We start from the raw sequence: 57,671 nt of genomic DNA, 5'->3' as shown, positions 1-57,671 counted from the left end.
TTACTCGCTATGCACTATTATTTTCTTTTAATCGTTAAAATAGACAATAGAAACGGGGGGCGTAATGCCATGGATGCGCTATTCAGTACTCTAAAGAACACACCAGAATCAGTTGGCTTTGATACTGTTATCGACACCATTAACGAACATTATGACTACCAACCCACCGCATTTAGCAATGGGTTAGGCAATGAGACACTCGCCAATCCAGCTGGAACGAATGAAGGATCATGCCGTATTTTTGCTTTTGCTAAGCGCCATGAACTATCTGAAGCAGAAACCCTCGCTTGCTTTGGCAAATTTTATCGAATAGATGTACTGGAAAACCCCAGCAACGATGATCACCTGAACATCCGTAACTTCATGAAATACGGATGGCTGGGTATCCGTTTTGCGGGAGATGCTCTTTTGGAAAAAAAGCGTCGTTAACCGTCGAGCAAAATCAATAAGGGGTCTACAACCCCTTCCTATCGTTTTTACAACGTTTTTTTACAATGACTACATTCTGTTGGTGGTTTCATAAAGAACGGTGAACGGCTCGCTTTTCCACACGAATCACAAAATTTAGTCGAACGTATCGTCAACCAAGTCAAAGGCAGCAGCAACGTAACCAAGCCAATCATCATAAGTAGCGGTGGTTGCATATAGATGATAAATCCTGCAATAACCGTATTGCTGAATATCGTATAGCCCGGCCATAACTTACGTTTACGTTGAACATCTGAGCCGCGCTGAAAAAGCATCACACTACCAGCAGAAATCCCCAGCCAGATCACCATTAATACAATCAATAGATCTTGTTGCAAAATCTTACTCACACTTAAATTAATTCGCGGCAGCAGTCTACCACTCTGATGAAACCCCAGACAATTGAGATTACCATTTGTTACACAATGCTCACCCAAAGAGAGCCAGAGAATGTCAGATTGGGAAGCTAGTCACAACCTTAATAATCTAGTACCCAATTTTGTGTGTTCAACCATTGAAAGTAACCCTGATGGACAGATATCTTAATTGTACGGACATATTGCTTGTCCGACTCGATACGGTTTCTTTAGTATGTATCGCTAAGAATGGTTGAAAATGGAGCTTAAATGATTGTTAAATCAGCACTTCGCACCTGTTTCGTTCTTTTGTGTGTATTAAGTCGTAGCCCTGTTGCTACTGCCAGTTTACCCGCAGACACCGACTCTGATTACGAACTTCGCTCTTCAAGCCAAGGTTCAAAAAAATCTTTTCAACGCTCTCTCAGTGGCCTTTACTCCATCCCGAGCTGGAGACAAAGTCACATCACTCAACCCTATGATGACTTTGATTCGCTATACCAACAAGGACAGCAGGCACAGGCGGAGCTTGAGCAGTTAATACAGCAAGTCTCACTCTCTACCGATACACAGAGCCAACTTCCGGGTATAAAATCACCAACCAGGGCCAAATACAAAATATCGACAGAATTAAATGGTGAGGTGAATCGACTTACTGATTTAGCACGAGGCTCATTGATCGCCAGTGATATAGGCAGTCTAGTTCAGGCGTTTGAATTGCTCAGTAAAAAAGTGACTATTGTCGAAGTAAGAAACCGCTTCAAGCTGCCAGCCACATCCGGTTATCGCGACTTAAAAATGCTGGTACGCCTTCCTCAGACTCAGCACGTAGCTGAAATCCAGCTTCACTTGCAAGCTATTTCAGATATAAAAAATGGGGCTGAACATGAAATCTATGAGAGACTCCAAACTATTGAACGCACAGCGTCTTCTGAAAACAGAGAATTGAATGAGCTGGAAGTCTCTCAGGTGAATTCGTTACGTAATATATCTATTAACTTATACCAGTCAGTCTGGCAGCAATATCTCCAACCAGTGAGAGCCGTTAGCTAGTACTCTTTCAAATAAATTATGAATAGTTGAAGCACCTAGACATGTCATCCCGGAATCGAGGAACGAGATATCCGGGATCCAGCCCTAACATTTCTTAAAAACATGGGAAAATTCATCTTGGGTTCAGGTTAGGCTGCTATGGTTATGTTCACAGTTAAGCTACACACATAAACAAGCTCCAGATAGAAAACAACGAAGCGCATACGACACCTTTAACGCCACCGTTTATACCCGTATGTTGCTGATGCCAACTTGCTACATGCAGGCATCACAGGAGTTGTTTAATGGATATGAAAGCAGTTGTTCGTACTTGTTTTGTGCTTCTTTTTGTTTTTAGCCGTAGCTCTGTCGCTGCCCCACAAACAAGCCATTTAGAATCTGAATACGTACTTTTTTCTCAACAGACACAAGAAAGTAAAAAATCATTTCAACGTAGCTTAAGCGGTTTATACAGTATTGATAGCTGGAAAGAAGCCGACATAGCTCAACCTTATCGTGATTTTACACAGTTATATCAGGCTGCAACACTTGCCCAGCTAGAGCTCGAAACATTAATGAGTGAGGTTGCCTTAGTCACGAACACTCAACCCATTATTCCTGGTGTTAAATCAGAACACCGCGCAAAACAGAAAATCGATACTGAGCTGAAAGGTGAAGCGCACAAAATTACCGATCTGGCGCGTTGTTCATTAGTGGCTACAGACATTCCGGGCCTTGTACAGGCATTTGAATTATTAAATAACGAAGTCTCTGTCGTCGCAGTTAAAAACCGTTTTAAATCACCGACTGCTTCTGGTTATCGGGATTTAAAAATGCTGGTGCGCCTTCCCAAGAGCCAGATGGTGGCCGAAATTCAGCTTCATTTAGATGCTATTTCTACCATTAAAAATGGTGCTGAACATGAGATCTATGAACAAATTCAGACTATCGAACGCATAGGCCTGAAAAACGACCGTACGTTATCAGAATTCGAGCTGGCTCAGATTGCCCAGTTACGTACAAAATCACTAAATCTCTATCAAGATGCATGGCAGCATTACCTGCGACCTGAAGCCATGGCGAGTTAATATCAGCTCAAAGAGCTATAAAGTGGTCAGGTAAATCTGGCCACTTATTCCGAATTTTTCTACACCATCATACCTAACACCAGCGCCTCACCTGAGTACAATATTGTTGATATTCATCGCCGAAGAGCTCAGATAGCACTTCTTCTTCCGGTTCTATCTGAAAGTTATTCATATAAAAGACAAATAATGGAATCATCACCAGACTAGAAATAGCGCCAAAATAGATAAAAGCAGCAACAAGTAGTACAGCTAAACATAGATACATCGGATTTCGTGAAAAATGATAAATCCCGGTTGTCACCAAACGCGTCGCTTTTTGGGGCCTGTGAGGATCGACTGTAGTGCGAGCTTTAGCGAACGATACGATACTAGCCAAACCTAATATGGCCCCAATCAAGCACAGTAAAAGTACAATAACCTGCTGACCTGCAAACGAAAAAGACCATAAAGGCCAATATATCGCAAGAAAATACATCCCAGCCAATGTTATCAGCAATACTAGTGGCGGCGGCAATTTCAGATACATTCCTGACTCCTTTTAACATAGTCCAGTAGAATATCAGAAGATCGTAGATTTGATATATATGGCATTTCCATTGTTAGAATGCCTATTATCGATAGCGGCGATGATGTCATTGGTAAAAACGCTAGAAATGGCACGAAATGAAATAGTATGATTATATTGCCACACCAGTGTAAGGCTTATAGAATCAGTTCGCGCTTTTCTTTGTTAGTTTAGAGATTTTCACAATGCCAGAATTTAAATACCTCCAAGGCTATCCTATACATTTAACCGAGCAGGTACAAAAACTGATCGATGATCAGAAGCTGGCGTCGTTCTTGCTGAAGAAATATCCCGACACACACAATGTCAAAACGGAAAAGGCGTTATATGATTTTGTTATTGATATAAAAAACCAATACTTAAAGAAATCAGCCCCGATCAATAAAGTGAATTACGATAATAAAATCAATGTCATTCATCACGCCTTGGGCCTGCATACTTTTGTCTCCCGTATTCAAGGCGGGAAGTTGAAAGCAAAGCATGAGATCCGTATTGCTAGCGTCTTCAAAAATGCTCCTCTTCCCTTTTTGCGTATGATTGCAGTTCATGAACTCGCACATTTAAAAGAAAAGGAACATAACAAAGCTTTTTATCAGCTCTGCTGCCACATGGAGCCTAATTATCATCAACTTGAATTCGATATGCGATTATACCTGACCCAGCTAGAAATGACTGGCCCTATTTATTCTTGACCTCTGTTACAAGGCCACTACTTAAGCCAGCCAATGACCGTCGTTCAACGAGTACTTACGAAGTCCGTCATCTCAGAAACCGCCGAACACTGAACTAGTAAGCTTTCTCAAAACTTACGTGGCGGTTATCAGGGATCCATCATGCACGGAAGGTTCAGTGGACTGTGGATCCCCGATAATCGCTGCTATAAACCCAATCGATAATGAAAAGATCAGCATTAAGCGATTTCGAGGATGACGACAGTTTGGCTTCATAGATAAAAACTAATCTGTTCAATCAATCATAATTAATGAGTCAAGGTACTAGAAATCTATTTTGCATCGACTCGCCAATGCGAGCAAAAAAACAAGCACATGCTTAGATTCGATAATTGAAAATTTTTGTTTAAAAATCGCATGAAAGTCTAACAAGGGACGGTGTTTTAGCCTACAATAACTGGTTAATAAAATGATTAGGTGTTTACATGAAAGTTTGTGCAGTTGAGCTAAGAAGCAACGAGGCAATCATTTGCCTTCTGTCTCTACAAAATGGTCTGTTTGATATTCCTCAGTGCCGTACTCAGAAGTTCATCATGCAAGATTCTCTCGATAATGAACAAATGAGAGATTTCCAATTCGCATTCAAAAAACTATTGGATGATTACAAGGTTGAACGTGTCGTGATCCGCACTCGTGAAACCCGTGGTAAATTTGCAGGCAGTGCAACCGGTTTCAAAATGGAAGCGGCTATCCAGCTTATCGATGGCTTAGATGTTGACTTCATCAGCAGCGCTGAAATCAAACAAAAACTGAAGCGTAATCCATTGGCGATCGACTTCCGCAGTACTGGTCTGCGCCAGTTCCAGGAAGCTGCGTTTACTACGGGCTACGCTTACATGGGCAAATAATTCCAATCGGGATTAGCTGGCTCGAGTTAGCAAAAAGGGTAAAGCCAACGCTTTACCCTTTTTCAATTTGATACTAGGCTCTTTTTATCTAACACGCTCTGGCAGCAGCTCTAATCACGTTTTAACGGGCGTATTACTGACTCTAAGCCTTCAATTTTGAACTCTAAAGCCAATGCCATCAGCGTCCCCAGCTCACCCTCTGGAAAACCCTGCTTTCGAAACCACAGCAAGTACTCTTCTGGCAAATCAATTATTACCCGACCACTGTATTTACCAAACGGCATTTTGACATTCGCGAGCTTTACCAAATGTTCTTTTTCAAACATCGCTTAAGCAACCTTTACGACCTAACTGACTACAGGATCTTAGATCTTAACACCGATTGCAATACGTTAAGCCCGTTCAAAACGGTGTTGTTACTCGTTCTTTGTGTTCTTCACAAACATGAGCCGGACATTAACCGGGACACTCGTCGCGATAGAGTTTAGCTTCGCAATAGTCTGCAGTGCTTTCACCCCTTTATCTAACTCAAAGTTTTTGCTGTCGATCACCACAGGCTTAGTGGTGTTAACAAGAAGCCCACCATTCTCTAATCCAATCACTTGCAAATGTGCAACTAAAAGCTGCTTCTTGCCATGAAGGTCCAGATCAACCTCAGCTTCCAGAGACATCGTTTGACCCGGTTTGAGAGCCACTAACGCCGCGTTATCGACTTGCGCCATAAGCGTGGCTACTGGAAATAGCTCTGTTTCAAATAGCATATTATTCATGCGTTCATCACGAACAGGGATCAGTGTATCGACACTGGTAAGATCAATCGAAACGGTCACATTACCACTGTCAGATACCGATCCGCTTAAGTTTCTGAATTGATGAATTTCTGTCACCGCCGCATTTTTCACAGATAAGAAATTGACATTCGACAGTGTATTATCCAACGTCCAATCAGCAAATACCATCGCGGGTAGCCCAGCTAACAATGCACAGGTAGTGATCAATACATGATGTACTCTCATCAAGAATGTTCCTATTTTTGGCTTTCTGATTTGATCAATATAGGTAAAAAACACAAACGACAGCGATAAAAAAACCTGCTTTCGCAGGTTCTTATCAAGTATAGTCTTTATTAACAGCAAGTACTTCATCACAGAAGTTTTGATGCGCATCGTCACCACGGTTCGTCATTCCGTAAAGTAAGGAACGAACTTATACGGAATCTAAGGCGCACACAATTAGAACTGGATCCCGGATATCTCGTTCCTCTATTCCGGGATGACATGTTTTGGAGCTTCAACGATTCATAACTTACGTGAAAGAATACTAGCTCGCTTGTTTTAACGCAAACGGCGGCAGAAGTTCTTCTGCAATCAATTTAAGCAAGAATGTTTCGCGTTCAATCGACATGCCTTTCTTCTCACTGTTCGCCATGGTGTCTTCATTATGTGCAATCGCATCATAGATATTCATCCAGACAGGCTTCATGCCGTTTTTGATTTCGTAATCTTCAAGCCGCGTTTCACCTAACTCAGCATCAATCGTACACACAAAACAGTAAGACTCCATATGAACGATATCGTGCTCAGGCTTATGCCAAGGGCGATATTCTTCATATAAACCAAATTCTTTAATATCTCGGATATTTTGCGCACCCGTTTCTTCCTCAAGCTCACGGATCAGACCCGCTACAGCATCTTCACCATCATCTATCCCACCACCGGGCAGGGTATAGTCATGGTAACGCGCGGTGTATAGCATCAAAATATCTTCACCATTCAAGATAATGCCACGGGCAGCCTTACGGTGGAAAATACTAGCATCCAGATTTTCGATATCAGGATGCACTGAAGATTTTAATAATCGCATGGCTAAGTTCGTCTACGTCAGTTTAGGATCATGAAAAGCTGGCTATTCTAACGTAAGTTGGCCTTTTTTCATAAAACCTCTTTATTAGTACTTCATCACAGAAGTTTTGATGAGTTCAGTCAGCAAACATCGTCATTCCGTAAAGTGAGGAACGAACTTATACGGAATCTAAGGCACAGACGGTAAGAACTGGATCCCGGATATCTCGTTCCTCGATTCCGGGATGACGTATTTGGAGCTTCAACGATTCATAATTTATGTGAAACAGGCCCTAACTAATTTGAACTAAAAATTACCAGTCTAATAACTGCTGGAAGAAACGTTCAACATTATTCACGCAGCTGGGTTTTAAGCGACCGTTTGGATCCCAGGCGGGCAGTTTAGTTTGACCGAGGCAGCTTTGAGAAAAGCTGCCGCTCTGAGACTGGCGATAGGAAAAATCAGTGACCTTTGCGGGCCGGCGCAGAACTAGCGCTTCAGGATCACGGCGCTGAATATAATCGGCATATAAACGCAATGCGCCAGAAGATCCTGTTAAATTGACACTTTTATTATCGTCCCGGCCCATCCAGACAGTGACGACCTCACGACCATCCACACCGACATACCAACTATCACGACCATCATCAGACGTACCCGTCTTTCCGGCCAAACGCGACGATGCGAACTGGGTATTCAGGTAACGTCCGGTACCCAGACTCACCACTTTTTGCATACTGTACATGGTCAGCCAGGCAGCTTGTTCTGATACAGCAGGTGATGATTTCGGCCAGTTTTGATAAAGCACATTACCTTCACTATCGGTAACTGCAGTTAATGCGGTCAGATTAGCTTTATGACCGCCACTGGCAATGGTCTGGTACATCTGAGTCACTTCCAGCGGCGTTAAGGTAAACGCACCCAGTAACATCGATGGCAATTTAGGTACTTCTTTACGATCGATACCTAGCTTTTCCATCGTGTCGATAACATTGTCTATACCAACCGCCATGCCTAAATTGACCGTCGGTATATTGTACGATTTCGCCAGTGCCATAAACAACGGCACCTCACCATGATATTGCCGGTCATAATTGCGCGGTGACCAGTTCTCTCCTTTCGCCCCCTTCAGGGTCAGCGGACGATCTTGGAGCGTGGTCGCCAGTGAAAAACGCTCAGGCTGTTCAAGAGCGGCAAGATAAATCGCGGGTTTAACAATAGATCCAATGGGTCGTTTGGCATCAATTGCCCGGTTGAAACCGGCATAACCGGGACGGCTCCCTCCAACCATGGCTCGAATTTCACCAGATCGTCTATCTGCAATCACCATTGCCGTTTCCAGCTCTTTTCCAGCCTGTTTTTCAAGCTTAGGAATAGCATTTCGTACCGCTTGCTCTGCTTTTTCTTGCGAGAGCGGATCTAACGACGTGAATAATCGCAGCCCTTTTCCTGGCTGGTAGTTATCGCCGACATTTTCTTCAAGTTCATACTTAAGCTGTTCAAAATAGGCGGGCTGTCGATTTGCCAACCGTCCTTTCTCTTGCACGCCGAGGGAGCGTTTAATGGCGGTATCATACTCGTCTTGCTCTAACTGACCATTATCAAGCATCATTTTCAGCACTAAATCACGTCGCTGTTTTGCACGTTCAGGATAACGCCACGGATTATAATACGACGGCCCTTTTACTAACCCTACCAACAAGGCTTGCTGATCAATTCGCAGCTCAGATAGCGGACGCCCGAAATAGAATCGCGCCCCTAATGCAAAACCATGGACCGCATCGGCACCACTTTGTGCCAGATACACCTGGTTAAGATAGGCATCGAGGATCTGATCTTTGTCATAGCGATAATCAATGATCAACGCCATATATGCTTCACGAAATTTACGCCATAAACTGCGCTCGCTGCTCAAAAACAAGTTCTTTGCCAGCTGCTGAGTCAGGGTACTTCCCCCCTGAACCGTGCGGCCTGCTTTCAAGTTCGCCAAAAATGCACGGCCAATGGCAACCGGGGAGACACCATCGTGCTGATAAAAATTCCGATCTTCCGTTGCGATCAATGCATCAATCAAAGGCTCCGGCATTTCATCTTTCGGCAAGTAAATACGTTGCTCTTCAGCTCGGGCTTCCAACATGCCTAACATTTTCGGTTCAATACGCAAAAAGCCTAATTCTCGCTGCGTCTTTGCCTCATAAATACGTTTCACCGCCGAGTAATCAAACTCCACAACCACATGACGCTGGTCTTCGCTACCTTCTTTAAACTCAAACGGACGGCGGATAAACTCAACTTTCAGTCGTCCGGTTGAATATTCGCCACTTCGACGCGGCGTGTTAACCTTCTGGTACTTCAACACTTCCAGCTCATTCACCAAATCTTCATAGCGAATTGGCGTACCGGGCTGAAGAGTCAGTTCGCGGGCATACACGATGGATGGCAGTTGCCACAACTGCCCTTCAAACTTATCCGTCACAGTCTGGTTAAGTGAAAACCCCATCCATACCATACTGATTGAAGTGAACATAACGGCACCAATGCAGCCCAATTTCAGCCACTTTCGTTTACTCGGTGGCTGGTTTTCTGCGCCTTGCTTTAATACCGGATCAGGCTTTAATTCTGACTCCGGCTTTTGATCGGATTCAGGCTGTTTTTGCTTGTCTGATGTCGTCATAGGGATCTGTACTAACTCCACTCAGAGCATTCTGAGTGTTAATAAATGGTTCTCGCCACCCAATAAAATTGATCAGGCAGTGAGATCTGTTTTTATCAGGATAGAGAAACAGCCACCAAAGCGTGTCATGCCTCTGTCAATGGTTGCTACGGAGGAAAAAATCCCTCAAAATACGCGCCCGTTGATCCAACTGCTGAGAATAACTATGGAACGCGATTATAAATTTGACTGTCTGGTAACGATGCCACGTCATGAACTGGAAGAGTTCAGTCTCCGAGTTATCAGCCGTATGGTGCCGGAAGATGTGATGCAAGAGCTATTCACCTTCGATCAGGAAGAGATCGATAGCGAAGATCGCATGAAGTCAGCGCAGTTCGATGCCATGTTACGCATGACGGCGATTGCATTAGGTGAAGTAAAAGGTGCATTTTCCGAATCAGAGAACGCAAAGCAAAATGCTGATCGCATGATCCGACTGATCTTATGGCATTTCTACGCCCTGTCTTTCAATCTGGAAGAAGCCGTTTCACTGGAAGAACACTGTGAGCAGGTTGAGTCGCTGCTTGATACCGCCCCGGATAATGCCTTTGGCTGGGTCAAAATACTGACCGAGTTACTGCACAACTATGCAGAAATCCACGATCAAAATACTGATAAAAAGAGTAAGCTGAACGCTTAAAACAGATATAAACCCTCGCAACTAAAAATAAGGAAGCCGCTTTAAGCGGCTTCTTTTTTGATACAGCTCTAGATGAAATAACAATGAGCTAATACTCTTCAAAATAAATTATGAATAGTTGAAGCTCCAAAACATGTCATCCCGGAATTGAGGAACGAGATATCCGGGATCCAGCTCTAACCGTGTGCGCCTTAGATTCCGTATAAGTTCGTGCCTCACTTTACGGAATGACGAAGGTGGTGACTAAACTCGTCAAACTTCTGCGATGAAGAATAGTTAGCCCCCGGTAATTGAAGCCTGGTGCTGTGCGATCAGATCATCCATTGAACTATTCGCTCTCTGTTCCGCAAAATCTAATGTATCTTCACGTCTCATCGGTTCAATCACTTCATAGTAACATTTTAGTTTTGGTTCAGTGCCCGAAGGGCGAACAACTACACGCGAACCGTCCTCTAAACGGTAGATCAGCACATCACTGGCAGGTAAATCAATTGCCTCTGTTTTGCCGTCAGCATAGATTTTCTGTGATATTTTTAAGTCATCAGTAACCACGACGCGCCGACCAGCAATATCAACCGGCGGATTATTTCGTAATGCATCACCGATTGCTGGCGCACTGGGATCCAACGCAATACTCTTCTGCGCATTCAGGTATAAACCGTGTTCTCGGTAAATAGCTTCCAGCTGATCCCACACCGTTTTACCATTTGCGGCGAGCTCTGCCGTTAGCTGGGCAAACGCGACCAATGCCGATAAACCATCTTTATCCCACACTTCGCTGCCAACGGTATAGCCGAGTGCTTCTTCGTAGGCAAACAGGAATCGACTCTCTTGTGTCTGGCGCTGCATTGCAATATTTGTCAGCCACTTAAACCCCGTTAGCGTCTGAAAATAATTGGCTCCGGCAGATTTGGCTATTTGTTCTAATAAACTGGAAGAAACAATCGTTGAACCGACCAGGTTCTGACCGGCTTCGGCATGATTCAGCAAATAATGACCAAACAAAACACCGACCTGATCGCCAGTCAGCATCTGATACTCGCCATCATCTTTACGCACAGCCACAGCAAAGCGATCGGCATCAGGATCGTTTGCACAAGCGAGTGTCGCATTATGCTGTTTGGCTTCTGCAATCACCATGTCCATCGCCCCCGCTTCTTCCGGATTCGGGAAGTTGACGGTTGGAAAAGTACCATCCGGCTCACGCTGGGCGGCAACACTATATACCTGGTTAAAACCGGCATCTTTCAGCAGACTTTCTGCCATCTCCGCTCCAACCCCATGCATCGCGGTGTACGCCAGGCTGATCCCATCAGGCTTGGTATGATTTGAAAGCAGTGCATTGGTATTCATCGTTTGACGGTAGGCCTGATAAAAATCATCTTCAAGCCACACTAACAGACCTTGCTGCTGCGCCTGCTCCAAATCCATCAGGTGAAGGTTTTGCTTCGCCGCCTTATCAATTTGTGCCGCAATACCTGAATCATGTGGCGGAATAATTTGTGCGCCATTGCCCCAGTACACCTTAAAACCATTGTACGCTGGCGGATTGTGGCTCGCGGTCACCACCACGCCTGCCGCCGTACCAATGTGAGTTACACCATAAGCCACTAACGGTGTCGGGGATACCTTAACGGTAAGGTACACTTTAATCCCCTGCCCTGTCAGGGCAGCTGCCGTATCATGGGCAAACTGTTTCGAGTCCGGACGTCCGTCATACCCAATCACAACACCACGAAATGCGGCATCTTTTTCTTTAGCGAGCAAATACTGGCCGAGGCCAGTTGCCGTCTCTTGAATCACCAGCCGGTTCATCCGGTTAGGGCCAGCCCCCACCAAGCCACGCAACCCTGCCGTACCAAATTCCAAACGGCTAGCAAATCGTGCAGATAATTCATCTGTCTTATTAGAATCAAGGAGTTGCTGTAGTTCTTCACGTGTTTTCGGGTCAGGGTCTCGTGCTAACCAACGAGTAATTTCTGTATTCATTGTTGATATTCCTGCTACGTTGTTTTATCTCAATTCGCTGCAATAGCATTCAAACGCTCTAGTGCGCTTGAACTGTTCTACCTGATGAAGCCCGATGGTGAAACTTACACCAGATAACTGATTGGTATCATTGAAAACCAAAGCAATAAATCAAGTATAGAAGCAATAACAAAACACTCTGCAAAAAGAGGATATAACGCCACTTCACAGCAACTTACTTATCATACTGACATTAATCAACCACAGAAGCTCTATGCTTATACGTTAAATAAAAGCAAACACATACAAAGAAAACTCAATAATCAACTCACACAAATAGCAAAAAAATTCTATTCTTTCCGCCCTATACTAATCTTGAAGTAACCCAACAGATCAAGTGAAATCAAAGACGCAATGGGAGTAACGAACCATGCATCGTTTAAAGCAATATGTCGTAAATTTTTGTACTGATGAAGAAGGCTTAACCACAGTGGAATATACCATTGCTGGTGCATTAGTGACCCTAGGTATCATATTAGCCTTTACTTCGTTAGGTAAGGCTATAACTGACAGCATTGTCCGCTTGATATCTTGATTCAACTTGAACTTAAGTTACAGATCAATGGTATCAAATCTAACGCTTGTTAGCGTCAGATGCTGGTTACACACCGCCATTACATCTAACACCCCACCAAAGTGTCATTATTTTGACGTCAGAGCGAAAAATAAAAAACCTTAAAAAACAGTAATTAAAATAAAAAACAAAGAGAGAAGGCAAAATACTTTTAGTACTTTTTCCATATTCAACTAATTTTAAAGTAGCAACACAGTAGCAACACATCACTTTAATTGTTTTTAAAGTGATTACACACAACGGACGACCTTAATATACAGATCGGGAGTAACAAAGCATGTATAACTTAAAGCAATACTTAATCGATTTTTGCCGTGATGAAGAAGGCTTAACTACCGTGGAATATGCCATTGCTGGTGCATTAATCGCTTTGGGCGTCGTCACCGCATTTACTAATTTGGGTGATGCCGTTGGAACAGCCATTGGCGATTTGGAAACCGCGGTAGAAACACGCCCGGCGACTGGTGGTTAATATACAAAGGATTGATTATGAGTCTGATGATAATAAGTATCATGATTTATGCAGCGCTCTATGATCTCAGAGACTGCAAAATCCCCAATAAAGCAGTCATTGCAATAATCACGGTTGGATTAGTGCAATCAGCAATGACAACAATTGGGTTAGACTCGATTCAATCCATCACATTACCAGATGCCCTGCTGGGGTTAGGTGTAGGGCTTCTGATTTCGATTCTACTTCATATTGTAGGTTTATTTGGGGCGGGGGATGCAAAACTACTGGCGGCATTAGGTGCCGTCGTCGGTTTCCCGAATATTATTTTGCTTATTGCCATGGCCGTCTTAACCGCGGGCTCCCTCGCTGTTTTGCGACTGGCCTGTTACGGTGAACTTTTTAATATGCTCAAACGGTGGCGAGATACTGTTATTTATCGCATCTATCAGCCCCCCCTGACAAACTCAATGGCTAGCAGTGCCGTTCCGATGGGAGGAGCAATACTGCTAGCTACGATTTACTGTGAGTTTTATTTGTTTTAACTGAATATTTTACTATCTGTTATTACAGCGTTTTTTTAATACGGACTTAAAAGGGGTTAGCATGATCAATTCAGCATCGTCAGTAGTGCTCAATTCAGAAAAGTGCGCCCCTGATGCGCTAAGTGAGAATGCGCTAAGTGAGTTAGTACCAAAACCGCGTACGCTTGAACAAACCGGCATTCCAGCTCGAATTCTGGAAACCCTGCTGCTGAAACATTTATCTCAGGCTACGGATTTAGATGTAACATCATTATCTCAATCACTTGCCTTGTCTGGTAACCTTGTTGATCTACTTCTGCAGAAACTGAAGGCAGAAGCACTGGTTGAAGTCCGATCCGATGGTAGATTCGAGCGCGGAATGCGCTATGGCTTAACTCAAAAAGGAAGGCAATTTGCGCAACATGAACTTCAGCGCGATGGCTATCTTGGTCCGGTACCTATTCCGCTTGAACTATACAAGCAATTAGTAATACACCAATCTTCAAAACATGAAGCAATCACCCCCGATTCGCTGAAAGCAGGGCTGAATGATCTGATTTTACCCGACAAGCTTGTTGCACAACTTGGACCGGCGTTAAATTCAGGCAGAGCGATTTTTATTTACGGTCTTCCGGGTACCGGTAAGACTTATGTCTCTCGCCGCCTGGTCAGACTATTTCAATCTAATGTATTAATACCTTATGCTGTATGTATTGGCCACCAGGTACTGCAAGTCTTTGATCCTATTATTCATGAAAAAATAGAGCCCGCTGTTACCCAAAGCTTAAATAATCAAAATATAAACACCAAAAGCTTGCGTCTCGATGACGGCCATGACGACAGATTGGTGCTTTGCAAAAGACCCGAGGTGGTTGTGGGTGGTGAACTAACAGCAGAAATGCTGGAGGTTTCTATGGATCCCACTTACAAAATTAATCGAGCACCTCTGCAAATGAAAGCCAATAACGGTATTTTGTTAATCGATGACTTAGGCCGCCAGAAAATATCTGTCGATGCTATCCTGAACCGTTGGATTGTGCCTCTGGAAGAACGAATCGATTACCTTTCTATGGCATCAGGTGAACATTTCGATATTCCTTTTGAGCAGGTTCTTGTTTTTTCATCAAACATTCATCCTAGTCGACTCGCTGACGATGCTTTCTTACGACGTATTGGTTATAAAATCGAATTTGAGCCTATTTCACAGGACGATTACCATTACCTCTGGCAGCAAGAGTGTAATAAACACGGCATTTCTCTTGCACAAGATAGCCTTACCCTCGTGGTAAATAGGTTACATCTCGAAAATGGTGTGCCCTTCTTACCATGCTACCCACGAGACCTGGTGTTGATGTGCAGTAATCAAATCGATTTCTTTCAACTTGCACCACAAATAAACCAAAAGCTGATTGAAAGTGTCTGGAACAGTTATTTCGTCGATCAAATCGACCCAGAATAACCATGAATGACCACATGTAAAACAGGAGAAACTCATGGCTAAAGGAAAAGTACTATTAATGTTATTTGTTTCCATTTTAATGGGAACCGGTGCATTACTGCTGGCCAATAACTGGCTGCAACAAAAACAAGCCAATATCTCGGCAGAAAATCAAGCGGAATATACGCAGCCTGTCCAACCGACGGTTAAGGAAGAGCCAAAAGTTGCCCGAGTAATCGCTCAGATCGGCATACCTTTGGGCACTAAAATTGAAGCGAAACATTTGCAAGTTGAGTACTACCCTGCAGACCTTATGTCAGCTAGCGGCTTTGAACAAACCGAACAAGTAATTGGTAAACTTGCCCGAAATGAAATGTTTCAAGGGGATATCATCCGTAAGGAACGTTTAGTTGCACCCGGCGAAGGTACAACATTAGCAGCATTGATCGCCCCTAAGATGCGCGCAGTTACCATTCGGGTTAACGACGTAATTGGGGTCGCCGGTTTCCTTTTGCCCGGAGATTTCGTTGATGTTATTTATGCGCAAGAAAAAGTAAACAGAGCATCGACCGTTCTCAAAAAAATCAAGATACTGGCTGTTGATCAAACTGCTCGAACCGATGAATCCAAACCGATCATCGTCCGTGCAGTTACACTGGAGCTCACGCCAAAACAAGTTGAAACCCTGATTACCGCAAAGTCAAAAGGGGAACTACAGCTTGCTTTACGAAACCCTAACGATCCAGAAGAAAAGCCTCAGCGAGTTTATCGCCGAACAACAGATGCCGTCACGGTTATAAAGGGAACTCAAACAAGTCGTGTCAATGTACGCATCTAACTACAGGGAGTTGATAACATGGATAGACCACTTACGAGCAAGTTTGATTTCGGCCGACTGATATCAATTCTTATCCTATTGTTAGGGCTTGGCATCAGTTCCAATACGTTTGCTGCTAGAACGGAAAGTATCACCGTGCCGCAAAATAAATCTCGCCTCATCGAAATTCCAGGACAGGCCAAGAAAATATCCGTCGGAAACCCAGAAGTTGCAGATATTTTAATTCTGCGTTCCAACAAAATTTATGTTCTAGGCAAAACACTGGGTACAACAAACGTTATTATCTGGGATTCGAAAGGGCGCCTTATTAGCGTGTTAGACGTCGAAGTCACCCATGACCTGAATGCTTTAAAAACGAAACTTTATGAGTTTATGCCGAGTGAGAAAGTCTCTGTATTTACCAGTCAAAACAAATTGGTTCTCAGTGGTGAGGTAACAAGTGCCGCCAAAGTTGATACTGCTGTCGAGATTGCCAGTACTTTTTCAGGCGATAACGCAGGCATTATTAACCTGATGACCGTCGGCGGCTCACATCAAATAATGTTGGAAGTGACTGTCGCAGAAGTTCAGCGCTCCTTGGTACGCGAATTTGATTCAAATTTCGTCTTCGCTCGCAATAATAGTAACTGGACCTGGGGTGGAGTAAATGGCGGCGCAACTCTGCCTGTCGGTGGTGATACGAGTGTCGATGCAATTACGGGATTGCTGAATATTGAAGACAGCGGTCTGTTTGCCAGCTTTATGACGGGGAATACCTTATTTGCCACCGCACTTAATATTGCCAAGACCAATGGCCTGGCGAAGGTGCTGGCGGAGCCGACATTAACCGCACTCAGCGGTGAGCAAGCCGAGTTCTTATCAGGTGGTGAGTTCCCGGTACCGGTACCGGATGATGATGGTATCACCATTGAATATAAAGAGTTTGGTGTCGGTTTGAAATTCCTTCCGACAGTGATGTCTGCAGACAGCATTAACCTGGCGCTTAATATCGAAGTGAGCGAAATCTCAACGCAAAATGCACTTACTCTTACTCCCAGTGGAACAGGAACGCAATTTTTTGTTCCCGCACTAACCAAGCGAAGTGCCAAGACAACCGTTGAATTAGGCAATGGTCAGACAATCGGCATTGCGGGTTTACTGAGTGAAAATATTACCGATGTCGTCGAAAAACTACCCGGCCTTGGCGATCTGCCAGTGATTGGTCAGCTGTTCCGTAGCCAGTCGTTTCGTAAAGGGGAAACCGAACTTGTTATTCTTGTTACGCCGCGATTAGCCAAGCCTGTCAGACAGCAAGACGTCACCTTACCAACAGACAGCTTTGTTGAGCCCAATGACTGGGAATACTACCTGCTAGGTCGCATGAGTGAACTGAAGCATAAAGATGTTTCAGCGGACAATCTCTCTCAGGACTCAGCTACCTCTACATACAACATTTCACCAGATGCCGGCTCTGAAGGCCAATTTGGTCATAGCTTATAGAGGGACTTTGAAAATGAATAAAACAATCATGCTCCTGCTTGTCAGCTCTTTTACCCTCACGGCTTGTGCTGACGGAATGAAACTGGGCGATAGCCAAAATATGTTAATTCGAATGCAAACGGTCGATCCGTTGGCTGAAAACAGAGTCCCTGAAAATTCGCCCCCTTTCAGTGGCGAAAAAGCAAGTAAGGCTATTCGCTCTAATCATAAGGGAGAAGAAGCCGAGAAAGTGAAAACAAAAGATCTTCTTCCTGATTAACTATAACAATCAGCAGTAACTCAAAGTTTAGAGTTGAGAGTTTAGAGGTGCAAAATGACTAAGAAACAATGCATTACCTCATCATACCGTTCGCAAAAAGGTGTAGTGGCTGTTTTCGCCACTTTAGCAATGGCAGTGTTGATTGGTGCTGGTGCTCTGGCTCTTGATGTTGGCAACCTTATTTTATCAAAAGGTAAGCTACAAAATCTGGCCGATACAGCCGCACTCAGTGCGGCTAAATCCATTGATTTGGGTAGTGACCACGCTGCTGCTATCTCTGCCGGCAATCAGACCATTGCCGATAACCTTGCTTTAAACGGTTTTAACGCTTTGACCGTTGATAGTAGCAGTATCAGCTACGACTTTTCAGAAACATTACCCTTTAATCCTGCCACCAGCACAGCAACCTCACCCTATGTCAGGATCCGGATAGAAAACGTCGATATTCCCGATTTCTTAGTGACTATCTTCAACATTGATATGAGCGTACGTGCATCAGCTGTAGCTGGGCCCAGTACAAAAGTAGCATCAACGTGTAACATTGTTCCGATAAGTATCTGCGAAGGAGACGAGGACCCGAATACAATTTCAGGCTATAAAAGAGATACGCTGCATGTTCTTAAAGCGTCATCATCACAAGATTCCAGCATAGGCGCAGGCAATTTTATGCCTATGGCACTACAAGATGCCGCAGGAAATCCCATTTCAGGAGCCAACTCCTATAAAGAAGCACTTGCCGGTAGTTTTGATGCCTGCCTGAGTGTTGTTGAAGATGAGCCCATAACCAGCGAACCGGGTAACATGGTTGGGCCAACAGACGGCATAGACACCCGTTTTGGCCTTTATTCCGGAAGTATGAAAAAAGACCAAGACCGTTACCCTGCCGATAAAATAACCGATTATCGGGGGCCCGCTCAGGTTGAAACCGTACAAAAGACTGAGCCTGATCCGGATAATCCTGATAAGCGGATCCCAGTCTTTAATGAAGATGGCAGCCCGGTCAATATCTATCAACCAACCCTGCCGCTTGATGATGTATACAGTTATGAGACCTATAACCAGCAATACATTGAGCAGGAATTTGCAGAGAATGATTATAAAACCTGTATCGGTGATTCCGCTTGTCAAGCATCGGGATATTATCGCCGTATAATCAGCGTACCCATTCTAAAATGTGACAAGATAACAAAGACTGGTGGCAGAATGGATATCCCCCTTAAAGGGCTTGGCTGCTTCTTCCTAACCCAACCTTCAAGTGTCACCACTCACGTTGATAGCAACGGCGGTGATGGAGGCGGCTCATGGATCATCGGTCAGTTTCTCGAGAAATGCCCCGTCAACGCCAGTAAAGCAAGTAATATCCCCAGTGAAATAGGCCCTTATAAAATCCAGCTGTATAAAGACCCGGATAGCGAGGACTCATGATGAAAGCAGTCAAAAGCATAAAAGGGTTAGCAATGGTTGAATTCACCATTATTCTTCCGATTCTGTTATTTCTCTTGCTCTCAATCCTGGAGTTAGGTCGAGCATTTTATCAATATACTGAATTAGAAAAACTGAGTCGTGACAGCACTCGATACTTGATAAATACTATTGCCAGAGGTTCTGGTACCTATGAGTTAACGCAAAATGATATAAATAATGCTAAGAATTTAGCCGTCTATGGGAATATAAATGGAGGGGGCGACACGCGTCTGCCATTATTAAAAACTGAGCAAGTCTCTGTAACCCTGAACGGAAACCATGTCCAGGTTGAAATTGTCTACCCTTTTCACCCAGTTCTCGGCCAATTACCTAATTTCTTTTCAGCGGATGACATTTCCTTAAATTTTGATATGACATCAAGCTACACCATGAGGATGCTGTTATGAAGAGATCAGCAAATCAAAAGAAAAAACAACACGGGATAACTATTGTTGAATTTACAATAGTTGCATCACTGTTCTTTATCCTTATTTTTTCAATCATTGAATTTGGCCGATTGATGTTTACCTGGCATACCTTAAATGAAACCACTCGTCGCGCGGCACGGTTAGCCAGTGTCTGCCAAGTTTCAACCGCGGAGCAGGCCGATATAATCACCTCAGCCTTCATAGATAGTGTCCCTCTGCCCAATTTTACCGCCGCCAATATTGAACTCCGTTATCTTAGATCGGATGGAACTGCAATTGGAAATGGTGTTGATCTCACGAATCCGGCTACCTTTAATACAATCGATTTTGTTGAAGCAAGAATTAGAGACTATCAAATTAATCTCATCATTCCTTTAGCGACTTTTGATATTGATTTTACAGCCCCTGACTTTTCGACAATTTTGCCGAGAGAGAGTCTGGGGGTAACGAGAACAGGCTTTACTGACTGCTAAGGTGATGTATGGATAATTTACACTCAATTCAGACTACAAATGAAAACGTAAAACAGCCGTTAGCAACCTTGATTGATGGTTGGATTATCAGTAATGATGAAGCGTTTCTCCATCACCTGTCTTCGTATATGGGACATTGGCCTAATGCCAAATTCAAATGTGCCTCTGATTTTGAATCAAGGACTTTGCTAAACAATGATCGAGATAAAACACTGCCCGATTTAGTTATTATTGATGGTAAAACGGATTGGATTGCTATTGTCAATCAATTCAATAACACCAACACAACAAACGCAACAGACATTATTCTGCTTGCAGAAAATGCCGATACCTCATTATTGAGGCAAGCCTTAAAATATGGGATTAAGGATGTTTTAAGCATCCCCTTCAATGAAACTGAACTCGATCAAATCTTGTACGACTGTGCCGGTAAAAAAAGAAATACGGCTCAACTAGGTGAAGTCAGTGTATTTATTAATGCTAAAGGTGGAATGGGGGCATCAATTATTGCCACCACCGTTGCGCATATGCTTGCTCTGGAAAAAGAAACTCATTCAGTTTTAATTGATACAGATGCACAATTTGGCTGTATACCTAGTTTGTTATCAGCACAACCTAAATTCATACTCAGTGATGCGCTCAACCAAGTCGAAGAACTGGATGAATATGCGCTTGATGGATTGTTGACTAAACACGAATCCGGACTGCGTTTCATCTCAAGTCGAAATGATGATCTGCTTGATAAAATTCCGACCATAAATGCGCTCGCATTCAATCGTTTTCTGTTACAACTCAGAAATAATTTTGACCATGTGGTCGTTGACTTGTCCAGAGGGCTGGAAAATAGCACCCTTCCCGCGCTGGCGGAGGCTAATAACATCTTTATCGTCGTACAACAAAATGTACCTGCGATTAGTGAAGCAGCCCATCTGATAAAGCAATTGAAGCACCTGCTTGGAATCAATGAAAACCATTTAAAAATCATAGTTAACCGTTACTCTAAAAGTATTGATATTGACCCTGATGAAATAAAAAAAACATTGCATGTCAATGAGCTAATATTAATACCGAATGACTATCAATCAGTCAGCGCGGCAACCAACCTCGGTGAGTTATTGGCTATTAACCATGCCAAGCGCCCTATTGTCAAAGGAATGCGGATTGCGACGAACTGTATTTTGAATAAAACATCAGACGAAGCACACGGCATTAAACGATTATTCTCATTTCTAACCAGTTGAGCATGTTTTTTAAAAGGAGTTGAGCATGTTTTTTAAAAAAGATCAGGCATCTGAGCCCGTCACTGAAAATATTCAGCGTGAAGAAGTCAATCATACTGCTGCTTCACCATCAACAACTAACAGTGACAAGCGTATTAAACGAGAATTACTTGACTCCCTGTTCAATTCACTTGATCTCTCTTTGCTTGAAACCCTGGATCCCGATCAGGCTCGGAAACAAGTTTCAGAGACCGCAGCAATGTTGTTGCTGGAACAGAATGTTCCTCTTAACGCCGAAAGTCGTAAACGGATCATCGATGAAATCGGTGATGAAATTCTGGGGTTGGGCCCACTTGAGCCACTGTTGAAAGACACTTCAGTCTCAGATATTTTAGTCAATGGTTATGATCAGATTTATGTAGAACGTAAAGGTAAGCTGGAAGCAACAGAGGCCCAATTTCGTGATGACAACCACTTACTGAATGTCATTGATCGCATCGTGTCTCTGGTCGGGCGCCGCATTGACGAAAGCTCTCCCATGGTAGATGCCCGCCTGAAAGACGGTTCTCGGGTTAATGCCATCATTCCCCCGTTAGCCATTGATGGTCCATCCCTCTCTATCCGTCGCTTCGCTGTTGAACGGTTGCAAGTCGAACAATTACTCGACTATGGTACTCTCAATCAAGAAATGGCACATTTTCTTAAAGCTATTGTTAAAGGCCGTCTGAATATTTTAATTTCTGGCGGTACCGGCTCAGGAAAGACAACCACACTTAACATCTGCTCTTGTTTTATTCCTGAAACTGAACGCATCATCACCATTGAAGATTCAGCAGAGCTTCAGCTACAGCAACCCCATATTGTTCGACTTGAAACACGGCCACCGAATATCGAAGGTCGGGGGGCGATTACCCAACGAGAACTCGTAATTAACTCCCTTCGTATGCGGCCTGATCGTATTGTAGTCGGCGAAGTGCGTGGAGGTGAAGCCGTCGATATGCTCGCAGCCATGAACACTGGCCACGATGGTTCAATGACAACCATCCACGCAAATACTCCGCGTGACGCACTGGGCCGAATCGAAAACATGTTTGCCATGGCCGGTTGGAATATGCCGACTAAAAACGTCAGAACTCAGATCGCTTCTGCTATACATATCGTAATCCAACTGCGCAGAATGGAAGACGGTAAACGCCGAATCACCAGTATCGTTGAGCTTAACGGTATGGAAGGTGATGTGATTACTATGACAGAGCTTTTTACATTCAAACGCACAGGTATCGACGAAAACGGCAATGTACTAGGTAACTATCAGGCTACCGGTAATGTACCCTCGTTTATTGAAGCCTTTAAACATATGGGCATTGATTTACCATACTCTTACTTCACGCCAAATAATGGCTTAGGGGGGTTCTGATGGATAGCAATCTCGAACTCTATTTACTGGTTTTTTTTATTGCAGTTGTGGTGATTTCTCAAACAGTATTAGTTTCTTCTAATGGTACCAGAGCGAAACGCTCTCGCCTGTTAAAAAACCAACTCAATATGATTGCCGAAACAGGCAATACAAAACATCAGCAATCACTGTTGCGAAAAAATTATTTGGACAAACTCAGCAATGCTGAACGCTGGATGGAAAACAATCGGTTGGGTGAATTTTTAGCAGAAAAGCTCTCTTTAGCAGGGCTTGAGTGGAAAGCTTACAGAACGGCCATTTGGTTATTACTGACCGCTTTCATCTGTAGTATCGTCGTGCTACTTGTCACTCATAGTCTGCCAACAACCCTGTTGACGCCATTGGCCGTACTACTTATTTTTTCATTATGGCTCAGATACAAAGCTGAGCAGCGTCTTAGTCTGTTTGAAGAACAGTTCGTTGAAGCGCTTGATGTGATGAAACGTGCTTTATTAACCGGTTATCCATTCAGTGAAGTAATGAAAACCGTCAGTGAAGAGATGCCAGCGCCTGTCTCTGTTGAATTCGGCAAAACCTTTGTTGAACTAAACTATGGTGTCGATATAAAAGTGGCTTTAGCAAACCTGGCGCATCGCAACCCTTCTATCAGTGTATTAGCATTCAACAGTGCCGTTATCATTCAAAAAGAGACCGGGGGTAACTTAGCAGAAACTCTTGAGAAACTTTCCGAAGTTATCAGGGGACGATTTCGTCTGATGCGAAAAGTAAAAACGCTATCCGCTGAAGGGCGAATGTCTGCCTGGATACTGATGTTGGTTCCGTTTGTTTTATTTATTGTTCTATATTTCAGTAACCCTGACTACCTGGCCCCGCTTTTTGAATCGGAACGAGGGACAACAGTTCTGTCAATAACAGCCGTCAGTATGTTTATCGGCCTGATCTGGATACGGAAAATATTACGAATCGAGGTGTAATATGGATTACCTTATCACCCTGATTATGGGGTTAGTTGATAATGAAAAAGAGGCTGAATGGATCTTCCTTGGCTTATTTTTTATCAGTGCCGTGGCTTTTACTATCTGTATCGGAATTTTAATATCCAATGCTTATAGCCCGCTAAAAAGAAAGCTTAATACAATTTCTCATCTTAATGTTGTCGCTAACAATAATGTTCAAGGAAAAGGACAATTTGATAAAACACTTGAATCGATTGATAAATACATTACTCCGACATCAGCCAAAGAAAGAGATAGCATTAGGGCGCTGCTGATGCATGCGGGCTATGAAGATAAAAAAGCAATTACAAATTTCTATGCCATTAAGATTATCCTGGTGGTGTTCGCATTTTTTAGTGTATTGGTAGGAACTCGATTCATGCCGGAGCTCACCACACAAAAAATATTGATTTATACTTTATTCGCGATGGCTATAGCCACATTTTTACCCAATATGATCCTTCGGAAAATAGCAAAGAAACGAATCCGAAGACTTGCCAATGCATTTCCTGATGCTCTTGATTTGCTTGTGGTCACCTCAGAAGCTGGCTTGGGTTTCAATGCCGCATTAAATCGAGTCGCCAATGAAATAGACGCCATATCTCCGGAACTAGGTCAGGAACTGCAAATAGTCGGCCGAAAAGTCAGAGTTGGTGTACCTATGCCAACAGCTCTGGGACAATTTGTCGAACGTACGGGTCTTTTTGAACTACAGGGTCTTGTTAGCATCATCAGTCAGTCGGTCAAGCTAGGGGCCAGTATGGGCGATACACTACGTGAATATGCAGTGGAATTTCGTGACCGACGCATGCAAAGAGCCGAAGAGGAAGCGGCAAAGATAGGCACCAAAATGATTTTTCCACTAGTCAGTTGCATATGGCCAGGATTCTTCGCCATCGCCATCGGCCCGGCTATTGTCGCAGTACTGGAAGTGTTCGGAAAATAAAAGATCTAGGGATAGTCCTAACAGTAAGGATTAAGGGAGATAATGAATGAACCTAATACGCTCTAATATCAAGCTTCTCATATTCCTGAGTATATTGCTTTCATCCTTACTTAGTGGATGTGCAACTCAGGAAGACCAGACAAACGCATCAAATACTAACTTTGACCATGAACTTTATGATGGTAAATCAACGCTGGGCTTAAGCGGTGATTTCCCACCAGCAACATCAGAAGAGGCCATTATTCGAGGTGATAAAGCCTATTTGGAGAAGAATGCAGACCTTGCGCTCTACGAATATATTCGAGCTCTGAGTTTCCCAACTCAGGATAAAGCTGATCAGGCCTATTATAAAATTGGCTACATACACCAACAGCGGGGAAATTTTGAACTGGCGAAAATTGCCTACAGCCGAGCCGCACTTATCGATGAGAATAATATCCAATATGCAGCATCCGCGGGAATCATGGAATTAAAACTCGGGGAACGAGATAACGCAAAGCAACACCTTTTACGTACCATTCGAATGGATCAACAACGGCAAGGGAAGGCGGATTGGGATCCTAATCTGGATACCTTTGCTAGCCAGCTGAGTATTGACAAATCTTCGCCATTTAGCGCCTACATTGCACTAGGTATTATTACCGATTTAGAAGCCCGTCACGATCAAGCCCAGCTGATATATCGTAGCTGCCTGCGAGTGGACGGCAAATCACGTTCAGCCCTGACCAACCTCGGCTATTCATATTATCTTAGCGGAGATACCAGACAGGCAGAAATCATCAATAAACGAGCAACTGTCCTCTACCCTGATGACAAGCGTGCGTGGTCAAATTTAGGTTTGATTTACATTCGTAGCAAGCGCTATGAAGATGCTCTTGACTCACTGCAGCACGTAATGTCACCGGCTGAAGCACTCAATGACATTGGCTATTTCTCGATGCTTGAAGGCGATTATGAGGCCTCTGTCAACTATTTAGAGCAGGCGATCAATGCCAGCCCGACGTACTATGCCAAGGCTTATCAAAACCTGAAGCGTGCAAAGAAACTTCAGATCACCGCTCCTCCGGTTAAACTGACAAATAAGTGGGGTAATCAACAAACTCAGGCAACCGTTTTCTCCATTAGCGAAAGAATTGATGCGGAATAAGTTCAGCCTATTGTAACAAGCCTTTATAACGCCTGACTTCTGTGGCACGACTCGTGTCACGGAAGTTAGGTTCCAGCCTTCACGCCATGCTATTCGTATAAGACATCGACTGACCTTACAGCGTCATCCTTGCTCTTTGTCATCCATTGAAGCGCTTAATGCTGATCTTTTCATTATTGATTGAATTTACAATAGCGATTATCGGGGATCCACAGCCCACAGAACCTTCCGTGCATGATGGATCCCGGATAACCGCCTGTTAAGTCTTGAGAAGTCTGTGACTCTACTGTTTGGCGGTTTCCGGGATGACGATCTTTAGGCTTTCATCTATAAAAATTTATCTGTTCAATCATTACTTATTTCAACAACCTTTCGGCAAACACACTTCAAAGGTGTTGCCTTGCGGATAATCCGGCTGAAGCAGCTGTAACTGCCCATCATGGAAATTAACAATATCGAGTACGACTGACATACCTAACCCTGCACCATCGCCTTGTTCTGAGTGGGCGCGGAAAAACTTCTCGAAAATCTTATGATGAATAGACGGTGGAATTGATACGCCGCTGTCTGTAACTTGTACTTTTACCCAGGATCGTTCTGGCAGACTGTCAGTCTCCGTGACATTGACTGAAATGACACTTCCTGCGCCTGAATAACGCACGGCATTGTCAATCAGGTTACTAAATAAGCTCAGTAACAATGTCGGGTTACCTTTTATCACCATCTTGTCTGGACCATTGAGTGATAACGCTTGCTGTTGTTTTAATGCAAACGGTGCGAGTCCTGAAATCGCATCCTGTAAGCAGGTGATCAGATCAAACGGCTCAAATTGAATATCATGACGAGATTCAATCCGCGATAACATCAACAACTGCTGAATTAATCGGTCACTACGTTCAATACCCGCAAGAACCTGCTGTAAGTCAGCGTGTAATTCGTCCTCATTTCGGCTATTAAGCGCATTTTCTGTATTCAGCCGCAACACTGCCAATGGCGTTTTCAGCTCATGAGCGGCAGTATGGGTAAAGCGTTTTTCCCGTTGCCAGGCTTTATCTAACTCACCGAATAAATCATTCAGCTGAGCAATTAATGGATTCAATTCTACGGTCGGATTAGGCACAGAGATAGAATCCAGCTTATTGATACTACGCTGAGCGACGGCTTGCTTTAGCTCTCTGATTGGACGAAGAAACTTGTTGGATAAGATCACAATAACCAGCGCCAACAGTGGGATCAAAACCAACTGGGGAACAACCGTAGAAAGGGCTATATCATCCATTAGCTCATCCCGTACCGATCGTTTTTCCGCCACCAGCAAATATGCAGACGTGCTATCATCTGATAACACTGGTACCGCAATCAGAAAGCTACGCCACGCTTCTTCTGCCATGTCAAAGTCTATAAAACCCTGATCGGTCGAATGGACAAAGAGCGATACAGGTGCCCCCGGCGAGCGTAACAGCAGGCTCCCTTTTTCATCAAACACCTGGAACATCAGATTCTGTTCATAGGCATGTCCGTATTGGGTCGGGGTATCGTCACGACCCGCCGCTTGTACCTGAATGCCACTGTACCAGTCAGCATAGATCTTGGTTTGATCCGGAAATGGTTCATTGAGCAAATGTTTCATACTCAGCGCTAAAATCTTTGCGGACTGCCCTAGTCGGGCATCATAAATTTCATCGATTTCATGCCGGGTTTCATAAAAAGTCCATATCGTCGAAATTATCACCAACAAACTGGCAACCACTGTCGTGGTGATAATTAGCCGTTTCGTTATAGAAAATTCAGCGCTCAATGATATACCCCACGCCTCGGATATTTTTGATCAGATCGTTTCCTATTTTCTTTCTAAGGTTATGGATATGAACTTCGATGGCATTATCACTGGTGGATTCATCCCAGCCATGCAGGCACTGTTGCAGCTTGTCTTTACTCAATACCCGTCCAGCCTGGGTGGCCAGTGTTGCTAAGATCTTGAATTCATTTTTAGTCGTCTTGATGGGCTGATTACGGTACTGAACTTCGTTGGCGTTTAGGGAAATAGAAAGCTCCCCTATTTCGATACACTCATCGACACTTCCAGCCATACGTCGCACTAAGGCGCGCAACCGCGCCAGTAACTCTTCCAGGGCGAAGGGCTTTACCAGATAATCATCAGCGCCGCCATCTAAGCCCTTAACACGATCATTAATACCATCTCGGGCAGTAAGGATCAGAACAGGAAGTTTATGGCCGGCGTTTCGCACCTTTTTCAGAACTTGCAAACCATCAATATCCGGCAAGGTTAAATCAAGGATAATGGCTAAAAACTCTTCAGTATTGAGTGCGACTTCAACCCCCATTCCCTGCCGGAGCCAATCAACGGTATAGCCATGGCGGCCAAGCGATGCCACCATGGATTCACCCAACATAAAATCATCTTCTACCAGCAAAATTCGCATGCTTTATTGCCGTTCCTTATTGTAAGTCATTTAATCGGTTACTAATTTCTTGCTGTCGACCTCGGTCTGCTAACTCACGGTTTAACCGGGGTTTGGCCTGTTGCGCTTTTTTCAGATAGGTCACAGCCTGCGCTTTGCGCCCGTCTTCAGCAAGAAAATCACCATAAAAATAATTAGGGTCGATGCCATTAGGGTTTATTGCTAATGCTTTTTTAAGCATGGTTTCCGCCATATCATCATCGCCGAAGCCGATCGGCCATCCCGGCACTTTATAGTATAGCGAACCCAAACTGGTAAATGCTGATCCATCAAGCACTTCTGGCTCTTTGTTGATCACATCTTCCAATAGTTTCTTGGATTCTTTCACAAGCGACAACGCACCTAATCCCCCTTCGGCTCCGGCCAGACTGCTTTTATTGATCGCCAACCACACCTTTAAATCATTCCTGCCCGGCTCTTTATTCAATGCCGCTTGATTGTCAGTTATCACTTGTTCAAAGCAGGCTACTTTGTTGTCTTTATTAAACACGTCGTACTGGCACTTTGACCACTGTTGTTGAATATCTTCCAGCGTTGCTGCCGTAACACTGGCAGACAGGCCGAAAGTGCAAGCAACGGCAATCGTTGACAACAATTTGGTCGGTTTACATTTGAGGTCATACATAGCAAATATCTCCTGGCTTACGAGTGTTTACTGACAAACTCAGTAATCGTGGCATGTTGTTTACGGATTGCTGCTGACACCACTCTGGGCAGCAGGTTATTAATTCGGACAAATATTTTTTCCGGCCACCCCAGCCATGTCACGGGCTTTTCTTTTGACAGCGTCGTTATCACTTGCTGAGCCACCCACTCTGGCGAGTCGGTTTTATTTCCCAGGGCCTGATTCATATCTTTGACCCGGATATCATTACTGGCTGTCTGTGTCGCACGGGGGGCAATAAACAGTACCTTAATTTCCGTACCTTCTAACTCTCGGTTCATCGCTTCACTAAAACGATGGAGTGCCGCTTTCGTTGCGCTATACACACTGTATCCGGGGTAACCTATCGCACCGAAAGTCGACCCGATGTTGAGAACAATACCCGGACGTCGGATCCACTGGATGGCCTTTTGGGTTAATAACATCGGCGTAATAACATTAAGGCTGACTTCGCTTTCGATTGACTTTGCATCTCGCTGTGACAAAAAAGCAAAGGTGTTGACCCCGGCATTATTTATGACGATATCAATGCCCCGCCCTTCGGTTCGCCATTGCTTGCATGTCTGATCCAGTTCGCTCATTCCTTCTGTCGTTAATAAATCTACGGCAAGGATCTGGTGCTCGCTCGGACGAGGTAAGCTGGTTTTCAAATCGTTCAGGGCTGCCTCTTTCCTGCCCACCAGCATTAGATTTGCCCCTTGCTCAGCCAGTGCCAAAGCCAGAGCAGAGCCTATCCCCCCACTCGCTCCGGTCAGCAGAATGTGTTTCGCTTTCAGTTCCATAGCATACTCCTGTTATCTGGCTGGCTTATGCCGCATTTGCCGAACGGGCGTGAACTGGCTGACTCAAGCTGTGTAGCATCTCACCATACAAGCGAAAAACCATATTGGCACCGTCGATAACGGCTTGCTGATCAACCGGATCATCAATCTTATTCATCAGGCCTTCAAATAGTTTGATATGTTCCTGATCTAAGGTGCTGTGAGATGTCAGGTAAACCATGGCTTTATCGGGTAACCCTAGTGTCGATTGAATCATATTGGCCATCTGGCCACCAACATTGACACTGGTTCCTTCCAATACCCAGACCATACCAAAAAATGCCATGGGATTACGGCGATCTATCTGGTGATACAAATACGCCACCATCAGCTCTATTGGTGTACACACCCGTCCTTCACCCTGGTTGTATTTCACCGCTTCGGCATCTGCCTGACAGGCTCTGATATCGTCCAGGATCCACTCATGGTGTCCTTTCTCTTCTTCGATATATTCTGCTAACGCCTGACGTAACCACTCATACTGTTCCGGTAAACGAGAGCCGCAACCCATCAGTAACGGCACGGTATGCTTTACGTGGTGGTAAGCCTGCGTCAGAAATGCCGTATAGGTTTGCATGGTGATCTGCCCCTGCGCACAAGCTTCAAAAACTGGAGCACTGTACATGTAAGATTGCGCATCGGCAGTCTGCTGTTTCAGCACATTAAAAAATGAGGGGATCTGAGACATAACATTTTCCTTTTCAAAAAGTTCATTATGGAAGTAATCCGCAATGGCATCTCGTCGCGGCCGACCGTTGCTGGTCATCAGGCCGGAAATTGAAAGCAGGGGATCTGGCGATACGACAACATGCTTTATTCGAGCATAATCGGGGAATCCTGCGTTCAACCGTTCAATACCGGCTTCAATCAAATCAGGCCGCGAGCTAAATACCACCGCAGCCAAGGCGTTTTTCCCTTCCCCTAACACCACAAATTGTTCGAGTCCGGCAATAGTCTGTGTTTCCGATTCAATCCATTCAGGTGAGATATTCCGGCCATACGCCGTGATCAGCTGGTTCTTTTTCCGGCCAGTGATATGCAAAAACTGCTCGTTATCGATGTAGCCTAAATCACCGGTTGCAACCACCTCCAAAGAGCAGGTTTCACCGGCATAACCCAACATCGCGGCTCCTGCCACCATCACTTCACCGTCATCTGCAACGCTTACCTGACAGTGAGGGAGCACTCGGCCACAACTACCTGGTTTCATGGCTCCGGGAAGATTCAGGCTGACAACAGAGCCACACTCTGACAACCCATAGCCTTCATAGGCTGGAATGCCTGACTGGTGCGCCTGTTGTAACAAAGCGGGCGAGACCTTAGCCCCGCCGACCGCGACAAACCGCAAGGGTTGGATCAACCCCGGCGCTTGGCCAGCAATGCGGGTGAGCGCAGTTAACAAAGCAGGCGTTACCACTAAGCTTTGCGGTTGATACTTCGCCAGAGCCTGAGCAAATACGGCTCCGTTAAACTGGCTGGAACCGGTGAGTCCCACCGCTTCACCTCGCACAATTACGCTGGTTGCACCCAACAACAGAGGGATATACAAACCGGTGACATTTTCAAGCAACGTAGATAAAGGTAGCAACACCATATGACGTTCGATGTCGGTACCTGACGCCAGCAGCGATGCCGACAGAACATTTGCGACTTGTTCTAAATGCGCCTGACTCAGACAAACGCCTTTAGGCTGCCCGGTTGACCCGGAGGTAAAAGTGATTTTTGCCGTCTGTGCAGGCAGAGGCAAGTCAGCCATTGCCTCTTGCTCAGGACGATATTGATACAGCGGCAGTCCGGCAATCAGGCTAATTGGTTTTTCCTTATGGTTCCCATCATCCAATACACAATGCCAATCGCCACACACTGCATCAATCCGGGCCGAAGCTAACAGGTGTTTCACCTGAGCGGCAGAGAAAAACATCGGCACTGGCACTAGGGTAATATTGGCTTTCATTGAGGCCAAATCTGCGATAGCCCAATCGAACCCGTTCTCGGCCCGTAATGCTATACATTTGCAACCGCTACTGATTATCTGTTGTTCGGCTCGCTCAACTTCAGCCAGTAACCGGGCGTAACTCAGCTGACAGGGTCGGTACCCCTCTGCGTCATCTTTGTCCCAATCTTCACCAAGCAAAGCAATCTGGTTTGGACGTTCAATGGCAAATCGTTGTAACGCTTCGATGATCCCTTCCATCGTTAACTCCTTTTTTCAACATCCGTCAACGACAGTTGCGGTAACGATATGTTCTGTAACGACAGGGGATTAATAAGGCTATCCCGTCTCTCTATCTGGCTGTTCAAGCGAGAAATACGATGATTTATCATTGCCAATCCATCATCTAGGTTTCCTGCCGAAACTCTTGGCTTGCTGTGGTAATAACTGCCCCACACGGCATCGGCATCAGCGATATATGTCGGATCCGCATCCATCAGGGAATGGGGTTTCAGGCCCATACGATTCATCATGGCGTACAGAGGGCCGGTCGCGGTGAAAATGCACCAGTGATACCCTTGCTCAAGCAGCAGGTGGATCATCGCGGAAAAATGTACAGGAGCCATTCCGCTAGAAAATGAAGCCAGTTGGCCGAATTCGATGAGTGAGTCACGGGAAATGTGCTGTTGGAAATGCGTCGACATCAACACTTCAGCGGGTTGAGAAAGATATTGCTCCAGAAACAATGGTTCATCTTTGGCAAGGCGATAGCCACAAACAGAAACCAACGCCTGCTGATCATCAAACAAAGCCACCAGGTAAGGCATGAATTCACAGATAGTCGCCTGAAACGCTTGCTGATACCTGTGCGAGATATAATGTTCAATTTCGCGACGGCGCGGGTGGCTGACATCTGCCACCACAATTTCATATTGAGAAAGAACAGCTTGATAGGCTTGCATAGCCACCCCCGAATAAGCTTCCATGGCCTAAAGTTATAGAGGGAAACTTAAGAAACCCTTAAGAGAAGAAACTTTCGAGAAAAATAACGACTTAATTACAAAAATGAGACAAAAAAGCCCCGAATAAACAGGGCTTATTCGAGGCTTTTAGGCAAGGCGGCACTATGAACGAATAGTGACTCTCATTAGCGTTGGGCTAATAACGTTACCACATCAGATCATCTGGGATGGCGAAATCTGCATACGGATCATCTTCTTCCACCGTTTGTTCTTCAACAATGTTATTCAGGACAATACATTCATCATCGCGCTGGGCAATTTTATCGGCAACGACACCAGGGATGACTTCATAGCCATCAAGGTAACGAACAATCGCCAAGCGACCTTTCACTAACTGATCTTGAATGCTCTTATCAACGTAAATCTTTTTAACCAGTGAACCGTCAGTAAAGTTGTAGCCAATATCGCCGTGCTTACGGTCGATACGGTTCATCTCAATAAGCTGTTTAATCTGAGATGCAAAAGCTTTCTTTTGTGCTTCTTCATCACGTTGGCGGTTTAGCTCTTGATCTTGAGCCAATTGCGCAGCTTTTTTTTCTTCAACAGCCGCTTTGGCCTCTCTTGCCTGGACGCGCGATTTCTTTGATGTCTTCGCCGCTTTTTTTAACTTCTTTTTGTCAACAAGACCTGCTTTCAGCATTTGCTCTTGTAAGCTTAGCTTTGCCATTTTGACTCCATTATGGTGACAATTTTATATCAATTGCCCCTATTATCGCTGGCGAAAGAGAAACGGGTCAAGGTTACATTCAGTTCTATTCCCAAGTTACCTCAAAATGCTCGTTACAGCGAGAATTTCAGGCGCTAAGGTCATGTGCTGAGTGTCAAATATAGTCGATTTACATCAAAAATCAGCAACGCAAAATTAGTGCCTAGATCACCATGAATCTAGCATCTTGGGGTACCTCGGGGATAATTAGCGCAGATTTCAATGTTAATCTGGCTAAATGCCATGTTCTCAACACCAAGGACCTGTTATTGTCACAATCACGGATTGACGTACCAGAAAGCTGGGCAATACAATCAAATAAAGAATAGGGCTGGCTAAAGAGACAGCATCTTAGAAGAGTATAAATTATCACGGTACGTGACATCTCATGGATCCAACGGTAGACCAATTGCCTTGAAGACTATTATGTTCTGGATTTGCTGTATCTTGTTGTCAGCCAGCGCCATTGCGTTGACTGATAGCGAAGAGTTAAAGCAAATCAACAAAGTCGCACAATTTTACGGGGAACGGGCTGGAAAGCGTGTGGATGCGTGGCGCCAGTTAATCAATAACATTGCGCCCAATGACGAAAGCGCCAAGCTCGCAGAGGTAAATACCTTTTTTAATCAACTGATCTTTATCGATGATATCAAATTATGGGGGAAAACTGACTATTGGGCCACCCCTCTAGAATTTCTTGGTGCGGCGGCTGGTGACTGTGAAGACTTCAGTATTGCAAAATACTTCACACTTCGCGAACTTGGCATTGCCGATAACAAGCTCAGGCTGGTATATGTAAAAGCACTAAAACCAAACCAATTTCATATGGTGGTAGCCTACTACCCTACACCGTCAGCGGTACCTTTACTACTTGATAACTTAGATGGTGAAATCAAGCCCGCTAATGAGCGCCCGGATCTACTGCCTATTTACAGCTTTAACGGTAGCAAGCTCTGGCTGATGAAACAAAAAGGACAAGGACAGTTGGCGGGGAATTCTTCCCGTTTAAGTTTGTGGAATGATTTGCGTCAGCGTTCAAACCACATTCAACTACACCGACCAAACATTAACTTTGATAAGTGATCACAATGACACTATACAGACAACTTTTGATATGGATGCTGGTTGTATTTTTTGCACTCATCACCTCCGTGTTTGTTATCCAGTTTCATACCACGCGAGACTTTCTTCTCGAACAGCAATCGGCCGAAATGGATAATGCCATCAGTGCTGTGGGTATGGCGCTGTCACCATATCTGGAAGCTGACGATAAAGTTTCAGCCGAGTCCGTTATCAACGCAACCTTCGACGGCAGCTTCTACAGTGAAGTCATCCTAGAAATGTTGCAAGATAATGATGAGTTGAAGCGTACGTACCCATCGGCAATTTCAGGCGTGCCTGAATGGTTTCGTAATGCTATTGTCATTCAGCCAATAACTAAATCCACCACACTGACTAGTGGCTGGATGCAACTGGCAACCCTTTCTGTTACTAGTAGTCCGGCTCATGCTTATATCCAGCTATGGAAAGCAACCGTGCAGCTGGTTGTTGGTTTTCTACTGACCTTCCTGTTTGGCGCTGTGGTTCTGTCTATTATTCTGTCGAAAGTCTTAAGGCCATTAAAATCGATTCAGCGCCGCGCCAGAGAAATGTCTGATAACCAATTTGGTCAACCTTTATCCGTTCCCCGCACCCGTGAGCTGAGTGATGTAGTTCTCGCCTTTAACTCCATGAGTAATCAGCTTAAAATTCATTTTGAACAGCAAGCTCAGGAGGCCGACAAGCTCCGAATCCGCGCCTATCAGGATCCTGTTTCTGGCCTGGCGAACCGTAGTTACTTAATGATCCAGCTTGGATATTGGCTCTCTAACCCTCCTGAAGGTGGTGTTGCACTGTTAAAAGTTGACCAGATCACCGATTGCTATGCTCAAGAGGGCTATGACGCGGGTGATAAATTCGTACAAAAACTAGCGGCTCGGCTGAAAGATCTGGCTACGGATGATTACACTATCGCTCGCCTGAACCAGTCGGAATTTATGCTCATCGCCCCGAATATTACGGCATCAGAGCTTAAAATGATTGGGCGTTCAATGCTTAGCATGACCTCATTCGATGCAGCCCCTGTACAAGCCGCTGTCGGTCTGGTTATGCGCCGTGAAGACGACAATATCACTACTATTCTAGCTCAGGCTGATAACGCCTTAATGCAGGCTAGACAGCAAGCAGAAGAGCCATTGGCACTGTTTGATATCGTGCAACCATCTGCGCAGGGTAAACTGCAATCCGCTATGGGCAAACAGCAATGGAAAGCGGTAGTAGAAGAAGCGATTGCCAACAAACAGTTTAAATTTAACTATCAAAAAGCCGTCGACCATGAAGGGGCTCCTCTGCACCAGGAAGTCTTTGCCTATATTCAGAAAGGTAATCATCGTTATTCCGCAGGCCAGTTTCTCGGCGCAATTGAACAGCTTAACGCGGGGGCTCAACTGGATATGCACATTCTTGAGCAACTGTTCGGTAAACTGGCAGCCAATCCTGAACTGGGGCCAATTGCCGTTAACATTACCCAAAACAGTGTCAACGATACAGGCTTTATACGCTGGCTATCGAATAAGATGCAATCCTGTCAGGCTTTAAGCAGCCGTATCCTGTTTGAGTTACCCGAGATTTGCTTCATCAAAAACAGCGATGATGCCGGCCTGTTATGCGAGATCATTCATCAGAATAACTTCCGCTTTGGTATTGATAACTTTGGCCACAACTTCAGCTCAATCGGCTATCTAAACAAGTTCCGTCCGGCTTATGTCAAACTGGATTTCGCTTACACCAATCAAATTGACAACCAGATAAAAGCTGACGTGCTAGCTTCCATTACCCGAACGGCTAATAATTTATCGATCACAACCATCGCATCCAGAGTGGAGACAATGAGCCAGCAAGAGAAGCTGGCAGAGTTGATGGTTAGAGGCTTCCAAGGCTATGTAGTCGATAAGATGAATAGCGAAAAAACGGTATAAATGCCATTACTGACGCCCAATTACCCCCCACCGTTGGTAGGTAATTGGGTTTTTATCTTGATTGGTATTATTCCGACCTATTCGCAAAGCGTATTAACGCCTGTTTCATCCATAAGTTATCCCCTCAATTACCCACGAATACTGTGGATAAGTAAGAACAGATTGTAGCGAAACCCTCTCTTTTGTTACCGGGTGCTACATATCCCATTCCACAACATGCCCTTCATCATAGACACCGTCACTATAGGCTGGGGTATAGTTAATGAAGATATTATTTTTCGCGATCGGAACCAGCTCTGCGAGAGTGTTAGCGATTAGCTCTAGCATCGCCATGATCTGATCTTCGGTATTAAAATTTGGTGCGACAAGATCGATTAGCACCGGATGGGTATTAATCGGTTGGCTCTGGGTTACTTTACCGCCATGCGAATAATGGTCTGGCGACAAATATTCCCAGGTGATCATAATATGATGAGGTTCAATGTCGTTCGCATCAGACATTGCCTGCGATAGACTACACACGACCTGAGAGACATCTACGTCATGGTCAAATGGAAGCGATTTCACTCTGATCAATGGCATATTCTTTCTCCTTTTACAGCGTCACACTCGTGCTTAGTCGTGCTATGTGCAATACTGATCCAACAACTTTCTTGCAGTACAAAACCTGCCATGGTTAATATCTAGGATGGTATTAGTTGGCCTAGTGAATATTTGACAGCCCAGCCAATCTTAATAATAAGACAATCATAAAAAAGTGCATACAAAGTTTTGCTTATATAACAAAAAACGCCTGCAAGTTTGCAGGCGTTTTTTGTGAATAAGAGTAATTAAAGCGACTAGCTCATCTCGACTTACATTTCATCATGACATTCATCGCCACCACAGCACGGATTAATAAGCCGTTCTGCACAGGTATATGGCTCGACATGAATGATCACATCAACCACTTCATCTATTTGTTTTAAAATATGGCTCTTAAAGTTTTCAGTGATAGTATGGGCCTTATCGACACTCATCACAGGATCCACCAACAGGTGGAAGTCTAATAAAATTATACTGCCAGTACGGCGGCTACGAATGGCGTGAACTTCACGAATATCGCTATCCTGCTTCGCATAATGCTGAATTTTAGCTTCAATCTCACTGTCTGCTTCTGCTTCAGTGATTTCCACTATTGCAGGCCACAATATCTCGAAAGCCGCTTTCAATATCATTGCGGTAACCAGCAGGGCGGCAATCTGATCAAGATAATACAAATCAGGTACAAAGTAGTTTGCACTAACAGCGATAGCGACAGGTAATGAACTCAATGCATCTGAGCGGTGGTGCCAAGCATTCGCGTACAAAGCACGACTATTAATCTTCTTAGACTGAATCACCGTCCAACGATACAACACTTCTTTCACCAGAATCGATGCAATAGCTGCCCAAAACGCCAGCATTCCAGGGGTGGTAGTTGACTCCTGGCCAATGGAATCAATGGAATTCCAACCAATCCCGATCCCGACAATAGCAAGCAGTACACCAATAAATATATTGGTCAGGGTTTCAAAACGTCCATGCCCATACGGGTGCTCTTTATCAGCAGGCGCGGTCCAGTATCTTGAACCAATCAAGATTGCCGTATCAGTCACTAAATCTGAAAAACTATGGACACCATCGGCAATTAAGGCCTGACTGCCTGTCAGTTTACCTACAGTGATTTTTAACAGTGCTAATGCAACGTTAGCAATTGCTCCAATCCATGTGACTCTCTGAATCAGTTTTACCGGTGTATCTGACATAAATTCTTCTCAAAATAACTTATTACAACATAGTGATCTTAAACTACTTCGCTATGATATCCGATTTACACATTCATTACTTGCTCAAATATTTTGGTAAAGGCTCCTAACTAATCCCGGCTGCTTTTGGATAACAAGCACAAGACACAACAAGGTCATTTTCTATCATGTCCGCAGCCGAAATCATCATAGCGAGCTAAGGTAAAGTCCATCGTTATCAAACGCCTTGCGGTAGCCTTCACGCTTTTTAATATGGTGTACCAACTCGGCCTTGCCTGAGCATCTTCCGGGCTAAGTAACTCAAACAAGTTATAGTCGAAATGCATAACAATGAAATCGATAATGCTTTTCTATTGTTACCTGAAGTATATATGGCAATACCTGTGAAGTTCCATAATGGTCAGACCTCCCCAACACATATGATACCGATAGCACAATAAATGCACTTTTATACACGACTTTTATAGATTTAGATATCAGAATTCAATATTACAACACGAGATATAAAACAGGTTTTATATCAGGGTGAATGTTTACCTTCTTAATCGTTAATAACACTTTACATGCATTTAGTTTATTACTTTTAAGTGATGGCTTATTATTGTTTTCTATAGCTAAGACTATGAAAACAATATTAGATAGCTATTGGAATTCTCAAAAAAACCTTGCTGATGTCACATATTTTGAATAACGATAATGAATTGAAATTGTAATATATACGTATCCTTCCATAATACTAATACGTCAATACAATGATGTTGATTTAATAAAAAGGACTTTTTATGAGAAATATTACTGATTTTATAGAGCAGCTTGAGAGAACAAAAATCCGTTTCAGCATCTGGGTATATTCCAGTAATGGTCGTTATAGTCAGTTTGGCACTCAAGTAAGTAAACAATGTACGTCCCAACTACAAGAAACAATCGACCAGCGCTTACAAATCATTGTAAAAACGCATAATGATGGTGCTTTTCTCTTGTTACCTGAAGTGCATATGGTAGTACCAGTGAATTTTCATGATGGTCAAATTTTCTCAATGAGTATGACACAGGCCGCATAAAAGTGGTTAAATCTGCTCGCTTTCTTTATATATTTAGGTATCAATAACGATTAAGAAAAAAACAGGCTAGGTTTTTTCTGACTTTCCTAATATTAGAGATGATAAATAACAGACCCTTCGGGGTCTATTTTATTAACAAGCAGTTTACATTCCCCCGTTCGACAATAATTTATAAATGAAAAATTATTTACTTTAGTTTTGTTAATATCCATAAGGAAACCAACATTCCTTACTTCCTTGTAATTAATTATTATTTATTGCAATGATAAGTTTTCCTATATTCATTAATATTCGATAAAAGAAATTTATTTCGCTAAATTGAAAACAGTTTCCTAATATTCATACATACCCGCATATGCTCCATTACACATAACATCTGCGACAATATTATCATAGAAAAAAGCCAGCATTCGGGCAGCTTGATTTGGCAAGTCACGACAGTACAAATTTATTTAATTGTCTGAGTTTGAGGGTTACAAATCGTACATCCCCCTGCGAACACCTTCTTTGCAAGCTTTATTTCCCGCATCCCAACCTTCGTTAAATCGGGTGTTACTGCCATCTAACGCCACATCTTTCAGGTAGTCCATTCCCGTCTGACCTTTAGTATTCAAGGCACTTTCACATCCTTGGTTGTAACCATAATGATAGATACTGTCATATTCCTCATTACTCACATATTCTCTAGGGAAAAGACGGTAGTCTTTATAATCCGCACTGGTACAACTGATGGCCGACAATGAGAGCATTACGATAATGATCAATCTTGCCTTCATAGTTACCGCTACTCCTGAGTTCTGATTATTATTGTTCGTCTTTAAGTCTAGACAAGGCTGCGCTACTTTTTTGGATCCTTTATCAAGAATCACCACACATTAAAGCTAACCAGTTAAAAATAAACATCTTTCATCTTCAGACGTCCATCTGTGCGGTTCTAACTTGTTAATTCATTCAGACATAGACTTGAGCCATTCACTTAAGTCCAGCAAAATACGATTTAACGTTATTGGTTTCCTGAGGAACATACAACGAATGGAACATATCGAGCCACAACTAAAAAAATACGTACAAAAGATGATGGCAACCGATCCGGCTCATGATCTTAGCCACATTGAGCGGGTTGTACTGTCCGCTAAACAATTTGCGCATCAGGAGAACGCCAAGCTTGAAGTTATCATTCCTGCAGCCTGGCTACATGATTGTGTTTCACTGCCCAAGGATCACCCTCAACGCTATTGTGCATCGCGTTTGGCGGCAGAAGAAGCCATCCGTTTTTTGCGCTCTGTGGATTATCCCGAGCAATACTATGCTGAAATCGAACACGCCATCGAGGCACATAGCTACAGTGCAAACATTCCGGTAAAAACATTAGAAGCCGCCATAGTGCAAGATGCTGATCGTATCGATGCTTTGGGAGCGATAGGTATTGCGCGCTGTATTCAGGTCGGCACCTCTTTCAAGGCAAGCCTGTATTCAGATGAAGACCCTTTTTGTGAAACACGTGTTTATAACGATAAGCTATTTACGATTGATCACTTCTACACCAAGCTATTCAAATTGCAGGATACGATGAACACCGCTGCGGCAAGACAAGAAGCCGTTAAGCGAACTGAATATATGAAAAGCTTTTTGACTCAGTTACGTCATGAGATCAAAGGCTAAGACTAATCGAATAACTATAACGAAAAAAATAAAGGCCGTTGATACGGCCTCTATAAGATGAAAACCGCTGATACAAAAACTGCTACTACGAAGACATCCTGATTACTTGTCTAATACGGCGTTAAAACGCTCAAAGCCTTTTTCAAGATCACGGATCAGATCATCAGCATCTTCTAAACCGATATGAAGACGCAGCATCGGGCCGGCAAAGTCTTTCTTCTTCGCCGTACGCAGCGAATTAATATTCTCATTCGCTAGGATCAGGCTTTCAAACCCACCCCATGAGTAACCCATACTGAAATGTTCCATTCCATCAAGCAAAGCCGTTAAGGCTTGAGTATTTCCTCGTTTTAAAACCAAAGAAAATAGCCCGTTGCAACCTCTAAAGTCACGCTTGTAGAACTCATGCCCCTCACAGCTTTCAAAAGCCGGGTGACGTACATGATCGACTTCTTCACGTTCTAACAGCCACTGAGCAATTTTAAGACTACTTTGCTCATGTTGTCTCAAACGTACTCCAAGCGTACGCAAACCACGCATGGCCAGATACACATCATCAGGAGAAGTACACTGCCCCATGAGGTAACTGCTTTCGCGTAGCTGATCCCAGCAACGTTCATTGGCTGTCGCTGTACCCAGCATGACATCGGAATGACCAACTATATATTTCGTTGCTGCTTGAATTGAAATATCGACACCATGCTCAAAAGGCTGAAAGTTGATTGGAGATGCCCAGGTATTATCCAGCATGACAACCAGATCCTGCTCATGGGCAATGCGTGCAAGCGTCGGTACATCTTGCACTTCCATCGTAATAGAGCAAGGGGACTCAAGAAAGAGTACTGTGGTATTCGGGCGGATCAGCTCGCGAATACCTTCGCCAATCATTGGATCATAATAGGTGGTTTCCACCCCCATTTTATCCAGGATCTTGTCGCAAAAATCACGAGTGGGCTCGTAGGCACCGTCAACCATCAGAATATGATCGCCGGTTTTCACAAATGACAAGATCGCGTTGGAAATCGCCGCAGTACCACATGGATACAAAGCACAACCAACACCACCTTCCAGCTCAACCATCGCATCTTGAAAAGCGAAATGGGTATTGGTGCCCCGGCGACCATAAAACAGTTCTTTATTGGCGCGATTGGCCGTTGCATGCTTCATCTCTTTGACTGAATCAAAAACAATTGTCGATGCGCGGCTTACGGGTGGGTTGACCAAATGCTGAGTCCATTTCTTTGAACGCCCAGCGGTGACAATTTTTGTATCTAGTTCTTTTTTACCCATGATAAACCCAAATATCCTTTTAAGTTGCTATAACTAAGACGTTAACATACTTACACCCAAACTACCTCAAGATGCAGGGTTCAGCGAGAATTCATTGGTTTTATTCAAGGCGGCCATTTGAGTGAATAGCGGTTCTATTTTACTGCGACAAAACGTGTTCTAAACTCACGAGATGCAGCCCCTTCACTCATAGCTTCATAGTCTAACTGGATGGTTTTAGGGTCGATCATCTCTAAATGAGCACGATAATTGAGACAAGCTCTCATGATCTCAGTATCACCAGCAATCTTAGCCGTTAACATCGTAAGTAATAACGCCTTATAGGCATAGTGGCGATGTAACATGAAAGCGACTTCCACTGAACATTGCTTACCGCCATGCGTTCTTAGTATCTGCAAAGCCTGCTTTTTGGGATAGAGCTGAAAAACATTATGATTAATGCTGTTTGCTCGTTTTATCATATTCCGGATCTCACACCGTGAAATCGGGCTGTAACACGTATGGCACTCATCACCTGCGACACCTTTAAGATACTCTTCATGCAATGGAGTCAACTGTCCGTCCTGACTGGGCAGACTCAAAAAGATGATGTCTTCATAATCATCGCCAAGGGTCTGAAAGATACCTCGGGTCTGCGCGGTAAACCCTTTGCTTAACAGACAATCAATTGCTTTTAAGCCCGCAAGGTATTGGGCCAGTATTGTCATCATGACCAAATGCATATTTTGGCCAGTCATCATTGTGGATGATTGAAGTGATGTTTGGGGCGGGAGCAGCAGGTGTAATTGTGTTTCGACAAACTGAACAATTTGATGATTTAACTTCATTTCTGCGTCATACATAATGCCGCCCTCATAAGCTATCAATAATAGAGTTTTCCCTTACACACAATGCATACAAGCAATAACGATGCCCATGTTTGCAGACCAAGTTTTCTACATTTGCTAACACCAATGGTATAAACGTCCCATTTTGCGAATCCATATGCAAAGCAAATTAAACATCCGCCATTATCTGTAATAAGAGGGAGCCATGCTTTATCGCGTGACTCCCTCTTACTAATCTCCTTACGGCTCTTCAGAAATCGGCTTTGGCAGGTAATGTTCCGGTCGCAGGCCAAACAGTTCAGGCAACGTCGTACCCACTGAAATCGATGACCAGGTACCCGTGACAATTCCGATGAACATAGCAATCGCGAACCCCTCTAAAGGCCCGCCGCCAAGAAGCCATAATGCTCCGACGGTCATCAGTGTTGTCCCCGAGGTCACCATGGTGCGGGAGAACGTTGCCTTAATGGCATGGTTATTAATTTCCTCGATAGAACACTTCGGTTTCGCAATCAGCAATTCGCGAATACGGTCGGCAATGATAATCGAGTCATTCAGCGAATAGCCAAGAATGGCTAAGACTGCCGCGAGTACGGTAAGGTTGAACTCCATTTGTGTTGCAGCAAAAAAGCCCAGTACAAACACCACGTCATGAGTCAACGCGAACAGTGAACCTGAAGCCAGACGCCACTCAAAACGATAACTCAGATAACCTAAAATACACAGCATAGAGACGAGCAAAGCTAAACCGCCCTGCTCTGCCAGCTCTTGACCAACCTGCGGACCAACAATGCTGGTATTCAGTACCTGCACATCGCTTGCCAATGGCGACAGCATCTGCGAGATCGGAGGTAACTCAGCTCCAACGGCGGGAACTGCATAACGCAGCACCCATCGACCAGGTTCGCCTGCCGCAATCACGGTGACATCTTGTTTCAATCCTGCCTTTAACAGCGGCTCGATTTCACTACTGGTAATGTTACTATTCAGCTGAATTTCACTGACCACCCCACCGGTAAAATCAAGGCCCCAGTTCAGTCCTTTGCTGGTGATAAGAAAGACAGAAATAACCATAAGCAGCACTGAGACGGCACTGGTGAAATGGCGCCATGTTGTTGCGTTTTTCATATTAATCATCACGGCTCTATACCCTTACATTTCGACGAAGATCACGGCCCCACACCAGATTTATCATGGCGCGAGAAGCAAAAATACCGGTAAACATGCTGGTTAACAGACCCAAACCTAGCGTCAGCGCAAAGCCCTGAATCGGACCGTTACCAATAGCGTAAAGTACGACAGCGGTGATCATGGTCGTAAAATTCGCATCGAAAATTGTGCCAAATGCACTGCTAAAGCCACGGTCAATTGCCTGAGCAAAACAGCGCCCTTCTTTCAATTTATCTTTAATACGTTCAAAAATGAGCACATTGGTATCAACCGCCATACCGACAGTAAGTACTAACCCCGCGATACCGGGTAAAGTCAGCACGGCACCAGGGATCAAAGCGAGTAAGCCGAACAACATGATCATATTGGTGATCAACGCCACATTCGCCACCCAACCTAAGCGGCGGTACCATATCGCCATGAACAAAAGTGTCACACCAAGCCCCAAGCCCAGAGCAGCAAAGCCATTCTCAATATTTTCAGCACCTAATGTCGGGCCTATGGTACGTTCTTCAACAATCGTAACAGGCGCAGTTAACGAACCGGCACGAAGTAGCAATGCCAATTCCTGCGCATCTGCCATTGAACCGGCTCCGGTAATACGAAAACGCATACCTAACTGTGACTGAATCGTCGCAACACTGATAATTTCATGGGATTGAGAAGTCTCTCCCTTGCTGTCACGGCTGTATTCGCTGTATGACGTCGCCATCGGCTTGCCGATATTATGGCGGGAAAAGTCAGACATTATCTTGCCACCCGAACTATCGAGGGTAATGTTCACTTCAGCCATTCCCATCTCGCCGAAACCGGCACGGGCGTCAATGATATGGTCGCCAGCCAGAATCGGATTACGTCCCACTCGAACGGGTTGCCCCTGCTGGTTTTTCAGTTCCATGGTACTGCCGCTACCTTGCTCTTTCACGGCATAGAACGCCAGACTGGCAGTTGCACCTATCACGTTTTTAGCTGCGGCTGGATCTTGTACGCCAGGCAACTCGATACGAATACGGTGCTCACCCTGTCGCTGTACTAACGCTTCGGTTATTCCCAGCTCTTCAATACGGCTTCGCATAATTTGCAGGTTCTGTTGAACCGTCAGGTTGCGCAGCGCTGTTTTTTCAGAATCTTTTAGTGATAGATAAATGTCGCCGTCATTGCCATTGGTCACTTGCCACTGAGGATATTGAGTCCGAATGAGCTTACGAACAGTATTGTTTACCTCTGAACTGGTTGCCTCTGAGCTAACAGTGCCTGAAACCGGCAACCTTACCTGCAACCTTTCAGCTTTTACTTGTTCCACCCGAACAGCACGAATGTTTGCCTGACGAAATAACTGATGCAGCTCATCTGTCAGCTGCTCACCTTGTGCCTTATAGACTTGGTCGACGTCTACATCAAGTAGAAATTGCACACCACCTCGAAGATCCAAACCCAGTTTAATCGGTTCAAACCCCATATTTTGCAGCCATAACGGTGCAGCCGCTTCCAATGCCAATGTCAATGTCAAACCAGACGGATCTTGAACCATTTCAGCGAGGGTTGCTTTCGCAGCTGTCTGCTGATTTTCATCTTGCAGTACAACAACCGTTTTATCTGCACGCAGATCAATGCGTTTAACCTTGATCCCTTTTTCTTCTAACTGGTGCTGCATGGCCAAAGGTGATGAGATAACACCGCCTTTAGATCCAATCAGTATGGCAGCATCTTCGCCATACCATGTCGGAATGGCACTCAGTAGCATTACAAATACCGTCGTTATCAGCACGGCATATTTCCAGGCCGAATAGTGGTTGAATATCTTGGTGTTTTTCTGTTTTCTCATTATCAAATCGCCATCTAACTCACCCGCTCAATAATGGCTACCAAGCCATTTGTGAACCCGTGATCTATGGATTTAAATATCAGAGCAACATGAACAGAAACGTTAATGCGGGGGAAATAGCGTGGTTAATAATTTGCTCGCCTGCATTATTCTGATCTATGTGCCATAAAGATCTGATGATATGTGAGTGCAACATAGAGCAATGATATATATAAGCAAAGCTCAACAGGGCACAGTCACAGATTTTCAGAGCAGTGATCGATCAGGCGTGAGAGAGCTGATGCTGATATCGCGAATGGGTGAGATTACTCTCTTTCCAGCCGGATATTCGTGAAGAGGGAGGATTCGTGTTCAGCATCCAGTTAACGGACTCACTGAAGCGCTCCGTATAACCAATCATCATAATGGGTGCGGGAGGAACAGGCAGTTCGATTGCCAACTGATAGCAAGGCTGTACTTCTTCTTGATCATGACGGGCAAGACTGGCCTGTCTGGAAGAATTTGTCAGTCCTAAATGATAAGTATGTCCTTGTGACGAATGTTGCTCACCTTGCTTTTTTTCAACCGATTGAGAGAAATTCCAGATAAGTGCGTTATCGCCGTCATCCTGTATTTTCTGAGTCGTCGAAAAATGCGCTTTGGCAAAAAAAGGAGCGAGGTTCAGCGATTCATTGATTTGCAGCGTTACCATGGCAGGTAACACATCCGCTAGTTGTAAATCACCGTCTGCAGAGAAAGCACTCACTGAAGATAAAGAACTTATATCGGCTTTCGTCAGATGTGCGTCAGCGTGAGCAAAAGAAACGCCCCCGAGACATATCACCATCATTAGTGCACGAAATAAATTTGCCAACATAGTTATCAAATCAACACAAGGTTAAAAAACCAAAACTGAGAACGATGCATCATAAGGTTCTCTTACGAGCGTTACAAGCGGTTATTTCAATAACCCCCCCACTTTACTGTATTGAAGCAAACATGAGAGAGCGATCTAAAGAGAACCACTATTCACTCAAATGGCCCCTTTGAATCAAAGCCGCTGAATTCTCGCTGAACACTACATCTTGAAAAGATTTGGGTATATATTGCCGTAATCAAAAAAACACAAGACAGGGAAGCAATTATAATGACTCAGCAAAATATCGCATTTATCGGACTAGGTACAATGGGCTTCCCAATGGCGGGGCACCTTGCCGACGCAGGCCATAATGTTATTGTCTATAATCGCACGACAGCAACAGCAGAAAAGTGGCTTAAAATCCATAAGGGCCACTTGGCACTGTCTCCGGCACAAGCGGCTAAAGAGGCTGATTTTGTTTTTACCTGTGTCGGTAATGACAGCGATGTTCGCCAGGTGTATACCGGTGAAAATGGTATTCTCTCGACAATTAAACCCGGTACGATCTTGATTGATAACACCACGGCATCTGCAGAAGTTGCACGTGAAGTGGCAGTGGCTGCCAAAGCGGTTCAAGCCGATTTCCTTGATGCACCGGTCTCTGGTGGTGAAGCTGGCGCAGTGAACGGGTGCCTGACGGTAATGATCGGTGGTAACGCTGATGTGTTTGAAAAAGCCAAGCCTGTTATTGATTGCTATGCCAAAGCCTGCACCTTAATGGGTGATGTTGGTTACGGTCAAATTACCAAGATGGCAAATCAACTTTGTATTGCAGGCATACTGCAAGGTCTGTCTGAAGCGATTTCTCTGGCTAAATCTGCCGGACTGGATATTGAAAAGATGACCGATGTACTGAAACACGGTGCGGCAGGTTCATGGCAGCTGGAAAATCGTGCTGTCACGATGGCGCAGGACAAGTTTGATTTTGGTTTCGCCATCGATTGGATGCGTAAAGACCTCGGTATCTGCTTTGATGCAGCAGAGAAACTGGGGGTAGAGCTACCCCTGGCTAAACAAGTTGATGAAAAGTATGCCGAGCTGCAAAAGCGCGGCTTTAATCGCGCCGATACCTCAGTACTGATTAAACAGTTTGATCAACCATAAACACGGTCAAAAAGCATATAACAACAATCGAATACCGTTTAATACGAGGAAAATAATAAGCCATCACTATAAATGACGGCTTAAATATCAGCTCATGATCGATAGCTCCTTCGCAGGAGCTATAACAGATGAGTAAAATTACAGCGTGATAAAAATACCCGCTAACGCAGCACTCATCAGATTAGCCAGAGTTGCAGCTAATACCGCTTTGAAACCAAGGTTTGCGACATCGCCGCGACGCTCAGGAGCCATCACCCCGATAGAACCAATCTGAATCGCTATAGAGCCAATATTAGCAAAACCACAAAGGGCAAAAGTAATAATAATCTGGCTCTGAGATGAGAGGGTTTCCTTCACATTAACAAAATCGAGGAATGCGACAAACTCATTCAGGATAAGTTTCTGGCCAATGAACGCACCCGCTTGCAGCATTTCACTCGCAGGCACACCAATCACAAAGGCCAGTGGCGAGAAGATATATCCCAGAACACCTTGCAGTGTCAGGTTGCTCATACCAAACCATTCGCCAACCATTTCAAGACCGGCATTAGCCATTGCGATAACACTGACAAAAGCAATTAACATCGTACCGATAGCAACCGCGACTTTCATGCCGTTCATGGCACCCGCAGCCAGTGCATCGATTGCATTGCTATGCTCGCTGGTTGCCATTTCAATATCCGTTTGCTCAACGGCAACGTTTTGCTCGGGCACCAGAATCTTAGCCATTAGCAAACTACCCGGCGCGGCCATGAAACTTGCAGCAATCAGATATTTTAAATCAACACCAAGACCAGCATAACCACCTAGCACACTGCCCGCGACAGAAGCCATACCGCCAGTCATGACGGCAAAGAGTTCTGAACGAGTCATTTGAGGAAGAAAAGGTTTAACCAGAAGCGGCGATTCGCCTTGAGAAAGGAAGATATTTCCCGTAGCAACTAATGATTCTGCACGGCTGGTACCCAAAAACTTCTGAATGCCACCACCGATCACTTTGATCACCCATTGCATCACGCCAAGGTAATAAAGAAGAGAAATTAAAGCACTGATAAAGATAACAAGAGGAAGGACGCGAACTGCAAAAATGAAACCGGACGTTGCAAGATCACCAAACAGAAATTTGATCCCTTCATCCGCGAACCCCAGTACGCTGGCTATACCGCGGCTCATCGCCCCCAACGCTTTTTGCCCAGCGGGTACATACAGTACCAAAGCGGCAAAACTTGCTTGTAAGAACAAGGCTCCGCCAACGGTGCGCCAGTTAATCGCCTTACGGTTCTCGGAAAAGACCCAAGCGCACACTACCAGTACCAAAATACCGGCCATACTAATTAACAACTGCATTATTTCGTCCTACTGCTTTTCTTAAATGGATATCGAAAAATGAAGGTGTTACTGCTTGTTGCCATTGGGGAACATAAGCTTTCAGGAAGAAAGCAAAATAGGAAGGATCCAAGCAATAACGCTTAGACAATAAGGATCTGTCCGCCCAAACAAACAACATACAAGTCACCTTGATAACAAGCTAAAAGTCATGCCGGTCCAACTCCGTGGGTCGTTCACATTTCCCTGGTGACAGCTTGTAACTAAGGTGGCTGAACTCAATGGTTCTGGCCGGAAGCGGAGTATATAGAGATGTAGATCACATTAACAACCCAAATTAGAGTTTTTAATGTGATCTGGACTCGAATGGATACTTTGCAAACAGATATAAAGCAATAAGCTCAATATTTGACTTTTCGCTCACGACGTTACTATTTTGTTTTGAACATTTATATAGCGCAACAGGGAGAACGCCGTTCCCCCTGTTATTCGTTTTATGACGCGTTAACTACCATCAGAGCGTTAGAATTTGTAATCGACAGACCATACAACTTGCTGCGAATAGTCAATTTTAGTGCTATTTTCACTGTAGTCCTGCTCAAGATAACGATATGCTAATTCAGTTGACCAACTATCATTGATTTCATACATCGCGCCTACCTGACCACCCCATACAAAGTCTGTTGAGCTTGTGCTGGCAATTTCGCTATCAGCAAAACCGGCCGATACACCTGCGAATAAGTTAACTTGTTGAGCTACCGGTATCAGGTAATCATAAGATGCTAAGAACATGTCTTGTGATGATTTATCCATGTAGCTATAGGTACCCATTACACGGTGATGATCATTGATAATCGCACCACCACGTAACTGATAAGTCGCATCTTCTCCGTTTTGATCATTGACCCCTTTTACTTCGTCTTGCTGGTAACCGACACCACCACCAACAAACCAATCAGTATCAGCTGCGAAAGCTGGAAGTGTAACCGCTGCAGACAAAATTAACGTTGAGATAGCCGTAAACTTTTTCATGAATCACTCCTGCTTGTTCTTTATATTAAAGTACAGACTTCAGTTGTTATCGCTGTACTCCGTTTCGTTGATGATTACTTTACACAAGAAAACTGAACCTAGGCTTAAAATAAAAAACATTGTTTTATAGCTGAATTTAAGCTGAACACTGCTCATGGAAATAGGAGGAAAGGGACTACAGCTTGTTTGTATTGAATTTTGAATAAAAAAACCACACAGTCTCGAAAAATCTACGGTTAAAATTGACAGTTCGCTGCAGCAAGGCATTATTGTACACAACACCGTAAATAGCCGATTTAGCTGAAGTCATTCTCGCTGATACTGAATGTGCTGTTATGTAAACGGCAATGATTGAAGACTATACCCAAGTTCAGGGCATTTTTACTATGGCAGGAATCCACTTCCCCACCACTTTGCTTACCGGTATCAAAATTTCCGGGGTAAGTGCAGCTATCATGTTCACCAGCTTGAATACAATCGGTCTCGCACACGCTAACCAGTATGTATCTGAGCTCAAGCTACTGAACTACACCGATTCCTATGGCAATATCACGCTCCGAAATACCACAAATATTGAGCTGCCAGATCCTATGGTGGTTAATGGCAATCTGAATTTAGAAAACAGCCGTATCCAGCGCCTGCCAAAAAAACTCGTCGTGAAAGGAAATCTCAATCTGGCTTATAGCTCAGTGACTCGACTCCCGCTATCATTGAAAGTCGACGGCTATATTAATCTTGCCCATTCTCAGGTTACCTATCTGAATAATGGGTTACAGGTCAAAGGGGATTTGAGCCTGATGGGAACGAAACTTACACAACTCCCCCCTTATATCTACGTCGGCGGTGATTTATATCTGGCAAATACGGCAATCACTGAACTGCCAAAATTTCTGGTTGTACAAGGGAGTGTCTATTTAGGCGGAACGCAGATAACATCAGTGCCGGAAAAGGCCTCAATCGGGGGTAAAATCTATCAATAACGGTCCATAGTATCTCGATGTATTGATTACGGTGCGTTCAGCTCACACCAGCAAGGCGATCGTTTGCTTTGATGCAAAAAAACGCTCTGCAATTTAATTTATCGGGGGAATTATATTGAAGCGAGTACCTTTTAGTTAGCCAGAAACACCTATTGGGTTCTGCATGTTCCTGGCTACTAGGATACTAAAGATCTTCTATAATGACCTTAAGTTGATTGGCCTAAGACACAATCATATCGATTTAGCGCTTTCTATTAGTTAGATTTTGTTTTAGTTGTTTGATTTTTGTAGTAAAACCACTTTCTACGGTTCTGGCTTTTCATATAACACCTCTCATTTTAATCAATGAGTAAGCTTGATATCACTAATTAAATACCGTTCTCACTCTCTTATTTGCTCTACTATAACCAAGTAATTATGACAAACATATTACGACTAGGTGAAAGTAAAACGATCCCTACATTCCAATTAAATTAGCTTGCTTAAAAACGAACATGAATGCTTTCACAATGTTCTGAATCACAAGCTCAGGAATGAATGATCAATGAGATATTTTTCGCGGAAGTGATGCTAGAAGTTACCTTATTTGAATGGATTAAGGTTAACCATATTCTCTAATAAATTTCACCTAACGATTTATATCTTCAAAACCAATATAAAAGCCTTTATGCTCTTTTACAAGTATCATCTGCATTATTTTTGTGATAGATGTCGATATTTTATGCACCAATACTGTCGGGTTATATATGATTTTGTAGATACAAACCTGCTCTATAGTGCATATCTATATACCCGAACCTTTTGATTACACGTAAAAACCAGTAGCCCTACCACCAAAACCAACAATCTAACTAATCCTCTGATTTTTAGAAAAAATTGCCAGAAATGATTTCCCACAAAACCTTGACTCTCATTTACATTTTGTTAGCATTCCCATCACAACGTGAATAGAGGTTAGGATAAATGGCCATCCACACTATCACATTAGAACAAACAGCTAATGTGCCGAAAAACGTTCTGTTTCACCTGCTCTCTGACCATGAAAACTTAGGCCGTTTCTTTAATGCTGAGTTTTCATTAGTCAGGCAGGGAAAGCCTGAGGCCAATGGAATTGGCGCTATCAGAGAAGTCACGACTGGACCATTTACTTTTCAAGAACAAATTATTGATTACAAGGAAAACGAACACCTCCACTACAAAATTATTCAAGGTGGCCCTGTCAAAGAACACGGCGGGTGGATCCGCTTTCAAAATATCAATGCTAACCAAAGCCTGATCCATTATCGGATTAACTTTTCGCCAAAGATCAAAGGAACAGGTTGGCTTATCAAATATTTATTAGAAAAAGACATCAAAAATGCTTTATCGCATATTGCCCAACTTGGAGAGTCTGAATGGAAACGCTGACGGGTTATATTAGAGATATCGATTCACATATACCCAACCCACGTCAAAATGCTGAGTTCCGCGGGAACTCATTGGCTTCTAGTCAGGCAGCCATCTGAATGAATAGCAGTTTCACTGTGTTTCACCTAATAATAATAGGAATGTCATACTTTCCGGTTAAATTATTTGAGTACATCTTTGATCTGGTCAATATTATTCCAAGTATGAAACCGATTTTATAGCTGCAAAGTATTAAATCGTAACTTTACATTCTGGGATGAACTCATGGGACAACAGCCTCTTTTGACAACAGAAAGGCTCATTTTACGACCGCTTCAGCTTTCCGATGCCAATAAAGTGCAGCTATTAGCTGGCGATCGAAGTATTGCCAACGGTACGATCAATATTCCTCATCCTTATGATGATGGTATAGCCGGCCAATGGATTGGCAAACATCTGGCGGGCTGGCAAAGTCAGGAATCCGCTATTTATGCCATTACACTCAAGTCGACTTATCAGCTTATTGGCTGCGTTGGCTTGCATAATATTTATGAGCACAAAGCCCAGCTCGGCTACTGGATCGGCGTGCCATTCTGGGGACTGGGCTTCTGTACGGAAGCTGCTGAACGCGTCACTGAATTTGGTTTCAAACGACTCAATTTAGATGTTATCTATGCCCAGCATTTAAGTCGTGACCCTGCACCTGGAAAAGTAATGCAAAAAATCGGTATGCAGCATATCACCACAAAAATCGATGCAACCAGGGTTAATATGATCACTGAAAATTTGGAATATTATGAACTAAATATGATGACAAAAGCAGAAAATCACCACTATTAAATTAAATTGGTATTAGCTCTGTTTGCAAAATATTGTTTTCATGTATTCACATCACTAATCTATTGTTTTACCAGCCATAGCACAGTTATCGTCGGTTATATCGACTAGGATTATTGCTATCAATTTTCTTCACCATAGGTGCTTACATGATCCATTGTGACTATTTAGTCATTGGCGCAGGCATTATCGGTTTGAGTACCGCCTATGAGTTGCAGAAGCGCCAACCAGAATGCCATGTGGTTGTGGTCGAGAAAGAAATGGCCCCGGGCTTTCATCAAACAGGCCATAATAGTGGTGTCATCCATGCCGGGGTTTATTACACTCCTGGCAGTTTAAAAGCTCAGTTCTGCCGGCAGGGTAACATAGCCATCAAACAATTCTGTCAGCAACACCACATTCCATTTGGTGAATGTGGCAAGCTCTTGGTCGCAACGACTCAGATCGAACTGAAACGAATGCAGGATCTGGCCGAACGGGCAGTGCTGAATGATATTGAGTTTAAGATCCTCGATCATGCTGAACTGGTACAAAAAGAACCTAATATCACGGGGCTTGGTGCGTTGTTGATCCCTGCGACGGGCATTGTCGATTATCGACAAATATGCCTAAAACTGGTTAAGTTGATTAAACAAGCCGGAGGCCAAGTACTGTTCAACCACCAAGTTACCTACATTGATGAAACGCACAATGGCGTAACCGTTGTGGCTAACGATGTGACCCTGCGTTGCAATAAATTACTGGCCTGCGGCGGACTGATGGCAGATCGTATCGTCAGGCTACTCGGTGATGAACCCGAATTCCAGATCATTCCTTTCCGTGGTGATTACTACCAACTCCCTAAAGTTCACAATCAGCTGATAAACCACTTAATTTATCCAATTCCTGATCCGGATTTACCTTTCTTAGGCGTTCACCTGACCCGTATGATTGATGGTAGTGTGACCGTCGGGCCCAATGCCGTTATTAACTTCTCACGCGAAGGCTATAACAAACATAGCGTGCACCTTAAAGACTGTACTGAAATGTTCACTTTCCCCGGTTTCAGGAAAGTTATTCATCAGCACTTCCGCTCGGCTTTAACAGAATTAACAAATAGCCTCTGGAAACCCGCGTATTTAAAGCAGGTACAGAAGTATTGTCCTCAGCTGAAACTGAATGATTTACAACCTTACCCGCCTGGTATTCGTGCTCAGGCTGTCGATAAGAAGGGGCGATTAATTGATGATTTTCTCTTCCACCGTACTAAACGCGCTTTAGTTGTCTGTAATGCCCCTTCACCGGCCGCAACCTCATGCTTTCCGATTGCCGGCTATATTGTTGATCAACTGAATATGTAATCGGGGTTCTGCTTATTGTTGTTTACCTGAATATTTATATCGGTCACCTATATCGTATTATATCAAACATCAGCACTTGCATTTTATAAAACTAACTTTTATTACGACATTTTTATAAGAGCAATATTAAAAAAAATCATATTTGATATTTCATCATTAACATAATTATCTATCTAACATTTAGTTACATATAGAAAACAGCTTTTATTTCCAAATAATTCATCACAATAGAAATAACAAAAAATTTCCTGATAGAAAAAAACCAACCGTATTGCTATCGATATGACTATACTCATATCGATAGTGATGTAATAAGCAACAGGCATGATTAAGCAAAATTTTAGAATTGCTTTATATGCACATAGATGACCAAGCTTATTTGAAAATCACAGTATTTGGTCTAACCATCTGTTATTAAAGCATCTTTGATTTTAATTGTTTTTTTGAAATATATTTGTGTTCAATAGGTCTTATTAAGTGATTGTGGACAAATATACTTATAACAAATTGGTATTTACTGCCAACGATGAGGTGAAGATTATGTCTAGCTTGAAAGTACTAACAGCTACAGCTGTGATTCTAATGTCTTCTTCAGCATTTGCAGACATCAGAGTTGCAGACACTCATAACGGCGCCTGGGTTACTATCACTGAAAATGGTAAACCAGCAGCCAATGCTTCAGTTTCTGTAGCTAATGTTCCCCAACAAAAACAAAGCTACCAAACCGATGAAAGTGGCCGAGTTTTCATTCCATTGACACTTGAAAGCTCGCGTTCCGTTAAATACAAAGCAAAAACTGAAACTGGTAAGGAATCATCTCGTTTTGCATTCCACTCTACCAATAAATAATTACTAATCCCAAGCCCCAGAATATTCTGGGGCTTACTTTTTCTTACTAATATCCCCAAATGACTTCAAGATACTCGTCTCAGCGAGAATTTAAGCTTCTAGGTAACACGCTGATTTTAAGACATAGTTATTCTACGCAAAAATCAGCAATGCAGCATAGGAGCCCCTTATTTGTCAATAAAACAGGAACTCGCCCTTTGGGAGTGACCCTGCGTGCATATTGAAGTCATTTGGGTATATATTAACGACGACTCAGATCTCTTGACAGTACCAATCCCAAGCCTATTACTTGCAAAAATAAAGCTAGATTCCTAAGCCGGGAAATATATTTCATCTCATCTGAATACAAGTCAATTAAATTCAAGTTTTCCACATATAGATGGTTTATTTTATCTCTCTGTTCAACTTGCACCTGATTTAATTCAACCATTAATGAAGGAATGCCATCTAATGATAATATTGGAACTCCATTTTTTATCCAATAGTTTAAATCACTTATCACTTGCTCCATAATCTCAGGTGCTAACGGCTTATTCATTAAGTCACGATTCGCCATCAACCCTAAAACATGCTCGCGTTTACGCTCAACAGTTTCAACTTGTTGCCAGATAAGTGTAATTAATTTGTCATTATTAGCTTGCTGCTGGATAAGGGAATTTGCCTGACGAGTTGCATCATCAATATAAAAATTGGTCATCAACGCCGATACCACATTTAACACCAAGCCAATGCCGACTAAAGTCCATGTCGGTATGGTCAAAGCCTTTTTCAATCTTATCTTCCTGTACCAATGACAGTGTACTTCAAGTATGGCAAAAAATTCTTCCGCTATTCATCTAAACGCCATCCAAGTTAATATTTCAACAGGCAAGGTAGTGATGTCTGACTGTCATTACCGCTAGTTAGACTGTAATTATCACTGAATGTGAACTAGATTTTAAACTCCCATCACCTATGGGTATACGTCTCTTTGTTACGGAGTTCGGCTGGCACATGGATACACAATTAATCAGAAATACTCAGACCATCTTACTGACAGGCACAGATACAGAAAGTAAGCGTCTGGAGCTCAAACGCTACTTTAATCAAACTTGGGCCCTGTATGAATCACTGTTTGAAGTCGTTAACAACGATGACGCCTATTTTAAAATAGCGGAACCACTTCGCCACCCCCTGATCTTCTATTTTGGTCACACTGCAACCTTCTATATCAACAAGCTAAAGCTTGGAAAATTCATAGAACATCGGATTAATGAACACTTTGAATCGATGTTCGCCATCGGTGTTGATGAAATGTCATGGGATGATCTTGATGAAACACACTACCATTGGCCATCAGTAGATGCTGTTCGAAATTATCGTAATCAAGTTAATTACAGGGTTAATGCATTTATAGATGAAATGTCGCTTGAATTACCAATCCGTCAGTCTGATCCGGCCTGGGTTATTTTAATGGGCATTGAACATGAACGCATTCACCTCGAAACCTCATCCGTGATCATTCGTCAGCTCCCGCTCGACGACGTTACCCCTCACCCGGAATGGACAGCCTGTACCGATAGTGACGAAGCCGAACCAAACCATCTTCTTCCTGTGGCAGGAAAAACAATCACTTTGGGTAAGAAGGCAGATAACCATACCTACGGTTGGGATAACGAATACGGCGAGCAGAGTTTTACGGTTGAAG

56 protein-coding genes and 1 pseudogene (1 of these 57 only partly in view) are annotated in these 57,671 nt (G+C 43.7%); 31 read left to right on the top strand and 26 right to left on the bottom strand.

The annotated features are described in order from the left end of the window. The first annotated feature begins 69 nt into the window (after positions 1 to 69). Positions 70 to 429: a HopJ type III effector protein gene (locus C9I89_RS10305; protein ID WP_107283268.1), complete on the top strand. Its 360-nt coding sequence runs from the start codon at positions 70 to 72 to the stop codon at positions 427 to 429. 47 nt (positions 430 to 476) lie between these two features. On the opposite strand, the gene C9I89_RS10300 is transcribed toward C9I89_RS10305, so the two are convergent. Then, positions 477 to 818, bottom strand: a complete 342-nt coding sequence (locus C9I89_RS10300) for a hypothetical protein (RefSeq protein ID WP_245905468.1) — start codon at positions 816 to 818, stop codon at positions 477 to 479. Between the two features lie 276 nt (positions 819 to 1,094). Here C9I89_RS10300 and C9I89_RS10295 point away from each other — a divergent pair, with 276 nt between their 5' ends. Further along, positions 1,095 to 1,877 carry a phosphoribosylglycinamide formyltransferase gene (locus tag C9I89_RS10295; protein WP_107283266.1) on the top strand — a complete coding sequence of 261 codons (783 nt, stop codon included), beginning with the start codon at positions 1,095 to 1,097 and terminating at the stop codon, positions 1,875 to 1,877. Between the two features lie 290 nt (positions 1,878 to 2,167). Next, the gene (locus tag C9I89_RS10290) at positions 2,168 to 2,944 is read left to right on the top strand and encodes a nucleotidyltransferase family protein (protein ID WP_170107684.1); all 777 of its coding nucleotides are present in this window, start codon (positions 2,168 to 2,170) and stop codon (positions 2,942 to 2,944) included. A 73-nt stretch (positions 2,945 to 3,017) separates the two neighbouring features. Here C9I89_RS10290 and C9I89_RS10285 read toward each other — a convergent pair whose 3' ends face one another. Next, positions 3,018 to 3,470, bottom strand: a complete 453-nt coding sequence (locus tag C9I89_RS10285) for a methyltransferase family protein (RefSeq protein ID WP_107283264.1) — start codon at positions 3,468 to 3,470, stop codon at positions 3,018 to 3,020. A 224-nt stretch (positions 3,471 to 3,694) separates the two neighbouring features. On the opposite strand from C9I89_RS10285, the gene C9I89_RS10280 reads away from it, so the two are divergent. Together C9I89_RS10280 and C9I89_RS10275 are read left to right on the top strand one after the other, a co-directional pair. Next, positions 3,695 to 4,201 (top strand): M48 family metallopeptidase, encoded by a 507-nt coding sequence (locus tag C9I89_RS10280; protein ID WP_107283263.1) that lies wholly within the window; start codon positions 3,695 to 3,697, stop codon positions 4,199 to 4,201. A gap of 464 nt (positions 4,202 to 4,665) precedes the next feature. Further along, entirely contained in the window at positions 4,666 to 5,088 is a 423-nt protein-coding gene (locus C9I89_RS10275; protein ID WP_107283262.1) for a DUF3010 family protein, read from the top strand. A 110-nt stretch (positions 5,089 to 5,198) separates the two neighbouring features. Here C9I89_RS10275 and C9I89_RS10270 read toward each other — a convergent pair whose 3' ends face one another. From C9I89_RS10270 to mrcB, 4 genes are all read right to left on the bottom strand, one after another. Continuing rightward, a complete protein-coding gene (locus C9I89_RS10270) occupies positions 5,199 to 5,414 on the bottom strand; it encodes a DUF3820 family protein (RefSeq protein WP_107283261.1) in 216 nt (71 codons plus the stop codon). A gap of 90 nt (positions 5,415 to 5,504) precedes the next feature. Continuing rightward, complete coding sequence (locus tag C9I89_RS10265) at positions 5,505 to 6,104, bottom strand: YceI family protein (protein ID WP_107283372.1); 600 nt, start codon at positions 6,102 to 6,104, stop codon at positions 5,505 to 5,507. 304 nt (positions 6,105 to 6,408) lie between these two features. Then, positions 6,409 to 6,951, bottom strand: coding sequence for an NUDIX hydrolase (locus C9I89_RS10260; RefSeq protein WP_107283260.1), 543 nt, complete (start codon positions 6,949 to 6,951; stop codon positions 6,409 to 6,411). Positions 6,952 to 7,243: 292 nt separating this feature from the next. Then, positions 7,244 to 9,604, bottom strand: a complete 2,361-nt coding sequence (gene mrcB / locus C9I89_RS10255) for a penicillin-binding protein 1B (RefSeq protein ID WP_107283259.1) — start codon at positions 9,602 to 9,604, stop codon at positions 7,244 to 7,246. A gap of 205 nt (positions 9,605 to 9,809) precedes the next feature. Here mrcB and C9I89_RS10250 point away from each other — a divergent pair, with 205 nt between their 5' ends. Beyond that, entirely contained in the window at positions 9,810 to 10,283 is a 474-nt protein-coding gene (locus C9I89_RS10250; RefSeq protein ID WP_107283371.1) for an exoribonuclease R, read from the top strand. Positions 10,284 to 10,559: 276 nt separating this feature from the next. Here the strand turns inward: C9I89_RS10250 and C9I89_RS10245 are convergent, their stop codons facing one another. Next, positions 10,560 to 12,272 carry a phospho-sugar mutase gene (locus C9I89_RS10245; RefSeq protein WP_107283258.1) on the bottom strand — a complete coding sequence of 571 codons (1,713 nt, stop codon included), beginning with the start codon at positions 12,270 to 12,272 and terminating at the stop codon, positions 10,560 to 10,562. Positions 12,273 to 13,162: 890 nt separating this feature from the next. Here C9I89_RS10245 and C9I89_RS10235 point away from each other — a divergent pair. The 14 genes from C9I89_RS10235 (at position 13,163) to C9I89_RS10170 (ending at position 25,964) form a co-directional block, all read left to right on the top strand. Then, positions 13,163 to 13,357 carry a Flp family type IVb pilin gene (locus C9I89_RS10235; RefSeq protein WP_107283256.1) on the top strand — a complete coding sequence of 65 codons (195 nt, stop codon included), beginning with the start codon at positions 13,163 to 13,165 and terminating at the stop codon, positions 13,355 to 13,357. A gap of 17 nt (positions 13,358 to 13,374) precedes the next feature. Beyond that, positions 13,375 to 13,881, top strand: coding sequence for a prepilin peptidase (locus tag C9I89_RS10230; RefSeq protein ID WP_245905467.1), 507 nt, complete (start codon positions 13,375 to 13,377; stop codon positions 13,879 to 13,881). Between the two features lie 61 nt (positions 13,882 to 13,942). Continuing rightward, positions 13,943 to 15,319: an AAA family ATPase gene (locus C9I89_RS10225; RefSeq protein ID WP_107283255.1), complete on the top strand. Its 1,377-nt coding sequence runs from the start codon at positions 13,943 to 13,945 to the stop codon at positions 15,317 to 15,319. 34 nt (positions 15,320 to 15,353) lie between these two features. Further along, the gene (gene cpaB / locus C9I89_RS10220; protein WP_107283254.1) at positions 15,354 to 16,136 is read left to right on the top strand and encodes a Flp pilus assembly protein CpaB; all 783 of its coding nucleotides are present in this window, start codon (positions 15,354 to 15,356) and stop codon (positions 16,134 to 16,136) included. 18 nt (positions 16,137 to 16,154) lie between these two features. Further along, positions 16,155 to 17,615: a type II and III secretion system protein family protein gene (locus tag C9I89_RS10215; protein WP_107283253.1), complete on the top strand. Its 1,461-nt coding sequence runs from the start codon at positions 16,155 to 16,157 to the stop codon at positions 17,613 to 17,615. A 13-nt stretch (positions 17,616 to 17,628) separates the two neighbouring features. After that, positions 17,629 to 17,874, top strand: a complete 246-nt coding sequence (locus C9I89_RS10210; protein WP_107283252.1) for a hypothetical protein — start codon at positions 17,629 to 17,631, stop codon at positions 17,872 to 17,874. 54 nt (positions 17,875 to 17,928) lie between these two features. Beyond that, a complete protein-coding gene (locus C9I89_RS10205) occupies positions 17,929 to 19,299 on the top strand; it encodes a pilus assembly protein TadG-related protein (RefSeq protein ID WP_107283251.1) in 1,371 nt (456 codons plus the stop codon). Further along, positions 19,296 to 19,745 (top strand): TadE/TadG family type IV pilus assembly protein, encoded by a 450-nt coding sequence (locus C9I89_RS10200; RefSeq protein ID WP_245905466.1) that lies wholly within the window; start codon positions 19,296 to 19,298, stop codon positions 19,743 to 19,745. The genes C9I89_RS10205 and C9I89_RS10200 overlap by 4 nt, the downstream gene beginning before the upstream one ends. Further along, entirely contained in the window at positions 19,742 to 20,239 is a 498-nt protein-coding gene (locus C9I89_RS10195) for a TadE/TadG family type IV pilus assembly protein (protein ID WP_107283250.1), read from the top strand. The genes C9I89_RS10200 and C9I89_RS10195 overlap by 4 nt, the downstream gene beginning before the upstream one ends. 8 nt (positions 20,240 to 20,247) lie before the next feature. After that, a complete protein-coding gene (locus tag C9I89_RS10190; protein ID WP_107283249.1) occupies positions 20,248 to 21,480 on the top strand; it encodes a CpaE/TadZ family protein in 1,233 nt (410 codons plus the stop codon). Between the two features lie 25 nt (positions 21,481 to 21,505). Next, positions 21,506 to 22,876 carry a TadA family conjugal transfer-associated ATPase gene (locus C9I89_RS10185; RefSeq protein WP_107283248.1) on the top strand — a complete coding sequence of 457 codons (1,371 nt, stop codon included), beginning with the start codon at positions 21,506 to 21,508 and terminating at the stop codon, positions 22,874 to 22,876. Beyond that, entirely contained in the window at positions 22,876 to 23,850 is a 975-nt protein-coding gene (locus tag C9I89_RS10180) for a type II secretion system F family protein (protein WP_107283247.1), read from the top strand. The genes C9I89_RS10185 and C9I89_RS10180 overlap by 1 nt, the downstream gene beginning before the upstream one ends. Position 23,851: 1 nt before the next feature. Beyond that, positions 23,852 to 24,817: a type II secretion system F family protein gene (locus C9I89_RS10175; RefSeq protein WP_107283246.1), complete on the top strand. Its 966-nt coding sequence runs from the start codon at positions 23,852 to 23,854 to the stop codon at positions 24,815 to 24,817. Between the two features lie 46 nt (positions 24,818 to 24,863). Next, positions 24,864 to 25,964 carry a tetratricopeptide repeat protein gene (locus C9I89_RS10170; RefSeq protein WP_107283245.1) on the top strand — a complete coding sequence of 367 codons (1,101 nt, stop codon included), beginning with the start codon at positions 24,864 to 24,866 and terminating at the stop codon, positions 25,962 to 25,964. Between the two features lie 361 nt (positions 25,965 to 26,325). Here C9I89_RS10170 and C9I89_RS10165 read toward each other — a convergent pair whose 3' ends face one another. The 8 genes and pseudogenes from C9I89_RS10165 to C9I89_RS10135 form a co-directional block, all read right to left on the bottom strand. Then, entirely contained in the window at positions 26,326 to 27,714 is a 1,389-nt protein-coding gene (locus C9I89_RS10165) for an ATP-binding protein (RefSeq protein WP_245905472.1), read from the bottom strand. 37 nt (positions 27,715 to 27,751) lie between these two features. Further along, positions 27,752 to 28,408 carry a response regulator gene (locus C9I89_RS10160; protein WP_107283243.1) on the bottom strand — a complete coding sequence of 219 codons (657 nt, stop codon included), beginning with the start codon at positions 28,406 to 28,408 and terminating at the stop codon, positions 27,752 to 27,754. 16 nt (positions 28,409 to 28,424) lie between these two features. After that, a complete protein-coding gene (locus tag C9I89_RS10155) occupies positions 28,425 to 29,072 on the bottom strand; it encodes a tetratricopeptide repeat protein (RefSeq protein WP_107283242.1) in 648 nt (215 codons plus the stop codon). A gap of 17 nt (positions 29,073 to 29,089) precedes the next feature. Then, positions 29,090 to 29,893, bottom strand: coding sequence for an SDR family oxidoreductase (locus C9I89_RS10150; protein WP_107283241.1), 804 nt, complete (start codon positions 29,891 to 29,893; stop codon positions 29,090 to 29,092). A 25-nt stretch (positions 29,894 to 29,918) separates the two neighbouring features. Next, positions 29,919 to 30,611, bottom strand: a complete 693-nt coding sequence (locus C9I89_RS22825; RefSeq protein WP_245905471.1) for an iron-containing redox enzyme family protein — start codon at positions 30,609 to 30,611, stop codon at positions 29,919 to 29,921. 471 nt (positions 30,612 to 31,082) lie between these two features. Continuing rightward, a pseudogene (locus tag C9I89_RS22820) lies at positions 31,083 to 32,126 on the bottom strand (AMP-binding protein); the annotation flags it as partial. A gap of 2 nt (positions 32,127 to 32,128) precedes the next feature. Beyond that, on the bottom strand, positions 32,129 to 32,827 hold the full coding sequence (locus tag C9I89_RS10140) for a thermostable hemolysin (RefSeq protein ID WP_107283368.1): 699 nt from the start codon (positions 32,825 to 32,827) through the stop codon (positions 32,129 to 32,131). A gap of 205 nt (positions 32,828 to 33,032) precedes the next feature. Beyond that, positions 33,033 to 33,554, bottom strand: a complete 522-nt coding sequence (locus C9I89_RS10135; RefSeq protein ID WP_107283239.1) for a DUF2058 domain-containing protein — start codon at positions 33,552 to 33,554, stop codon at positions 33,033 to 33,035. Between the two features lie 465 nt (positions 33,555 to 34,019). Here C9I89_RS10135 and C9I89_RS10130 point away from each other — a divergent pair, with 465 nt between their 5' ends. Continuing rightward, positions 34,020 to 34,676, top strand: coding sequence for a transglutaminase-like cysteine peptidase (locus C9I89_RS10130; RefSeq protein WP_107283238.1), 657 nt, complete (start codon positions 34,020 to 34,022; stop codon positions 34,674 to 34,676). Positions 34,677 to 34,681: 5 nt separating this feature from the next. Continuing rightward, positions 34,682 to 36,610, top strand: a complete 1,929-nt coding sequence (locus C9I89_RS10125; protein ID WP_107283237.1) for an EAL domain-containing protein — start codon at positions 34,682 to 34,684, stop codon at positions 36,608 to 36,610. Between the two features lie 195 nt (positions 36,611 to 36,805). Here the strand turns inward: C9I89_RS10125 and C9I89_RS10120 are convergent, their stop codons facing one another. Both C9I89_RS10120 and C9I89_RS10115 read right to left on the bottom strand, forming a co-directional pair. After that, complete coding sequence (locus C9I89_RS10120) at positions 36,806 to 37,192, bottom strand: hypothetical protein (protein WP_107283236.1); 387 nt, start codon at positions 37,190 to 37,192, stop codon at positions 36,806 to 36,808. 272 nt (positions 37,193 to 37,464) lie between these two features. Next, positions 37,465 to 38,397, bottom strand: a complete 933-nt coding sequence (locus tag C9I89_RS10115; protein ID WP_107283235.1) for a cation diffusion facilitator family transporter — start codon at positions 38,395 to 38,397, stop codon at positions 37,465 to 37,467. Between the two features lie 782 nt (positions 38,398 to 39,179). Between C9I89_RS10115 and C9I89_RS10110 the strand changes: the two genes are divergently transcribed. After that, positions 39,180 to 39,458, top strand: a complete 279-nt coding sequence (locus tag C9I89_RS10110; RefSeq protein ID WP_107283234.1) for a hypothetical protein — start codon at positions 39,180 to 39,182, stop codon at positions 39,456 to 39,458. A gap of 473 nt (positions 39,459 to 39,931) precedes the next feature. On the opposite strand, the gene C9I89_RS10105 is transcribed toward C9I89_RS10110, so the two are convergent. Next, the gene (locus C9I89_RS10105) at positions 39,932 to 40,234 is read right to left on the bottom strand and encodes a hypothetical protein (RefSeq protein ID WP_107283233.1); all 303 of its coding nucleotides are present in this window, start codon (positions 40,232 to 40,234) and stop codon (positions 39,932 to 39,934) included. A 256-nt stretch (positions 40,235 to 40,490) separates the two neighbouring features. Here C9I89_RS10105 and C9I89_RS10100 point away from each other — a divergent pair, with 256 nt between their 5' ends. Next, on the top strand, positions 40,491 to 41,120 hold the full coding sequence (locus C9I89_RS10100; protein ID WP_107283232.1) for an HD domain-containing protein: 630 nt from the start codon (positions 40,491 to 40,493) through the stop codon (positions 41,118 to 41,120). A 102-nt stretch (positions 41,121 to 41,222) separates the two neighbouring features. Here the strand turns inward: C9I89_RS10100 and C9I89_RS10095 are convergent, their stop codons facing one another. The 5 genes from C9I89_RS10095 to C9I89_RS10075 form a co-directional block, all read right to left on the bottom strand. Next, a complete protein-coding gene (locus tag C9I89_RS10095) occupies positions 41,223 to 42,410 on the bottom strand; it encodes a cystathionine beta-lyase (RefSeq protein ID WP_107283231.1) in 1,188 nt (395 codons plus the stop codon). A 134-nt stretch (positions 42,411 to 42,544) separates the two neighbouring features. Beyond that, entirely contained in the window at positions 42,545 to 43,252 is a 708-nt protein-coding gene (locus C9I89_RS10090; RefSeq protein WP_107283230.1) for a hypothetical protein, read from the bottom strand. A 225-nt stretch (positions 43,253 to 43,477) separates the two neighbouring features. Continuing rightward, positions 43,478 to 44,374, bottom strand: coding sequence for a protein translocase subunit SecF (gene secF, locus C9I89_RS10085; protein ID WP_211315239.1), 897 nt, complete (start codon positions 44,372 to 44,374; stop codon positions 43,478 to 43,480). 7 nt (positions 44,375 to 44,381) lie between these two features. Further along, complete coding sequence (secD, locus tag C9I89_RS10080) at positions 44,382 to 46,232, bottom strand: protein translocase subunit SecD (protein WP_107283228.1); 1,851 nt, start codon at positions 46,230 to 46,232, stop codon at positions 44,382 to 44,384. A 262-nt stretch (positions 46,233 to 46,494) separates the two neighbouring features. Beyond that, positions 46,495 to 47,061 carry a hypothetical protein gene (locus C9I89_RS10075; protein ID WP_245905464.1) on the bottom strand — a complete coding sequence of 189 codons (567 nt, stop codon included), beginning with the start codon at positions 47,059 to 47,061 and terminating at the stop codon, positions 46,495 to 46,497. A 294-nt stretch (positions 47,062 to 47,355) separates the two neighbouring features. On the opposite strand from C9I89_RS10075, the gene C9I89_RS10070 reads away from it, so the two are divergent. Next, positions 47,356 to 48,234 carry an NAD(P)-dependent oxidoreductase gene (locus C9I89_RS10070; protein ID WP_483875143.1) on the top strand — a complete coding sequence of 293 codons (879 nt, stop codon included), beginning with the start codon at positions 47,356 to 47,358 and terminating at the stop codon, positions 48,232 to 48,234. 138 nt (positions 48,235 to 48,372) lie between these two features. Here the strand turns inward: C9I89_RS10070 and C9I89_RS10065 are convergent, their stop codons facing one another. Further along, positions 48,373 to 49,581 (bottom strand): NupC/NupG family nucleoside CNT transporter, encoded by a 1,209-nt coding sequence (locus tag C9I89_RS10065; protein WP_107283225.1) that lies wholly within the window; start codon positions 49,579 to 49,581, stop codon positions 48,373 to 48,375. Between the two features lie 501 nt (positions 49,582 to 50,082). Next, positions 50,083 to 50,592, bottom strand: a complete 510-nt coding sequence (locus C9I89_RS10060) for a porin family protein (protein ID WP_107283224.1) — start codon at positions 50,590 to 50,592, stop codon at positions 50,083 to 50,085. A 347-nt stretch (positions 50,593 to 50,939) separates the two neighbouring features. Here C9I89_RS10060 and C9I89_RS22815 point away from each other — a divergent pair, with 347 nt between their 5' ends. The 5 genes from C9I89_RS22815 (at position 50,940) to C9I89_RS10035 (ending at position 55,984) form a co-directional block, all read left to right on the top strand. Next, positions 50,940 to 51,572 (top strand): hypothetical protein, encoded by a 633-nt coding sequence (locus tag C9I89_RS22815; RefSeq protein WP_245905463.1) that lies wholly within the window; start codon positions 50,940 to 50,942, stop codon positions 51,570 to 51,572. A gap of 963 nt (positions 51,573 to 52,535) precedes the next feature. Next, positions 52,536 to 52,979 (top strand): SRPBCC family protein, encoded by a 444-nt coding sequence (locus tag C9I89_RS10050; RefSeq protein WP_107283223.1) that lies wholly within the window; start codon positions 52,536 to 52,538, stop codon positions 52,977 to 52,979. A 264-nt stretch (positions 52,980 to 53,243) separates the two neighbouring features. Further along, entirely contained in the window at positions 53,244 to 53,798 is a 555-nt protein-coding gene (locus C9I89_RS10045) for a GNAT family N-acetyltransferase (protein WP_107283222.1), read from the top strand. 146 nt (positions 53,799 to 53,944) lie between these two features. Beyond that, a complete protein-coding gene (gene lhgO, locus C9I89_RS10040) occupies positions 53,945 to 55,135 on the top strand; it encodes an L-2-hydroxyglutarate oxidase (protein WP_107283221.1) in 1,191 nt (396 codons plus the stop codon). 540 nt (positions 55,136 to 55,675) lie between these two features. Continuing rightward, a complete protein-coding gene (locus tag C9I89_RS10035) occupies positions 55,676 to 55,984 on the top strand; it encodes a hypothetical protein (RefSeq protein WP_107283366.1) in 309 nt (102 codons plus the stop codon). 241 nt (positions 55,985 to 56,225) lie between these two features. Here the strand turns inward: C9I89_RS10035 and C9I89_RS10030 are convergent, their stop codons facing one another. Beyond that, positions 56,226 to 56,756 carry a hypothetical protein gene (locus C9I89_RS10030; RefSeq protein ID WP_107283220.1) on the bottom strand — a complete coding sequence of 177 codons (531 nt, stop codon included), beginning with the start codon at positions 56,754 to 56,756 and terminating at the stop codon, positions 56,226 to 56,228. Between the two features lie 221 nt (positions 56,757 to 56,977). Here C9I89_RS10030 and ovoA point away from each other — a divergent pair, with 221 nt between their 5' ends. Beyond that, a protein-coding gene (gene ovoA / locus C9I89_RS10025; RefSeq protein WP_170107679.1) for a 5-histidylcysteine sulfoxide synthase crosses the window boundary here: on the top strand, positions 56,978 to 57,671 show its start. It continues 1,421 nt past the right edge of the window; 694 of the gene's 2,115 nt are visible here — the first part of the coding sequence; it begins with the start codon at positions 56,978 to 56,980; its stop codon lies beyond the right edge, outside the window.

The sequence above is a fragment of the Photobacterium lipolyticum genome (assembly GCF_003026475.1).
GTDB classification, from domain to species: Bacteria; Pseudomonadota; Gammaproteobacteria; order Enterobacterales; family Vibrionaceae; genus Photobacterium; species Photobacterium lipolyticum.
Note: the sequence above shows the minus strand (reverse complement) of the source record. Positions and strands in the feature narration are given on the sequence as shown.

Bases quoted from the DNA above. Each gene is read 5' to 3' on its own strand.
- C9I89_RS10120 (WP_107283236.1), bottom strand. From the start codon at position 37,192: ATGCCATTGATCAGAGTGAAATCGCTTCCATTTGACCATGACGTAGAT.
- C9I89_RS10250 (WP_107283371.1), top strand. From the start codon at position 9,810: ATGGAACGCGATTATAAATTTGACTGTCTGGTAACGATGCCACGTCAT.
- C9I89_RS10045 (WP_107283222.1), top strand. From the start codon at position 53,244: ATGGGACAACAGCCTCTTTTGACAACAGAAAGGCTCATTTTACGACCG.
- C9I89_RS10060 (WP_107283224.1), bottom strand. From the start codon at position 50,592: ATGAAAAAGTTTACGGCTATCTCAACGTTAATTTTGTCTGCAGCGGTT.
- C9I89_RS10245 (WP_107283258.1), bottom strand. From the start codon at position 12,272: ATGAATACAGAAATTACTCGTTGGTTAGCACGAGACCCTGACCCGAAA.
- secF (WP_211315239.1), bottom strand. From the start codon at position 44,374: ATGATTAATATGAAAAACGCAACAACATGGCGCCATTTCACCAGTGCC.
- C9I89_RS10160 (WP_107283243.1), bottom strand. From the start codon at position 28,408: ATGCGAATTTTGCTGGTAGAAGATGATTTTATGTTGGGTGAATCCATG.
- C9I89_RS10105 (WP_107283233.1), bottom strand. From the start codon at position 40,234: ATGAAGGCAAGATTGATCATTATCGTAATGCTCTCATTGTCGGCCATC.
- C9I89_RS10095 (WP_107283231.1), bottom strand. From the start codon at position 42,410: ATGGGTAAAAAAGAACTAGATACAAAAATTGTCACCGCTGGGCGTTCA.
- secD (WP_107283228.1), bottom strand. From the start codon at position 46,232: ATGAGAAAACAGAAAAACACCAAGATATTCAACCACTATTCGGCCTGG.
- C9I89_RS10115 (WP_107283235.1), bottom strand. From the start codon at position 38,397: ATGTCAGATACACCGGTAAAACTGATTCAGAGAGTCACATGGATTGGA.
- C9I89_RS10090 (WP_107283230.1), bottom strand. From the start codon at position 43,252: ATGTATGACGCAGAAATGAAGTTAAATCATCAAATTGTTCAGTTTGTC.
- C9I89_RS10135 (WP_107283239.1), bottom strand. From the start codon at position 33,554: ATGGCAAAGCTAAGCTTACAAGAGCAAATGCTGAAAGCAGGTCTTGTT.
- C9I89_RS10195 (WP_107283250.1), top strand. From the start codon at position 19,742: ATGAAGAGATCAGCAAATCAAAAGAAAAAACAACACGGGATAACTATT.
- C9I89_RS10200 (WP_245905466.1), top strand. From the start codon at position 19,296: ATGATGAAAGCAGTCAAAAGCATAAAAGGGTTAGCAATGGTTGAATTC.
- C9I89_RS10205 (WP_107283251.1), top strand. From the start codon at position 17,929: ATGACTAAGAAACAATGCATTACCTCATCATACCGTTCGCAAAAAGGT.
- C9I89_RS10170 (WP_107283245.1), top strand. From the start codon at position 24,864: ATGAACCTAATACGCTCTAATATCAAGCTTCTCATATTCCTGAGTATA.
- C9I89_RS10140 (WP_107283368.1), bottom strand. From the start codon at position 32,827: ATGCAAGCCTATCAAGCTGTTCTTTCTCAATATGAAATTGTGGTGGCA.
- C9I89_RS10180 (WP_107283247.1), top strand. From the start codon at position 22,876: ATGGATAGCAATCTCGAACTCTATTTACTGGTTTTTTTTATTGCAGTT.
- C9I89_RS10230 (WP_245905467.1), top strand. From the start codon at position 13,375: ATGAGTCTGATGATAATAAGTATCATGATTTATGCAGCGCTCTATGAT.
- C9I89_RS10130 (WP_107283238.1), top strand. From the start codon at position 34,020: ATGTTCTGGATTTGCTGTATCTTGTTGTCAGCCAGCGCCATTGCGTTG.
- C9I89_RS10050 (WP_107283223.1), top strand. From the start codon at position 52,536: ATGGCCATCCACACTATCACATTAGAACAAACAGCTAATGTGCCGAAA.
- C9I89_RS10100 (WP_107283232.1), top strand. From the start codon at position 40,491: ATGGAACATATCGAGCCACAACTAAAAAAATACGTACAAAAGATGATG.
- C9I89_RS10225 (WP_107283255.1), top strand. From the start codon at position 13,943: ATGATCAATTCAGCATCGTCAGTAGTGCTCAATTCAGAAAAGTGCGCC.
- C9I89_RS10280 (WP_107283263.1), top strand. From the start codon at position 3,695: ATGCCAGAATTTAAATACCTCCAAGGCTATCCTATACATTTAACCGAG.
- C9I89_RS10065 (WP_107283225.1), bottom strand. From the start codon at position 49,581: ATGCAGTTGTTAATTAGTATGGCCGGTATTTTGGTACTGGTAGTGTGC.
- cpaB (WP_107283254.1), top strand. From the start codon at position 15,354: ATGGCTAAAGGAAAAGTACTATTAATGTTATTTGTTTCCATTTTAATG.
- C9I89_RS10295 (WP_107283266.1), top strand. From the start codon at position 1,095: ATGATTGTTAAATCAGCACTTCGCACCTGTTTCGTTCTTTTGTGTGTA.
- C9I89_RS10305 (WP_107283268.1), top strand. From the start codon at position 70: ATGGATGCGCTATTCAGTACTCTAAAGAACACACCAGAATCAGTTGGC.
- C9I89_RS10190 (WP_107283249.1), top strand. From the start codon at position 20,248: ATGGATAATTTACACTCAATTCAGACTACAAATGAAAACGTAAAACAG.
- C9I89_RS22815 (WP_245905463.1), top strand. From the start codon at position 50,940: ATGATTGAAGACTATACCCAAGTTCAGGGCATTTTTACTATGGCAGGA.
- C9I89_RS10270 (WP_107283261.1), bottom strand. From the start codon at position 5,414: ATGTTTGAAAAAGAACATTTGGTAAAGCTCGCGAATGTCAAAATGCCG.
- C9I89_RS10150 (WP_107283241.1), bottom strand. From the start codon at position 29,893: ATGGAACTGAAAGCGAAACACATTCTGCTGACCGGAGCGAGTGGGGGG.
- C9I89_RS10175 (WP_107283246.1), top strand. From the start codon at position 23,852: ATGGATTACCTTATCACCCTGATTATGGGGTTAGTTGATAATGAAAAA.
- C9I89_RS10285 (WP_107283264.1), bottom strand. From the start codon at position 3,470: ATGTATCTGAAATTGCCGCCGCCACTAGTATTGCTGATAACATTGGCT.
- C9I89_RS10035 (WP_107283366.1), top strand. From the start codon at position 55,676: ATGTCTAGCTTGAAAGTACTAACAGCTACAGCTGTGATTCTAATGTCT.
- C9I89_RS10110 (WP_107283234.1), top strand. From the start codon at position 39,180: ATGAGAAATATTACTGATTTTATAGAGCAGCTTGAGAGAACAAAAATC.
- C9I89_RS10290 (WP_170107684.1), top strand. From the start codon at position 2,168: ATGAAAGCAGTTGTTCGTACTTGTTTTGTGCTTCTTTTTGTTTTTAGC.
- C9I89_RS10155 (WP_107283242.1), bottom strand. From the start codon at position 29,072: ATGTATGACCTCAAATGTAAACCGACCAAATTGTTGTCAACGATTGCC.
- C9I89_RS10185 (WP_107283248.1), top strand. From the start codon at position 21,506: ATGTTTTTTAAAAAAGATCAGGCATCTGAGCCCGTCACTGAAAATATT.
- C9I89_RS10260 (WP_107283260.1), bottom strand. From the start codon at position 6,951: ATGCGATTATTAAAATCTTCAGTGCATCCTGATATCGAAAATCTGGAT.
- C9I89_RS10210 (WP_107283252.1), top strand. From the start codon at position 17,629: ATGAATAAAACAATCATGCTCCTGCTTGTCAGCTCTTTTACCCTCACG.
- C9I89_RS10125 (WP_107283237.1), top strand. From the start codon at position 34,682: ATGACACTATACAGACAACTTTTGATATGGATGCTGGTTGTATTTTTT.
- C9I89_RS10215 (WP_107283253.1), top strand. From the start codon at position 16,155: ATGGATAGACCACTTACGAGCAAGTTTGATTTCGGCCGACTGATATCA.
- C9I89_RS10075 (WP_245905464.1), bottom strand. From the start codon at position 47,061: ATGATGGTGATATGTCTCGGGGGCGTTTCTTTTGCTCACGCTGACGCA.
- mrcB (WP_107283259.1), bottom strand. From the start codon at position 9,604: ATGACGACATCAGACAAGCAAAAACAGCCTGAATCCGATCAAAAGCCG.
- C9I89_RS10265 (WP_107283372.1), bottom strand. From the start codon at position 6,104: ATGAGAGTACATCATGTATTGATCACTACCTGTGCATTGTTAGCTGGG.
- C9I89_RS10235 (WP_107283256.1), top strand. From the start codon at position 13,163: ATGTATAACTTAAAGCAATACTTAATCGATTTTTGCCGTGATGAAGAA.
- lhgO (WP_107283221.1), top strand. From the start codon at position 53,945: ATGATCCATTGTGACTATTTAGTCATTGGCGCAGGCATTATCGGTTTG.
- C9I89_RS10275 (WP_107283262.1), top strand. From the start codon at position 4,666: ATGAAAGTTTGTGCAGTTGAGCTAAGAAGCAACGAGGCAATCATTTGC.